Here is a 57,671-nt window from a genome sequence, read left to right as displayed (position 1 = left end):
CGTTGGCGCGCAGGATCGCGGCCAAGCCCGCCTTTGCGCTGAAGCTGTCCAAGGAGGCGGTCAACCGCTCCGTCGACATCATGGGGCAGCCCGCCGCGATCGATCAGGCCTTCGCGCTGCATCAGCTCTGCCATGCGCACAACCTCCAGGAATTCGGAATGGTGGTGGACCCTGCCGGTCTGCACCCCTCCGTCAGAAAAGCCCCTAATGTGAAGTAGACCCGATGGACCTGACCTTCAGCGACGAGCAGCGCCTGCTGCGCGAGAGTGCCGACCGCTTCGTGGCGGAAACCTTCACGGCCGAGCATCGCAAGAAAAGCGCGAACGACCCGCTCGGCTTCTCGCCTGCAATCTGGAAGCAGTTCGCCGAGCTCGGCTGGCTGGCGTTGCCGATCAGCGAGGCCCATGGCGGGCTTGGCGGCGGCGCGATCGAGATCGGGATCCTGATGGAAGCATTTGGGCGCGGACTGGTGTCCGAGCCGTTTCTCTCCACGGTCGTGATCGGTGCCGCGCTGATCGCCGAGTGCGGCACCGAGGCGCAGAGGCAGGCGATCCTGCCCAAGGTTGCGGAAGGCGCGCTCATCCTCGCGTTCGCGCATTCGGAGCGGGCCGCGCGGTCCGATCTCGCGCATGTCGAGACGACCGCCACCAGGACCGTCGGCGGATGGCGGTTGAACGGCAGCAAGGTCGCCGTACTTGATGGCGCCGCCGCCAACCAGATCATCGTCTCCGCCCGCGTCGCCAACGCGAACGGAGCCTCCGGCAAGCTTGGCCTGTTCCTGGTGCAGGCAGGTGCGCCCGGCCTCGCTCTGCGCGATTACGCGCGGCTCGGCGGCGGCCGTGGCTGCAGCCTCGAGCTGAAGGACACCGCGCTTCCCGCCGGCGCCCTGCTCGGCGACGGCAGCGATGCTCTGCCCGCGATCGAAGCCGTGGTCAATCGCGCGATGGCCGCGCTTGGCGCGGAAGCCGTCGGCATCATGCAGACGCTGCTCGACACCACGCTCGAATACACCAAGATCCGCAAGCAATTCGGGCGGCCGCTGTCGGCCAACCAGGTGATCCGCCATCGCCTCGCCGACATGGCGATGCAGGTTGACGAGGCACGCTCGATGGCGCTGCGCGCGGCGCTGATGGCCGGTGCGGAGCCGGTTGAACGCAGTCGCGCGGCCTCGGGCGCGAAAGCCAAGATCGGCAAATGCGCGCGCTTCGTCGCCGAGCAATCGGTGCAGCTCCACGGTGCCATGGGCGTCACCGAGGAGCTCGACATCGGTTCCTATTTCAAGCGGCTGCTTGCCTTCGACACGCTGTTCGGCGGCAGCGCCCATCATTATCGCCGTCACGCCGCCCTGAGCGGACGGGTGCAAGGCTAACGGAGCGCGTCAGATGGACCTCACCTTCAACGCCCAGGAACGCGCGTTCGAACAGGACGTGCGCGACTTCATCGCCGCCAACCTGACGCCGGAGATGAAGCGCGCCACCGCGCTGACGCCGTCGGTGTTCTCCGACCCTGATATCGGCATGGCCTGGCAGCGCGCGCTGCACCGCAACGGCTGGGGCGCGCCCGGCTGGCCAGTTGAATATGGCGGGCCGGACTGGACGCCGGCACAGCGCTGGATCTTCGAAGCCGAATGCGCCCGCGCCGGCGTGCCCAATGTCAACGTGATGGGCGTGAAGATGGTCGGCCCCGTCATCATCGGCTTCGGCTCGGCCGAGCAGAAGAACTTCTATCTGCCGCGGATCCTCTCCGGCGAGGACTATTGGTGCCAGGGCTATTCCGAACCGGGCTCGGGCTCCGACCTCGCTTCGCTGAAGACCCGTGCGGTGCGCGACGGCGACGACTACGTCATCAACGGCACCAAGATCTGGACCACGCATGCGCATCACGCCAACCGCATGTTCGCGCTGGTACGCACCAATGAAGGCGAGCGACAGCAGGACGGCATCAGCTTCATCCTGATCGACATGAAGACGCCGGGCATCACCACGCGTCCGATCCTGACCATCGGCGGCGATCACGAGGTCAATCAGGTGTTCTTCGACGATGTTCGGGTCCGCGTGGCCAACCGCGTCGGCGAGGAGGGCAAGGGCTGGACCTACGGCAAGTATCTGCTCGAGTTCGAGCGCGGCTCCGGCATCGCGTCGGCCAAGCTGCGCGAGGCACTGAAGACGATCTCCGATCTCGCGAGCTCCGACGTCACCGGCCGCGCCATCGACGATCCCGACATCGCGCTGCGGATGTCGGAGGTCGAGGTCGATATCGATGCGCTGGAGATGACTGAGCTGCGCGTGCTGTCGGCGCTGCAGACCGGGCAGAATCCCGGTGCGGTGTCGTCGCTCATCAAGCTGCGGGTCAGCGAGATCCGGCAGGCAGTGACGCGGCTCGGCGTCGATGTGATCGGCAATGACGGCCTCGCGGTCGAGCCGGCACGGCCGTTCTACCGGCTGAACCACGAGCCGGCGATCCCGGAAGAACTGCTGCCGGTGGTGCCGGAATATCTCAACGGACGCGCCTATACGATCTTCGGCGGATCGTCGGAGATCCAGCGCGACATCATCGCGAAGATCGTGCTGGCGCTGTAGCTACACCCGTGGATCCCCGACGCGCAATTGCGCATCTGAGGGTATCGCGCAGCGATGAACCCAGAACCTCGAAATTGTGGCGCGAGATTCCGGGTTCGCGCTGGCGCGCGCCCCGGAATGACTCGTTGAGAAAGTGCGTCCTACGCCGCCTTGGCCTTGGCGTCGCGGATCGCCTGCCAGATCTTCGACGGCGTCAGCGGCGTGTTGAGCTGGGTGATGCCGAGCTCGCTCAGCGCGTCCATCACGCCGTTGGTGATGCAGGGCGGGCCGCCGATCGCGCCCGACTCGCCGCAGCCCTTCGAGCCGAGCGGGTTGGTCTTGCAGGGCGCGGAATCGTCGAGCGTGACCGTGATCGGCGGGATGTCGTCGGCGCGCGGCACGCAATAATCCTGGTAGCTCGCGGTGAGCAGCTGGCCTTCCTCGCTGTAGGCCACGCCCTCGTACAGCGCCTGGCCGATGCCCTGCGCGACGCCGCCATGGATCTGGCCAGTCACCAGCATCGGATTGACGGCGACGCCGACATCATCGACCGTGGTGTAGCGCACCACCTTGCTGACGCCGGTTTCGGGATCTATCTCGACCTCGCAGATATGGGTACCGTTCGGCCAGCTCGGCCCATCGACCTCGCCCTCGCTCTCGACCGAGAGCCTTGCGCCGCCTTCCTTCCTCGCGATCTCGAACAGGCTGATGCGCTTGTCGGTGCCGACCACGGTGAGGAAGCCGTCGCGATACTCGATGTCCTCGACGCCCGCCTCCAGCATGTTGGCGGCCTTCTCGCGCGCCTTGTTGATCATGTCGTTAGTGGAGACCGCAACCGCAGTGCCGCCGACGAACAGCGAGCGCGAGCCAACGCTGCCGAAGCCGGTGGCGAGATCGGTATCGCCCTGAACGACGTCGATCTTGTCCAGGGGAATACCAAGCGAGTCAGATACCATCTGGGTGTAGGTGGTCTGCAGGCCCTGCCCCATCGCCATGGTGCCGGAATGGAGAATGACGCGGCCTTCGGCGGTCGCGTGCAGCGAGACCTTCTCGGTATGGGCGCGGCCGCCGGTCCATTCGATATAGCTGGTCAGGCCGCGGCCATAGAGCAGGCCCTTCTTCTTTGCCGCCTTCTTGCGCGCGGCAAACCCGTTCCAGTCGGCGAGGTCGGAAGCGCGCTCCAGCATGTGCGCAAAGGCGCCGGAGTCGTACACCTGGCCGACTGCGTTGGTGTAGGGCAGCTGCGCCGGCTTGATGTAGTTCACCTTGCGGATGGTGCGCGGGTCCATGCCGATCTGGCGCGCGGCGGCGTCGAACAGCCGCTCGACAATGAATACCGCCTCGGGCCGGCCCGCGCCGCGATAGGCGCCGACCGGAGCCGTGTGGGTCATCACCGACTTCACCTCGAAATGCACCAGCGGCAGATCGTAGACGCCGGTCTGCACGAACGGCCCGAGCACCAGCGGGATGATGTTGGCGGTACCGGACGAGTACGCTCCCGTCCCGCCGATCGAGCGCACCCGATAGGCCAGCACGCGGCCCTTGGCGTCGAGCGCGAACTCGCCGGTCGAGGTCAGGTCGCGGCCATGGGTGCCGCCGACGAACTCATCGGTGCGGTCACCGCGCCAGCGGATCTTCTTGTTCAGCTTGGTCGCGGCGTAGGCGACGATGCCGTCTTCCGGATAGAGGCTGGTCTTCTGGCCGAAGCCGCCGCCGATGTCGCCGACCAGCACGCGCACGCTGTCCTTCGGCCGCTTCAGGATCGATTCCGCAAGCAGATCGCGGGTCGAGCCCGGCGTCTGCGATTGCACGTGCAGCAGCAGCCGCCCGGTCTTCTTCTCGATCTCGGCGATGGTCGAGCGCGGCTCCATCGCCGACGGCGCCAGGCGCTGGCTGACCAGCTCGAGCGACACCTTGTGCGCGGCGTTGGCAAAGGCCTCCTCGACCCTGGCGGCATCGCCATAGCTCATCGCGGCCACGATGTTGTCGGGCGCCTCCGGCCAGACCGCGGGCGCGCCGGGCTTGATCGCCTCGACCGGATCGACCACCGAGGGCAGTACCTCGTAATCGACCTCGATCGCCTCTGCCGCGGTCTGCGCCAGCACGCGCGAAGTCGCGACCACGGCGGCCACGCCTTCGCCGGCATAGCGCACCACCTCGTGAGCCAGAAGGCGGCGCGGCGGCACCGTCATCGGCGAGCCGTCCGGCCGCTTGAAGATTGCCAGGGTCGGCAGCGTGCCGATATCGTCCCTGACCAGGTCGGCTCCGGTATAGACCGCCTCGACACCAGGCATTTCCAGCGCCGCCTTGGTGTCGATCGACTTGATATTCGCGTGGGCATGCGGCGAACGCAGCACGTGCAGCCAGAGCGCACCGTCCTCGGGCTTGTCGTCGATGAAATGCCCCTTCCCGGTGAGCAGCCGCTGGTCTTCAAGACGCTTGACTGGCTGTCCCGCACCAAAACGCATATTGCCGGGAAGAATGTTCATCAGCTTATCCTTCGAGCTTCCAAGAATTTGGCGGGGGTTTTAGCGGATTTTGGCGCGCTGACAACCGAGCGCGCATCAAGGCAGATGCCCATCCCGCGGCGCGCGAGCGGTTGGATTTGGCGCCATTCAGCCTGCCGGGGAGAATATTATTGCGTGCGGCCGATATCGACGACCGCGACCTCGACATCGCGCGTCGCCCCGTCCCGTTGCACGCTGAGGCGGACCTTGCTGCCGACTCCGACCTGCTCGACCTCATCGCTCAGGTCGGAAAGTCGGTGAACCGTCTTGCCGTCGACTGCGGTGATCACGTCGCCAAGCTCGCCGGTGGAAAGGTTTACCCCGCGGAGTCCGGCCTTCTCGGCGGGTGATCCCGGCGTCGTGCGCACGACGATCAATCCCTCGGTGCCCAAACGCGTGGCCACCGCCTCGGTCGCGGTCACGATGCCGATCCCCGGGGTCGGCACGCGGCCGTTGCGGATCAGCTCGGGGACCACGCGATTCACGATATCGACCGGGATCGCAAAGCCGATGCCGGCATTCGAGCCCGACGGCGACAGGATTGCCGTCGTCACGCCGATCAACCGGCCGGCGGAGTCAAGCAATGGCCCGCCCGAATTGCCCGGATTGATCGCCGTATCGGTCTGGATCACGTTCGAAATTTCTCGTCCGCTCGAGGTCGGCAGTCTGCGCTTCAGCGCACTGATGATGCCGCTGGACATGGATTGATCCAGCCCGAAAGGGTTGCCGATCGCAAATGCAAACTGCCCGACCTTGAGATCGGCCGAACTGCCGATTGCCACCGGCGGCGGCAGCGTGCGCGCGTTGCGGATCCGCAGTACCGCCAGATCGTAGTTCGGCGCCGTACCGACGATCTCCGCGCGCACCGCTTCGCCAGAGGCAAATCGGATCGCGACCTGGCTTGCGTTCTGCACCACATGGTTGTTGGTGACGACGTGGCCCTCATTGTCCCAGACGATGCCGGTGCCGGAAGCCTCCCCGCCTTCCTGCTCCTCGCTGAGCGGATTGGAGGCGGTTTGTGCGACGACCTGCACGACCGACGGCGAGACCTTCTCGAATATCTCGATATTGGCCTTTTCGACGTCCGACAACGCGCCGCGCTCCGTGACTGCGCGCGCGGCCGAGCCGGTCCACGGAGCCTGACGTATGTTGCTGGCGGCGAAGACCAGCAGAACGGCTGCGACAACGGCAAGTACTGCAATGTGGCGTCGATACATGGACCTTGACTCTCCCGCGTCGATAAACGCGCCGGACGGGCGGAAGTTGCCGGGCGCATGTCGGGACAAATGCCGCAGTTTCCGCCGTTCACGGGTCGCCGCGGTTTGTCCCGCAAGTCCCCGATTGAAACCGGGACGCCGGTCTTTCGTTGTCCCAGGGATGCGTTGCGGCTCTCAGCGGCCTTTGCGGGATCGTCCCAATCCGACGCCAGAGACGTCCCGCATTTGATCGGAGCTTTCGGCATGACCGAACGGACGCGGTTCAATATTGGCTATGCCATTGCTGCGATTATCGCGGTTTTCCTGATCCAGTACATGGTGTCGACCGCGAACAAGACCGCGGTGATCCCCTACAGCCAGTACCAGCAATTGCTCCGGGATGGGAAGGTCGATTCCGTCGGCATTTCCGACCGCACAGTGCAAGGCACGCTGAAGCAGCCGCTGCCCGGTGGCCAAAAGCAGTTCGTGACCACGCGGGTCGACCAGGACGTGGCCCAGGAGCTCGAGAAATACCATGTGCGCTTCACCGGTCAGATCGAAAACACTTTCTTGCGCGACCTGCTGTCGTGGGTGATGCCCGTACTGCTGTTCTTCGGTATCTGGTGGTACATCGGCAGGCGCGCCGCCGCCGGCGGAGGCCTGGGCGGCGGACTGATGGCGATCGGCAAGAGCAAAGCCAAGATCTATGTCGAATCCAACACGGGCGTGACCTTCGGCGACGTCGCCGGCGTGGACGAGGCCAAGGACGAGCTGCGCGAGGTCGTCGATTTCCTGAAGAACCCGACCGACTATGGCCGGCTCGGCGGGCGCATGCCGAAGGGCGTGCTCCTGGTTGGCCCGCCAGGCACCGGCAAGACCCTACTCGCGAAGGCCGTCGCCGGCGAAGCCCGCGTGCCATTCTTCTCGATATCGGGATCGGAATTCGTCGAGATGTTCGTCGGCGTGGGTGCAGCACGGGTCCGCGACCTGTTTCAGCAGGCGCACAAGAAGGCGCCGGCGATCATCTTCATCGATGAACTCGACGCGCTCGGCCGGGCACGCGGTATCGGCCCGTATGCCGGCGGCCACGACGAGAAGGAGCAGACGCTGAACCAGCTCCTGGTCGAACTTGACGGCTTCGACTCACGTTCCGGCCTCGTCATCCTCGCCGCGACGAACCGGCCGGAAATTCTCGATCCTGCGCTCCTGCGGGCCGGTCGTTTCGACCGCCAGGTGCTTGTCGATCGTCCTGACAAGAAAGGCCGTATCGAAATTCTCGAGGTGCACATGAAGAAGGTGCGGCTCGCGGCCGACGTCGCCTCCGAAGCCGTGGCGGCGCTGACGCCGGGATTTACTGGCGCCGATCTTGCCAATCTCGTCAATGAAGCGGCGCTGCTCGCGACACGCCGCGGAGCCACTGCCGTCGCCATGATTGACTTCAACCGCGCGGTCGAGCGCATGGTGGCCGGTCTCGAGAAACGCAACCGCCTGCTCAATCCCAAGGAGCGCGAGATCGTCGCCTATCACGAGATGGGCCATACGCTGGTCGCCTTGTCGCTGCCGGGCGTCGACCCCGTGCACAAGGTCTCGATCATCCCACGCGGCGTCGGCGCGCTCGGCTACACCATCCAGCGTCCGATCGAGGACCGTTTCCTGATGACCAAGGAGGAACTGGAGAACAAGATGGCGGTGCTGCTCGGCGGTCGTGCGGCCGAATTGATCGTGTTCGGGCATCTCTCGACCGGTGCCGCGGACGACCTGCGGCGCGTGACCGATATCGCCCGCAGCATGGTGACGCGTTACGGCATGTCCGAAAGTCTCGGCGGCGTTACCTACGATCGCGAGCCCGGCAGCAACCCCCTCGCCGACGCGGGTGGGCCCTATTCCCTGCGCCAACGCGACTATGGGGAGGACACGGCCGCCGCCATCGACCACGAGGTCCGCGCGATTGTCGATAGCGTCTTCCAGCGTGCCGAAGGCATCCTCAGCGCGCGCCGCGCAATCCTCGACAGCGCAGCGAAGAAGCTCTTGGAAAAGGAGACGCTTGAAGAAGCAGACCTGAAGAGTCTGGTGCGCGAGATGCCGCAGGAGGGCCTGAGAGCGGTATAGGGAGGCGAAAGCGCGGGGCATACAAAGCGTGCCCGGCAAGCCGCGGGCGTGACGGCAAGCGCAGCGCACCCGCCCACCCTACGACATCCCCTCACGCTAGATCGCGCAGAGCTGCCTCGATCACCTTGCGCTGCTCGGCCGACAGCGGCGCCTGCGGCGGCACGGGGTCGCCGACGTCATAGCCCTGGATCGCGAGCCCCGCCTTGATGCAGGCGGCGAGATTGAAGCGGGCAAAGGCCTCGTTGATGCGCCACAGTTTCCGCTGCAGCGCCATTGCCTCGTCCCAGCGGGTACGGCGGCAGAGGTTGTAGAGCTCGACGCTCTGCCGCGGGATGATGCAGGCGGGCCCCGCCATCCAGCCGTGGCCGCCGATCAGCATCACCGCGGCCGGAATATGGGCGGAGGCCGAGAACACTTTGATGCCGTCACCGCAGCGGTTCATGATCGACAGCAGCCGCCCGGTGTTGGTCGAGGCGTCCTTGATGTAGCCGATGCGCGGGTGGGCCGCGAGGCGCGCGATGACATCAAGGGTAAGATCAGAGCGCTGGAAATTCGGATTGGTGTAGATCACCACGGGAATGTCGACGGCGTCAGCGATAGCGCGGAAATAGGCTTCGACCTGGGCGTCACTGAGCGGGAAATACGCCTCCAGGATCGCTAGGATGCCGTTCGCGCCGCGCTTCTGATAGGCCTTGGCCTGCGCTACCGCATCCGCGGTCGAGGTCGAGGCGACGCCGGCGACCACGGGCACGCGGCCCTGCGCGGCCTCGATCGTGGTCTGCACCACCTGCATCCGCTGCGCATTGTTGAGATAGGCGAACTCACCGGTCGAGCCGAGCGGCGTCAGCCCATGGACACCAGCCTTGATTAGGTTGTCGCAGAGCCGGCCAAGCACCTCGGTGCGGATATGGCCGGCGGGATCGACCGGAGACACCAGATACGGGAAGACGCCGTGAAAATCAGCCATTTGCGAGCCTCGTTGACGGCGAGACATAGTCGGGATCATGCGCAAAGGGAAGCGGCCTTCCCTCACCCAGGGCGTCCAGCACGGCCGCAAAGTCGGTTACCGCGCGGAAGCCGAGCAGGCGTTCGGCCTTGCCGGCATCGTAGATCCGGCCGATCGATGCCGGCAGGCGCCAGCCGCGCTTGGCAAACAGCCTCGGCGCATCCGGGAAATAGCGTGCAATCACGCTTGCCGCATCCGACTTCAGCGCCGCGAGGTCATTGCGCGAGAACGGCGTCGGTGCGCTGATCACAAAGACCTCGAAGCCGCCAGCCTTTTCGAGCGCCACCACATGGGCGTCAGCCGCATCCTCGACGGTCAGACGGCGGTACAGCAACTCGGTCGCCTTCAGGTTTTCGCCATGGATGTCACGGATCGTGTCGTCGTCTTCGGGGAAGAAGCGGCTGGTGCGCAGCACCGCGCAATTCAGCCCATGCTCGCGGCTGAACAGCCGGCACAACCCCTCGGCAGCGAGCTTCGTGATGCCGTAGATGTTGCGCGGCTCGAGCGGGCCTGCGCTCTCGTCGAGCCACACCGCGGCGATGCCCTCGCCGTTGCGTATCGCCTGCGAGATCATCAGCGAAGTCGTCGAGGTGAAGACGAAGCGGTCATGGCCCGCGGCTACCGCTGCCTGCAGCAGATTCAACGTGCCGGTCACGTTGACGTCCACGAAGGCCTGCGGCGAAAACCGCTCGATATCCGGCTTGTGCAGGGCGCCGCCATGGATGATCGCTTCGATGCCGTGATCGGCGAAGGCCCGGTCTACCACCGAGCGCTCGGCGATCGAGCCGACGATATCGGTGGCCTCGCCCGGGACCACGTCGAGGCCGACGACGCTGTGGCCGGCTTGCCGCAGCTTCGGCGCGAGAAAACGCCCGAGCAGCCGGAAGAGCCCGTCAACAGCACCCGCATGACGTCAGCCCCGCCCGATCTCAAAACACCTTGGCGATCGCGGCCTGCGCGTCGCTCTGGATCTGCTTGAGATGATCGGGCCCCCGGAAGCTCTCGGCGTAGATCTTGTAGACGTCCTCGGTGCCGGACGGACGCGCGGCGAACCAGCCGGACTCGCTCTCGACCTTGATGCCGCCGAACGGCTGGTCGTTGCCCGGCGCTTTCGTCCTGACCGCACGCACGGCATCGCCGGCCAGTTGCGTCATGTTGAGCTGCTCGGGTCCGAGCGCCTTCAGCGCGCTTTTCTGCTTCGGCGTCGCTGCAACGTCGATGCGCTCGTAATAGGGAACGCCGAATTCGGCGGTGAGCTCATTGAACAATTCGCTCGGGTCGCGACCGGTCTTCGCGATGATTTCCGCCGCCACCAGACCCAGAATGATGCCGTCCTTATCCGTGGTCCAGACCGAGCCGTCACGCTTGACGAACGAGGCGCCGGCGCTCTCCTCGCCGGCAAAGCCGAACGCGCCGCTGCCGAGTCCCTCCACGAACCATTTGAAGCCAACCGGCGTCTCGACCAGCTTGCGGTTCAACTTCTTCGCGACGCGATCGATGATCGAGCTCGACACGATGGTCTTTCCGATTGCAGCACCCTTGCTCCATTGCGGCCGGTGCGCGAACAGATAGGCGATCGCGGTGGCCAGGAAATGGTTCGGGTTCATCAACCCGTTCGAGCGGGTCACGATGCCGTGGCGGTCGGCGTCGGTGTCGTTGGCGAAGGCGACGTCGAACCGGTCGCGCATCTGAATCAGGCTCGCCATCGCATAAGGCGACGAGCAGTCCATCCGAATCTTCCCGTCCCAATCCACGGTCATGAAGCGGAAGGTCGGGTCGACCGCGTCGTTGACGACGGCCGCATTGATCCCGTAACGCGCGATGATCGGCTGCCAGTAATGCACCGCGGCGCCGCCGAGCGGATCGATACCGATCCTGACGCCGGCGGACTTGATCAGGGCAAGATCGACGGTGTTGCCGAGGTCGGCGACGTAAGGGGTGATGTAATCGTGAAGGTGCGTGGTCGCGGCCTTGCGCGCGCGCTCATACGGCATCCGCGCCACGCCGTTGAGGCCGGCCTCGATATAGCGGTTGGCGTTCTTCTCGACCACCGCGGTGACGTCGGTGTCAGCCGGGCCGCCATGCGGCGGATTGTACTTGTAGCCGCCATCCTCCGGCGGGTTGTGCGACGGCGTGATGACGACGCCGTCGGCAAGCCCCGTGCTGCGGCCCTTATTGTAGCTCAGGATCGCGTGCGAGACCACCGGTGTCGGCGTGTAGCCGCCCTGCGCATCGATCATGATCTCGACGCCGTTCGCGGCGAACACCTCGACCGCGCTGACCAGCGCCGGCTCGGCCAGCGCATGGGTATCGATGCCGATGAACAGCGGGCCGGTCAGCCCGGCCTCGCGGCGACAATCGCAGATCGCCTGCGTGGTGGCGAGGATGTGGTCCTCGTTGAAGGAGTTCTTCAGCGACGAGCCGCGATGGCCCGAGGTGCCGAAGGCAACCCGCTGGGCGGGATCATGGGCGTCAGGCTTGCCGGCGAAATAGGCCGTGACCAGCCGTGGCACATTGGCGAGCGAAGCAGGATCGACGGGTTTGCCGGCCGCGGGATGTAGTGCCGTCACGTGACCTCTCAGAACTGAATTCGCCGACCATCAGCGCAATCGGGTGATGCTTCGGCGTGCTACCATGCTGGCTTACCCCCAATCAAGCCAGGGGCATTTCGTTCCTTGCTGGCCGCATCGAGGCATAACGACACATCGATCTGCTGCACCTTTTCACGCAACTCGTCGACCAGCACCCGCTTGTTCTCCGTGTAATCGACGGGAACCACGACGAGATGAACGCCGCCGCCGGCGAAGGCGCGCTCCAGCGTCGGGACGATCGCCTCGGTGCTCTCGATCCGCGAACCCTTCGCGCCGTAGCTCTCGGCATATTTGACGAAATCCGGATTGCCGAAGGTGAGACCGAAATCGGGGAAATGGTCGACCGCCTGCTTCCAGCGGATCATGCCGTAGGCGGAATCTTCCAGGATCAGGATCACGAGGTTGAGCTTGAGCCGCACGGCGGTCTCCAGCTCCTGCGAATTCATCATGAAGCCGCCATCGCCGCAGACCGCGAGCACCCGGGTCTTCGGATAGAGCATCGCCGCCATCATCGCCGACGGCAGGCCGGCGCCCATGGTCGCGAGCGCATTGTCGAGCAGCAGCGAGTTCGCCAGCAGCGTGCGGTAATTGCGGGCGAACCAGATCTTGTACATGCCGTTGTCGAGCGCGACGATGCCGTCTTCGGGAATGACCTGACGGACGTCATGCACGATGCGTTGCGGCGTCGGCGGCCAGCGGCCCTCGGTGGCGCGGTCGGTGATTTTCGCCAGAATGCCCTCGCGCAGGCTGTGCAGCGCGCTGGCGTGCGGGAGCCGTCCCTCGACCCGGTCGGCCAACAGCTCGAGGCTCGGGCCGACATCGCCGATCACTTCACACTGCGGGAAATAGACCTGCTCGACATTCGCCGGCGTATAGCTGACATGGATCACCTGCGGTCCCTTGGGACCCATGATGAAGGGCGGCTTCTCGATCGTGTCATGCCCGATTGCGATGATGAGATCGGCGCGGTCGATCGCCTCATGCACATAGTCGCGCTCGCTCAGCGCGGCCGTGCCCATGTAGAGATTGGTCCCGCCGGACACCGTGCCCTTGCCCATCTGCGTGGTGAAGAATGGAATCTTGGTGCGTCGGACGAAGTCGCCGATGCCGGCCGTGCTGCGCGGGCGCGACGCCGCGGCACCCAGCATGATCAGCGGGCGCTGCGCCTTCAGGATCATCTCTGCCGCGCGCTCCAGCGCCGCGGCATGCGCGATGGGGATTTCGATCGGATGCGGCGGCACCATGGCCACCGGTTCCGCCTCCTCGCCCGCAATATCCTCCGGGAGTTCGAGCAGCACGGGGCCCGGGCGCTCCTGCATCGCGATCCGGAAGGCGTCACGGACCAGCGTCGGAATGGTCGCGGTGCTGACGATCTGCAGTGACAGTTTGGTCAGTGGACGGAACGTGTTGACGATATCGACGATCTGGAACTTGGCCTGACGGCTGCTCATGATGCCTTTCTGGCCCGTGAGCATCACCATCGGCATCGCGCCGAGCAGGGCATAGGCAGCGCCGGTGGTGAGATTGAGCGCGCCGGGTCCGAGCGTCGTCATGCACACGCCGGGCTTTCCGGTCAGCCGGCCATAGGTCGCCGCCATGAAGGCCGCGGCCTGCTCGTGGCGTGTGACGATCAGCTTGATCGAGGATGTGCGCAGGCTCTCGACAACGTCGAGATTCTCTTCGCCGGGAACACCGAACACACGTTCCACACCCTCGTTCTCGAGGGCGGCGACCAGCAAATCGGAGCCTTTAACCATGTCAGCCTCGCGCGTTTGATTGCATGCGGCCGGTCGAGCATAGCGGCATCGTACGGCGTCGGGGAGTCCCTCGCGACCTCACTGCTTGTGCGCCCTGATCCAGGCAGCGACCACCGGCAACACGCGCGCCTGCAGATCGCCGGAGATCGCAATCGATTCCAGCGCCCGCGCCACCATCATCCACCCGCCGCTGGTCGATTGCGACGGCGCGAAGGCAGCGAGCTCGGCCGCGTGGGCCGCATCGGTGAAGTTGGCCATCAAGTTGGGCACGAACTGATCGCGAAAATTCGGTCCCTGCTTCGCCAGCAACGCGTCGAAATTGTTCCGAACGAAATCCCAGGCGAGCTGCGGCTGCTCGCCCGCGGACGCGACCGCGCCGATCATGCCCGGGACGATCGTGCCGGGTAGTTCGCTGGTCAACGTCAATGCCAGCGCCGTTTGCGCCAGCTCGGGGGCGCCACGTCGGCCGGCGCGATCACGAACCGCTCCTGCCGCAGCGTCAGTCGCTGCGACGTGCCATCGCAGACGGTCTCCGCCACGACCAGCGGCACGCCATCCCGTTCGGTGAAGGACGCAGCCACGCCCGCGATCCGCTTGCCTGCGGCGCTCTCCAGCGCCTGCCAGAGATCGGCGGTCGTGCTGTTGCTATAGGCGTGCACAGCCATGTATTTGCGAATGCCGTCGCGGAAGGCCTGCGCACCGAGATAGTTCTCCAGCATCCGGATCAGCGCCTGGCCCTTGTTGTAGGTGATGGCATCGAAGGCCGTGACCGCTTCGCTGTGATCGGCGATCGCCTGCTGGATCGGATGCGAGGTGCGGCGCGCATCCAGCGCCATGGCGAATTGCTTGACGCCATAGCCGTTCAGCCAGTTCTGCCATTGCGGGTAGAATTGCTCCGAGGCCTTGGTCGCCATCCAGCTTGCGAAACCTTCGTTGAGCCAGAGATTGTCCCACCAGGCCATCGTGACGAGGTCGCCGAACCACATATGCGCCATTTCATGCGCGATGATGGCAAAGATGCCGCGCCGCGCAGACTCCGCATTGGTCGCGGGATCGAACAGCAGCCGGCTCTCGAAGAAGGTGATGCCGCCCCAATTCTCCATCGCTCCGCCAAATCCGCCGGGCACCGCGATCAGGTCGAGCTTGGGCAGCGGATATTTCACCCCGAAATAGTCGTTGTAGTAGGCGAGCAGCTTGACCGCGCTGTCGAGCGCGAATCGCCCCTGCTCGGTCTTGCCTTGCGTCGTCACCACACCGAGCGTGACGCCGCCGGCGTCCGCCGTGACACGCTCCAGTTCGCCCACGGTGAGCACGAAGAGATAGCTCGACATCCTCGGTGTCAGCGCGAAGGTCACTCTTTTGAGATTGTCGGAGACCTGCGCTTCGCTTGCAACCGGCATGTTGCCGACCGCCAGCAGATCGCGCGGGATCACGACGCTGAGCGCAAAGGTTGCCTTGAACGCCGGCTCGTCCCAGCACGGAAATATCCGCCGTGCATCCGCCGGCTCGAGCTTGCTCGAGATCAGCCGCTTCATGCCGGTCCGGGTCGGATAATCGACCGAGAACAGGCCGCTGCCGAACTTGTTGATCTGCGCGGTGAAACCGATACGCAGCTTGTGCCGGCCCGCCGCAAGTGGCTGGGCGAACGTCAGCGTCGCCGTCTGCGCAGCGGCATCGGTCGTGACCGCGGCGCGCTGCGCCCCGTCATCGGCGGTGACATCGCCGAACGTCGCCCTGATCGTGTTCAGCGTCACCTGAGCGGTCGGCTCGCGCACCTCGATGTCGACAGTCTCGACGCCAGGTAACGCCAGACTTGCGAAATCGGGCGTCAGCTCGATCGCGTAATTCACGGGAACGACGACCTTCGGCAACCTTCCCGGCGTGCTGTCGAAGGAAAAGGTCTGCTCGGCGCGCGCGCCAGCCGCCACTGACAGCAGGACAGTCGCCGCGGCAACGCAACGCAGAAACGCCCATCGGTGATGGCTTGCAGGATGCCCATTGCGCGGCTCAACGAGACCTCGGAGGGATTTTCGGACGCTATTTTCGGGGAGGGTAGCAGTGAATCTAGAGGAGATAATGTCACCACGAAATTGACAACTCTGCGACCGCGACATTGCAACTGCGCTTGTTGCCCGGCAGGACGGTCAGAGGATAACTTGCCGACGCACTTCTTGCTGCAGCCGGTGATGAGGTCGAGGCTTTTCCTCGGCATCGGCCGGGCACCACCACCGGACCGACACGAACCCGACGGGAGCCAATAATGTTCGGTAAATTCTCGCGCCGGCAGTTTGCGGGCCTTGCAGGCCTCTCGGCGCTCGGCCTGTCGGCCCCCGCCCAGGCTGCGAAGGAGCCGCCGCGGCCGGACGGAGCGAGCTTTCCCGCCGGCTTCGTCTGGGGCACTGCGACGTCGTCCTACCAGGTCGAGGGCGCGGTCAACGAGGATGGCCGCGGCCGTTCGATCTGGGACACCTTCACCCACACGCCGGGCAAGATCGAGGACGGCACCAACGGCGATCGCGCCAATGATCACTATCACCGCTACAAGGAGGACGTCCGCCTGATAAGGGACCTCGGCGCCAGGGCCTATCGCTTCTCGATCGCCTGGCCACGGGTGTTTCCGGACGGCACCGGCGCGCCGAACCCGAAGGGCCTCGACTTCTACTACCGCCTGGTCGACGAGTTGCTGGCAAACGACATCGAGCCCTACGCCACGCTTTATCACTGGGATCTGCCGCAGGTGCTGCAGGACCGCGTCGGCGGCTGGCAATCCCGCGAGACGTCGAAGGCGTTCGGCGACTATGCCGGCTATGTCGCGCAGCGGCTCACCGACCGCGTCAAGAACATCTTCACCCTCAACGAGGTCGGGCGCTTCATCCCCTTCGGTTACGGCCTCGGCATCGACGCACCCGGGTTGAAGCTGCCGCAGGCGCAGGTGAACCAGGCGCGCCACCACGTCGCGCTGGCGCATGGGCTCGCAGTGCAGGCGATCCGCGCCAAGGGGCGCGCCGGCACGCGGGTCGGCCCGGCCGAGAACATCACTGCCTGCGTGCCCGCGATCAACACGCCGGAGAACATCCACGCCACCGAGATCGCGACGCGTGAACTCAATGCTGGCTTTCTCGGCGTCGTCCTCGAAGGCAAGTACACCGAGGGCTTCCTGCAATGGGCCGGTGCGGACGCGCCCAAATTCACTGCGGACGAATTGAAGACCATTTCGCAACCCAACGATTTCGTCGGCTTGAACATCTACGCGCCGCAAGTCTACGTCGTCGCCACCGACCATGCGCCGGGCTGGCGACCGCTGCCGATGCCGGCGTCGTTCCCGCATATGAACTCGGAATGGCTGCGGATCGCGCCGGAAGTGATCTACTGGGCGCCGCGGATTGCCGCCAAGCTGTGGAACATCAAGAGCATCTATATCAGCGAGAACGGAACGTCCGGCGAGGACAAACTGCATCCGGACGGCCAGATCTACGACGTCGACCGCATCATGTTCCTGCGCAACTATCTCGCGCAGCTGCAGCGCGCCACCGCCGAAGGCGTCCCGGTTCACGGCTATTTCCTGTGGAGCCTGATGGACAATTTCGAATGGATCTTCGGCTACGCGAAACGCTTCGGCCTGTACCGGGTGGATTTCGAGACCCAGGCGCGCGTGCCGAAGCTGAGCGCGGCATTCTATCGTGACGTGATCGCGCGCAACGCGATCGGAGTGTGACGACAGCCCTACCATTCCTGCGGCCGCGCGCCGGCCCATGCCCGCCTCAGCAGATCGCGAATGCCTTCTTGCTCGATCGGCCGCGGATTCCAGTAGGGATTCTTGGCGGCGAGCTCGGCGGCCCTTGCGATGCCGTCTTCGGGCATGCCGATCTTCGCAAGCGCGCGCGGTGCGCCAAGCCGCGCCGACAGGTCGAACAGGCCACTGGCCGCGTTCGGCACACCAAGCGCCTTCGCGGCGCGGCCGATCGCATCAGGTGCCGCCGGCGTGTTGTAGGCGATGGTGTGCGGCAGCAGCACCGCGTGGGTCTCGGCATGCGGCAGGTCGAACAATGCACCGACCGTGTGACAGAGCTTGTGATGCAGCGCCATGCCGACCGTGCCGAGGCAGACGGCGCACAGCCATGCGCCGTAAAGCGCATCCGAACGCGCCTCGAGATCGTGCGGCCGCGCAATCACCTCCGGCAGCGACGATGCGAGCTTCGCAATTGCCTCTTCCGCCATCAGCGAGGTGATCGGATTGCCGTCGCGCGCATACAGCGCCTCGGCTGCGTGCGCGATCGCGTTCAGCCCGGAGATCGCGGAGAATTTTGCCGGCATCGAGACGGTCAGGTTGACGTCATAGATCACGGCCTCGGGTAGAATCTTTGGCGACGACTGCGTGGTCTTGACGCCGTCGACGGTCTCTCCCAGCACCGGCGTCATTTCGGACCCGGCGTAGCTGGTCGGCAGGATCAGTTGCGGCAGGTCGGTGCGCAGTGCGATCGCCTTGCTCAGGCCGGTCGCGGCGCCCGCGCCGATCGCGACGACCCCGTCCGGCTTCAGATCGCGCACGACCTGCATGGCCCGCTCGGTGACCGCGACCGGCGTGTGCACGACGGCCCCCTCAAACAGCCCCGCCATGCGGCCGCCGGTCAATGCCGCGAGATCGCCGAGCTCGGCCTGCTGCCGGCGGCTCGCCAGTACCAGCGCACGCTTGATGCCGAGCCGCTCGAACTCGTCCCCCAATTTCGCGATGGTGCCGACCCCGAACACCACCCGCATCGGGCTGACCTGATAGGTGAAGGACTGCGACATGATGCTTCCCTCGCTGACATCAGGCGTATCATGCCCGGACGGCACGAGTGTTTCACCTACCTCACCAAACCAGTCAACCGTGACGTTCTCACACCACCGCTCTGTAGTCCGGCGCGGTGGCAAGAAAGCGCGCATAGGCGTCGGCGTCGGGCGGCGTGAACTTTTCGACGAGCGGGTTGCGGCGCCAGGTTTTGGCGCCGATATCGGCCAACAGCTCGTCGAAATGCTTGAAATGATAGGGCGCGACGCACAGTCCGCCATAGACACCCGCCGCCGGCCGCTCGACGCGCCTGAAATTCAGCATCATCGCGATGTTGTCGTTCATCTCGGCCGCGCTCGGCTGGCGCGCGAGCCGGCCGTCGGCGTAACGCACCAGCCAGTTCGCGGCGAGGTCGGCGCACAGCACCGTGCAGAAGCTCGAGTTGAAGCCGACGAAGCCCATGTCGGGCAGATCGGGATTGGCGATCAGGCGATACAGCCGGTACTGCCCGTCGGGCTCGACCAGTTTCGCCCGATAGGCCTCCGGCAGGAACGGCACGCCGAGCTTGTAGCCGATCGCAAGTACCGCGATGTCGGCCGCGATGCGTTGGCCGCCGCTGGTCACGATGGTCTTGCCGTCATAATGGTCGAAGGTGCCGCGCACCGCCTTGATGCGGCCGTCAGCGACCATCGGATAGAAGCCGGGGGTTGCGATCGGCACCGAGCAGTTGACGCCGTCCTCGATCCGTTCCTTCGGCACCATGTTGCACTGTTTGAGCTTGAGCTGCATCTTCAGCATGCTCTCGAGCCCACGCCAGTTCGCCCAGACGAACGGCTTTGCGATCGCATGCGCGAGGCGTCCCGTCGGGCCGATGCCCCAGCTTGCGAACATCTGCTCCTGCGCGCGGATGTAGAGGATGCGCTTGAAGTTCACCAGCCCGCCGACAAAATAGGGGATCCGCCAGACCGGCTCGCGAAACACGATCGTCACCTCGCTGGCACCGGAATTGACCGCGTTCACCGCGATGTCGGTGGCCGATTTCGAGCCGCCGAGCACGACGACGTTGCGTCCCTTCGCGAGGGTCGGATCGCCATATTGCGACGAATGCAGGATCTGGCCGCCCTGCGCCTTGAAGCCGTCCTCGCCCGGCGGCGACAATGTCTGCGGCTCGTTGAACTGCCCAGTGCAGACAGCGACGAAGTCGAAATCCTCGTGGCCGGTGGCGCCGTCGGTCGAGCGCAACTCGAGCCTCCAGCCCGGTTTGCCGTCGGCCCGGCGGTTCATCGCCTCCACCTTGGTATCGTAGCGGATCGCGCCGTCGATCCCGTGGCTGCGGGCATATTCGCTGAGATAGGCATGGACCTGCGGTCCCTTCGGCCATTCCGGATAGGACTCAGGCATCGCCTTGTCGGTGTAGCGATAGAGGTCCTTCGGGCTCTGCGTCTGCACCTCGGGATAGGAGCGCGCCGGCTCCCAGACCCCGCCGAGATCACCACTGCGCTCGATGATGGTCACCTTGTGGCCGCGCGTGGCGAACGCCTTGCCTGCGGCGAGTCCCGACACGCCGGCACCGATAACGCACACATGCTTCTGCTTGACCATGAAACCGCTCCGAGATGAATGAACAGGTCCATTCCCTAGGCAAACGCATCCCCGTGATCGCCGGGACGTCTGCTCCGGCGAGCGTCGCGTGCGCTGTCTGCTTTGGCTGCGTGCCTAGTCGTTGGCTTCCGGCGGCAGGAAATCCACCTCGTGCTGCGCGGAGATGCGCACCACTTCAGCCGGGTCCTGCAGATTGTGCAGCTTGTCGAACAGCGCTTCGAGCTTCTGCATCGGCGACACCCAAAACAGCGCCCGCGCCGGCTTGTCCGACTTGTTGAAGTAGCCGTGCGGAATGCCGCGCGGCATGCGCACGAGGTCGCCGGCCTTGGCCTGCACCCAGACCCCATCGAGCTTGAGATCGAGCACGCCCTCCTGCACCAGGATGAACTCGTCCTGGGTTGGGTGGATATGCACCGGCACGAATTGGCCGGGATCGCTGTTGGTTTCGAACGCGAAGGTCGAGTCGGTGACCGCTTTGGGATAATAGACCTGGCCCAGGATATTCCAGGTCTTGCCGCCGTAGCCAGTGCCGTTTCGGGTGATGCCTTTTTCGAGCGTGCCCATGTCAGCCTCTCCAGTGTTGGTGCGCGTTGCGGGCACGGAGCCTGTCGCGAGCCGACGGGGCTGTCTAGCCGATAAACGAATCCGCATTCGACAGCATCATGCTGCAATGCGGCAGCGATCGGCACAGCCTCCCCTGCCCGAAACCCCGCCGGTCTGCGCAGCGATCGGGCAGATTGCCGATGAAACTGCGTTCCACTTTGCCGAAGGATGCACTAGGCTGCATGATGTTTTAGACCTCAAACAACTGCGGACGGCCGGCGTGATTGCGGCGAGCAACGAGGTTTCGGCAAGGGCGAGGCTGAAGGATTTCGCGCGGGTCGCCACGACGCGCGTCGACGATGCTGCCGAGGCGATCGGACGCATCTTCTGTCCGCACGATCTGACGCCGGTCGACCGCTCCGAAGGAGATTTTTTCGCGTTCCACAATTGTGCGGGCTTTGACGGCTTCTCCGTCAACTATGTCGCCTATGGCGGATCGGTGTCGATCAATCCCGGTTGCCTTGACCGCTTCTTCCTGCTGCAGGTGCCGCTGCATGGTTCGGCCGCGATCCGCACCGCGGCACGCGAAGTGATGACGGGACCAGCCTTCTGCGCATCGCTGCTGTCGCCGACCATTCCGACCGACATGACGTGGCGCGGCGATTGCGCCCAGCTCATCCTGCTGCTCGATCGCAAGCTGGTGGAGCATCGCGCCGCAGCGCTTGGCGGCGTGGCTGTACGGCCGGTCGAGTTTGATCCAGACGTCGCGCTGACCGGGCCGCTCGGACACGCAATCGCCGCGAGGATCGAACATCTGGTCGCGCTGGCCGAGCAGCTCGGACCGCACAAGACGTTGCCCGGATTGGCGGCGGCCGAGTGGCGCGAGGCATTGCTCAACGTCCTGCTCACCGAGCAGCCGCACAGCCTGAGCTCCGCCATCGATGTCTTCAACGGCCGGGCCGAGACCCAGCCGGCCCCGCTGAAACGGGCGCGCGCCTATCTGGAGACACGCGCGACCGAGCCCCTGGATCTTGTCGAGCTTGCCGACGTCGCAGGCACCGGCATCCGCGCGCTGCAACTCGGCTTCCGCCGCCACTTCGGCACCACGGTCAGCGAGATGCTGCTCGACATCCGCCTCGCCCAGCTCAACGCGCGCCTGAAGACAGCCCGTCCAGGCGAGCGCATCGTCGATATTGCATTCGATCTCGGCTTCACCCATCTGAGTCGTATGGCAAGCGCCTACCGGGCCAAGTTCGGCGAGAGCCCTAAGGTCCGGACTCAATCAGGTCCACCAAATGATAGCGGCAGCAAGATTGACGGCCGAGAGGAAGTTTCTGGCGAGCTTGTCATAGCGGGTTGCAATGCGCCGCCAGTCCTTGAGCCTGCAAAACATGCGCTCGACGAGGTTGCGCCGCTTGTATGCGGCGCGGTCGAACGGATGGAAGCGTTTTCGGGTGGGATTGTTTGGGATGACCGGGGTTGTTCCCCGTTCGATGAGGAATTGCCGCAGTTCGTTCGCGTCATAGGCCGTGTCGGCCGCACAGCAACGCGGTGGTGGCAGAGAGCTGAGCAGGGGCAGCGCCGCGCGGATGTCACCACGCTGACCTGGCGTTACTTCGAGCGCGATGGCGCGTCCGAGACTGTCGCAGACGGCGTGGATCTTGGTGGTCCTGCCACCGCGGGAACGACCGATGGCCTGAGCCTCCGCCCCCCTTTTCCACCGGCCGCCGCACGGTGCGCCTTGGCGGTCGTGGAATCGATGGCCTGGAAGTCGTCATCGGGCGACAGGCCCCGAAGTGCTTCGAACAGATTGCGCCAGACCTCGCGCCGCGACCAGCGGTTCCAGCGATTGTAGACGGTCGTGTAAGGGCCGAACACTGCCGGGCAATCGCGCCAGCGGCAGCCGGACTTCAACACATGGATGATGCCACTGATCACGCGGCGATCATCGACTCGACGAGCGCCGGGCTGATTTTGCGGCAGCAAGGGCTCGATTGCTGCCCACTGCCGATCATTCAACCAAAACTCGCCCGCCATGATCCAAGCCCCGCAAATGCAGAGCTTGAATCATATCTCCACGTAAAATTATACATCTGATTGAGTACAAACCTTAAGGCAACCCTGCACCGGCTGGGCTGAGCGTCCGCTCCGAACACCCCGTGCCGCCGCGCGGTAGGGCCCTGCCCATCCGGCCAGTTTCGCCGTCTGCCGCAACATCCCAGACTGAGGGAAGCCAACGGAGTTTCCCATGACCGACCCGACCACCCTCTCCTCGCTGTCATCTGCCCTTTCGGAGACCATTGCGCGCGCCGCACCCGCCATCGTCTCCGTGCATTCGCACCGTCTGCGGGCGTCCGGCTTCGTTTGGAAGCCGGGTCTCGTCATCACCGCCGACGAGGCGCTGGCCGACGACGGCGAGATCGAGATCCAGCTTTCCGATGGCAGCCGGCGGCAGGCGACCATCGCCGGACGTGACCACACCACCGACATCGCGCTGCTGCGGTTCGATGCCGACGTCGCGCCGGTCAAGCTGTCGGCCACGGTTCCCGCGCTGGGATCGCTCGCAATGGTCGTCGCGGCGGACCGCGGCGCGCCGACCGCGCGGCTCGGCATAGTCTCGTTGTCAGGCCCGGCCTGGCGCAGCCTGCGCGGCGGCGACATCGACGCGCGGATCGAGCTGGACGTCCGGCTGCGGCACAGCCAGCAGGGCGGGCTGGCGCTGAATGCGTCGGGAGAGCCGTTCGGCATGGCCGTGCTGGGCCCTCGCCGCGTGCTGACGATTCCGGCCGCGACCATCGAGCGTGTCGCGCCGCAGCTCGAGAGCTCTGGCCGCATCGCGCGTGGATATCTTGGCCTCGGCCTGCAGCCGGTCCGTGTCGACGACGGCATCGGCGCGATGGTGATGAGCGTCGACAAGAACGGCCCCTCGGCGGCCGCCGGCATCCGGCAAGGCGACGTGATCGTTGCGGTCAACGATGAGCGGCTGTCCGGCGTGCGGGCGCTGCTGCGAACCCTGGGACCGCAGAGCGTCGGCAGGGTCGTCGACCTCACGGTCCGTCGCGGCGGCGAGCCGCTGCATGTCAGGGTGACGATCGGCGAGAGGCCGGAGACGTGAGCAGTGAGAGTGCACCTGAGATCGTGATCTCGCTCGAGATCGACGATCCCGTCCTCGCAGACCGGCTGGCGACGCTGCTCGGCGGCGTCGCCGGCCTGCGGCTCGCAGCGCCCGGCGAACCGGCCGCGGCAGCGATCATCTCCCACGATCAAGACAAGGCAGTCTCGCCTGATGATTTCGAGTTGACGCCACGCGAGCTCGACGTGCTGGCGCTGCTCGCCGAGGGCGCCTCGAACAAGATGATCGCAAAGCGCCTCGGCATCTCCGTCCACACCGCCAAGTTTCACGTCGGCTCCCTGCTCGACAAGCTCGACGCCACCGGTCGCACCGACGCGGTCGCGCATGCCGCAAGGCGTGGGGTGATCAATCTGTGAGGCCGAAAGCACACGCGGATGTGATTTCTCCATTCGCCGTCCCCGCGAACGCGGGACCGATACTCCGCAGTCTTTTGCTGCGAACGAGACTCTTCGTTCGTCGTCCTGGCGAAGGCAGGATCCACAACCACCGCATTTGATGATGAACGCGATGTTGGCCCCAGCGTCGCGCGACAACTGACATTTGGGGTAATGAGTCCTGGCTTTCGCCAAGACGACATCGAGTGTGTTGCGCGGCCTGTGGGTCATATCCACATTCTCGCGGCGCGATGCGTCCGAGGTTTTCATCGATCTTCGCCGCTCTGAGATCAGAGGGCGCAGGGAAAGCCGGGTGCCGATCGCACCCTAGGTGGATTTCGCCTTCGTGCACTACGCTGCCACCGACGCGGGGAAGCAGAGTACGACCAACAGGCCCGGCGAATTGTCGCGCAGCTCGATCGTCGCACCGTGCAGGCTGGCGACGGCCGCAACAAGGCTGAGGCCCAGGCCGTTTCCCGGCGTGTAGCGGCTCTGCTCGAGCCGATAGAAGCGCTTGAAGACGTGATCGTGCTGGTCGGTGGGAATGCCGGAACCGTCGTCGGCGACGGAGATCACCGCGCCGCTCTCGCCGTTGCGGCAGGTCACGGTCACTCGCCCCCCGGCGCGGCCGTGCTTGATGGCATTGTCCACGAGATTGGCGATCGCGTCGAACAGGAGGTCGCGATCGCCGATCACCGGCACCTCGGCGTCGCCGGCCAGCTCGAGGCGGGTCGTGTCCCGCTCGGCCGCGGCATCGTAGAGCTCGACCACCTCACCCGCGATCTCAACGAGATTGACGATGCGAAAGGCGTCCTTGCGGGCGCGTGTCTCGATCTCCGAAATCCGCGTGATGGACGCGAACATCGCAAGCACGGTATCGAGATCGGCAATGGTGTCGCCGATCAGCGCCGCATCGTTCTCGCCGTTGCGTGGACAATGATAGGCCTTCTCGAGCCGTCCGCGCATGCGCGTCAGCGGCGTGCGCAGATCATGCGCGATGTTGTCGCTGGCCTGCTTCACCTCGCCCATCAAGGTCTGGATGCGGTCGAGCATCTGATTGAGGTTCTCGGCGACGCGGTCCCATTCGTCGTGACTGCCGTGGAGCGGGATGCGCTGGTCGAGACCGGAGAGCATGATGGCGCGGCTGGTCGCATTGATCGACTCGATCCGGCCGACCGTCCGCCGCGTGACCCCGATGCTGGCGACGGCCGCCAGCACGACAATCAGCACGACGACAGCGATACCGGCCGCCCTGATCTGCGCGGTGAAGCCGTCGAGATCGCCGATGTCGCGGCCGACCAGCAGCCGATCGCCGTTCGGCAGGGTCTCGGTCACGCCCCGCACCAGCGGGGCCACCGAGGCGGGCGACCGCGCCGGCGCGCGAAACTCGGCCCAGCCCTGATCTGCTGCGTCCACCGGCCAGCGCGCGAGGTTTCCGGCGAGCACCGCCGATGCATGGTCGACGAGGAGGTAGACGTGATCGGCAAAGCTCTTGTCGGCGATGCGCTGTCCGATCAGCGCGACCAGGCCGTCGCGTCCGGACCGCGCATAGGCGTCATGGAGGTTCGCCTGCTCGGTCATGATCGCCCGGTCGGACCGGCTGCGCACATAGGAGACCGTCGACCAGTAGACATAGGCGAAGATCGCGCAGACGATCAGGCCGAAGGCCCCGATGGCCATCAATGCCAGACGGAACGTCGATGACCTGAGGGTCTTAGCCAGGAGCACGGAGGCAGTACCCGATGCCGCGGATCGTATGGATCAGCGGATAGGCTTGCTGGTCGTCGACCTTGCGCCGCACCCGCCCGACATAGACATCGATGATGTTCGTCGAGGGGTCGAAATGCAGATCCCACACATGCTGCAGCAGCATGGCGCGCGACACCACGCGGCCCTCGTTGCGCACGAGATATTCAAGCAGCTGGAACTCCTTCGGCAGCAGCGGGATCCTCCGGTTGCGGCGGCTCGCTGTCCGCGAGATCAGATCGACCGCGAGATCGCCGACCCGCAGGATTGTCTCCTTGGCGACGGTCTCGCTGCGCCGGCCCAGCGCCTCCAGGCGCGCCAGCAACTCGACGAAGGAGAACGGCTTGACCAGATAGTCGTCGCCGCCGGCGCGCAAGCCCCGCACGCGGTCGTCCACCTCGCCGAGCGCGCTGATGATCAGGAAGGGCACCACGATCCCGTCGTCACGCATCTGACGCATGACCGCGATGCCGTCGATATCCGGAAGCATGCGATCGATCGTGATCACGGCATAATCGCGCGCCGCGCCCTGGTTCAGCGCCTCGCGGCCGTTCGCGGCCAGATCGACATCATAGCCGCTGGTGGTGAGTTGTTCGACGAGTTGACCCGCAGTCTCCGGATCATCCTCGACGACGAGAATACGGCGGTGAGCTCCGGGCATCGTGTTGAACTCTCCGAGTGCCCCGCGCGACGGCCGCCACCAGACTATCCCATTCCGGGGCAGGATGGAACGGCCGGCGACGACCGCGCGTCAACTGTGCGGTTCGTGGCGCTAGTACCAGTAGTCCCCGCACACGTTGACCCACTGCCATCCGTAAGGCGTCCGTGCCCTGCGCCAGCAGCCGTCGTAGTAATCAGCATACAGGTAAGGCACGCCGACGTCGAAGAAGGCGAAGTGGCGGAAGCGATGACGGAAGAAGCCGCGATGATGGAAGAAATGCGAGCCGCGGAATCCGGCGCCGGCAAACCGCGGTCCAGGTGCAAATGCCGCACGGGTCATCGGTGCACCCGCAAAACGCGGACCGCCAAAGCCCGGGCCACCGAAACGAGCGCCACCGAAACGGGCGCCGCCGAAATGCGTGCCACCCGTGCCGGCAAAGGCCATTCCGCCGCCGCGCATGCCGCCGGCGAAACCTCCTCCATGCATTCCGCCAGCAAAACCGCCGCCGTGCATTCCGCCGCCGCCGAAGCCGCCAGCAAAACCGCCGCCACGGCCACCGCCGAAGCCACCACCACCGAAGCCGCCGCCATGACCGCCGCCGCCACCACCGAAGCCGCCACCGTGACCGCCACCGCCGCCGCCACCGAAGCCACCGCCTCCGCCGCGGGCAAGGACAGGCGGCGCAAGCGCGACCGCCGCGGCGAACGTCGCCGCCACGAGACCAGTGAAGAGCTTGTGCTTCATCGAAAGATCCTTCCTCGTTGGGCTGCGGCGAAGGACCTTCGCCGCAGGAAGAGGAGGATCAGGAGACGCAAACCGGCGGCCTCCTTCAACTTACAAATGCGCCAGATTCTGACGCCGGAGTTAGTTTCGGCGAGACGCCTTGCGTTCCGTTGGGCAGCCTTCGAGTCCAGATCACGCTTTACGAAGCGTAGCCTCGCCAATAGCCGCCTTAAGTCCAGGTTCGGACATCGGAGCTGACCTTCCATACGTCCGCCTTGGGCCAAAACCTGACGTTCGACCCGGCGGCAAGTACGTGGGCAGGCTCGGTCTCCTGCCAAGGAGTCTATCGATTGATCAGCCAAAGGACCACGCTCAGGACGATGCTGATGATGAGCGACGTCATGAGCGGAAAGTAGAACGAAAAATTCGGCCGTTGGATCACGATGTCACCGGGCAACCGCCCCAGACCCAGCCTGCCGATCAAAGGCCAGCAGATTCCAGTCACGACCAGGACAATTCCGAGGACAATAAGCGTGCGCGACATCTTGCGCTCTCCCTATACCTCGCATCCGTGCCTCGATTACAGCACGAAAAGCACGAGCATCTTCGTTCGGCGCATGTAGGCGCGAACGTCTCGCCGAATTGCTGACACATGAACTCCTCCTCGCGCTGCGCGCTGTAGATGAGATAAGAGGCGAAAAAGACAAGCCAAAGTGCGGGAATGATCCAGTCGATGATCGTCATGCCTTGATACGCTCGCGAGCGGAAGATGGTTTCGCGGTCAAATCAGCAAAACGATCACTCGATAGCAGACCCATGCACTTCAACCACCAGAAAGCAGGCCCTTCCCCGAGTGTGGGTCAGCATTAATGTGCCAAAAGTGCAACGATCCAAAAGCCAATCCCGGCCAGTCCCGCTGTTAGGGCGACCCCGAATAGCCAACGCTGCCGGCTGAGAATGGTCACACTCGCAACGCTGATTGCGATCTGAAACAGCGCCAGCGACAAGAACAGATTCTGACGCGGCTCGCGCAGCGCAGCGCTCTTGGCATCTGCAGCTTCAACTTGCTTCTCCAGTGCCGTGGCCTTGGATTGCAGCTCCTCCTTTTGTTGCGCATACTTTGCAAGTTTCTCGTCGTAACCGGGGTGAGCCTCAGTTGGCGTCAACTGCTTCGCCAACTCCATCAGGTGGGACTTGGCGCTGACCGCCTGGTAATATGCCCATTGATTAGCTGCATCCGCTTTCTTCAGCACCGCTTCATTCTTGTAAAGGATCGCGTCGTTGGCAACGTGACTTGCCTCGTGTCCCACAATGCCACCCATCGTGGCCACGACCGCTGTGAAGATCGCAACCCATTTTTCCAATCCATATTCGCTCCCAAGCTGATGAGGAATGCGTATCTCTTCGCTCATTGGAGGCTGATCCTCAAACTCGCCTTCTGCCCGCACTCACCGAGCGGACAATGACACCGAGATTTCGAGATGTCGGTAGGGAAACCGAGTTCCCGGCCTTTCCGTTCCGCGCGGCTCGACGCGGGTCACCGCGTTTACTCGCTAGGTGCTGCACCGATCGAGATTGACGCCGGAGGCGTTCGCCAGGCTTCATGACCCTGCCAAATCGCCAAACCGCCAGGTCTGCTTGGGGTCCAAAAGGCGTCGTTACGAGGTCGTCAAGATATGTCCGCTTTCACCGCGAAGGCGGACACCCCTCGTTCTATGAGCACACCCCTCAGGTCGGCTTGCCGCGCCCGCTCTTCTCGGCGGCGCGGCGCAGGGCGTCGGCGAGCGCACCACCGCCGGACTGTTCCTGCGGCCGGCGCGGCGCCGATGACGACGTCTTGCCCGAGCCACGCGAAAAATCGCGCGACGGCCCGCCGGGGTCCTTCTTCGGTCCGATCTCGTCGTCGAGACGCAGCGTCAGCGCGATGCGCTTGCGTGCGACCTCGACGTCCAGCACCTTCACCTTGACGATATCGCCCGGCTTCACCACCTCGCGCGGGTCCTTGATGAAGGACCTCGACATCGCCGAGATGTGCACGAGGCCGTCCTGGTGCACGCCGATATCGACGAAGGCGCCGAACGCCGCAACGTTGGTCACCGTGCCCTCGAGGATCATGCCCTTCTTGAGGTCCTTGACCTCCTCGACGCCTTCCTTGAACACCGCCGCCTTGAACGCCGGACGCGGATCGCGGCCGGGCTTTTCCAGTTCCCGCAGGATGTCGGTGACGGTCGGAAGACCAAACGTGTCGTCGACGAAGGCCTGCGGCTTGAGCTGGCGCACGACGTCGGCGTTGCCGATCAGCGCCTTGATGTCGCTCTTGGTTGCTTCCAGGATGCGCCGGACCACCGGATAGGATTCCGGATGCACGCCCGACGTATCGAGCGGGTCCTCGCCATTGTTGATGCGCAGGAAGCCCGCGCATTGCTCGAACGCCTTCGGCCCGAGCCGCGGCACGTCCTTCAGCGCCTTGCGGGACTTGAACGGGCCGTTGGCGTCGCGGTGCTGCACGATGCTCTGCGCCAGCCCCTGCCCGATCCCCGACACGCGCGCGAGCAGCGGCACGGAGGCGGTGTTGGCATCGACGCCGACCGCGTTCACGCAGTCTTCCACCACGGCATCGAGCGAGCGCGCCAGCTTGGCCTCGCCGAGATCGTGCTGATACTGGCCGACGCCGATCGCCTTCGGATCGATCTTGACGAGCTCGGCCAGCGGATCCTGCAGGCGGCGCGCGATCGAGACCGCGCCGCGCATGGTGACGTCGAGCTCCGGCAATTCCTGCGAGGCGAAGGCCGACGCCGAGTAGACCGAGGCGCCGGCCTCGGAGACGACGATCTTGGTCATCTTGCGCTCCGGCAGCCGCTTCACCAGCTCGGTCGCGAGCTTGTCGGTCTCGCGCGAGGCGGTGCCGTTGCCGATCGCAATCAACTCGACGCCATGCTCGATCGCGAGCTTGCCGAGAATGGCGAGCGCCTCGTCCCAGCGCCGCTGCGGCTCGTGTGGGAAGATCGCGGTCGTCGCCAGCACCTTGCCGGTGGCATCGACCACCGCGACCTTGACGCCGGTGCGATAGCCGGGATCGAGCCCCATGGTGGCGCGTGCGCCGGCCGGCGCCGCCAGCAGCAGGTCGCGCAGATTGGAGGCGAACACGCGCACCGCCTCGGTCTCGGCCGCGGTCCACAGCCGCATGCGCAGATCGATGTTGAGATGGATCTGGATCTTGGTGCGCCACGCCCAGCGCACGGTCTCCGCCAGCCACTTGTCGCCCTTGCGACCCTGGTTGGAGACGCCGAAGCGGTGCATGATCTTCAATTCGTAGGCGCTGGGCACGCCGGCCGCGGGGGCCTGCGCCTCCGGCTTGATCTGCAGGTCGAGGATCTCTTCCTTCTCGCCGCGGAACAGCGCCAGGATGCGGTGCGACGGCAGCTTCGGCAGCGGCTCGCTGAAGTCGAAATAGTCCTTGAACTTCTCGCCCTCGGTCTTCTTGCCGTCGCGCACGGTGGAGGCCATCACGCCGTTCGACCACATCTCCTCGCGGAGCGCGCCGATCAAATCGGCATCCTCGGCAAAGCGCTCGACCAGGATCGCGCGCGCACCTTCGAGCGCGGCGGCAACGTCGGCCACCTGCTTCTCGGCATCGACGAACGGTGCGGCGGTCTCGTTCGGGTCGCTCTCGGGGTGCGCCAGCAGCAGGTCGGCGAGCGGCTCGAGCCCGGCCTCCTTGGCGATCTCCGCCTTGGTGCGGCGCTTCGGCTTGTACGGCAGGTAGATATCCTCGAGCCGGCCCTTGCTGTCGGCGGCCATGATTTGGGCTTCGAGGGCGGCATCGAGCTTGCCCTGCTCGCGAATCGAATTGAGCACCGCGGTGCGGCGCTCCTCGAGCTCGCGCAGATAAGTCAGGCGCTCCTCCAGCGTGCGCAGCTGCGCATCGTCAAGCGCGCCGGTCAGCTCCTTGCGGTATCGCGCGATGAACGGCACCGTGGCGCCACCGTCGAGCAGCGTCACCGCCGCCTCGACCTGCTCGTCGCGAACCCCCAGCTCCTGCGCAATCTGATGATGAATTTTGGCCACGCTCGTCTCTCTGAACCCGTGACGCCGACGGACGTCCGACGGCGCGGAGGCCGCTTATGGACCATCCCGGATTGATTCAGCAAGGCGCGCTGTGGATCAAATTTGGCGTCCCGCCGCGCGTTATGTCCGGGATGTGTGTCTTCCGCGACTTGACAAATAGATGCGCGCCGCATTGCCGCCGTAGATCGCGGCCTTCTCATCCGCCGACAGATCGGCCAACAGGGACTCGCTGGCCGCGAACCAGCTCGCATAACCGCCAGCCAGATTGACCACCGGCCAGTCGCTGCCCCACAACATCCGCCGCGGCCCGAAGCAGCCAAGGACGTGGTCGACCGCCTCGCGCAGGTCGTCAACTTTCCAGTTCGGCGCCGCCTCCGTGACCAGGCCCGAGAGCTTGCAGACCACATTGGCGCGCGCGGCGAGCCGCGTGACATCGTTCTTCCAGCCCGCGATCTCGCCGCTGGCAAGCTGCGGCTTGCCGAAATGGTCGAGCACGAATTGCAGGTCGGGATGACGGTCGACCACCTGCATCAGCCTCGGCAAATGCCGCGGCAGAACCAGCGCGTCGAACACGAGGTGATGCCGCGCCATGGCTTCGCACTGCGCGGTCAGGGCCGGACGGAGCAGCCAGTCGTCGTCGGCGATGTCCTGCACCATCGGCCGCAGGCCGACGAGCAGCTCGCGCGCCGCGATCGCATCGATCCGCGCCACCGCATCGTCTGCATCGAAGTCGATCCAGCCGACCACGCCGCGCACCAGCTCCGCTCCTTTGGCGATATCCAGCATGAAGGCCGTCTCCGCCTCAGTCGGTGCGGCCTGCACCAGGATCGTGCCCTCGATCCCGGCTGCGGCGAGATGCGGCGCCAGGTCGGCGAGGCCGAAGTCGCGATAGATCGGCGCGAGCTCGGGCGTCAGCCAGCCGTAATCGGCGCGCGCCAGCGTCCAGACGTGGTGATGCGCGTCGATCCGCATCATGCCGGCACCGGCGCGTCGTCGTCGAGCAGATGCTCGGCCTTCAGGTCGCGCCACAGCGCTGATGGCACGGATGTCGACAGCGCGGCGACGTTGCGCTCGACTTCCTGCGGCGTCTGCGCGCCGAGCACGAGGCTGGCGACGGCCGGATGGCCCAATGCGAAATGCAGTGCGGCGGTCGGCAGCGCCACCTGATGGGCGCGGCAGACCCGCTCGATCGCGGCCACCTTCTGCATCACGTCCGGCGACGCGTCCTTGTAATTGTATTTGGCGCCGGCAACGGCGCCGGTGGCCAGAATACCGGAATTGAACACGCCGCCGAGCATCACGCCGATGCCTTGCGTCTGCGCAAGCGGCAGGAATTCGGCGAGCGCCGGCTGCTCGAGCAGCGAATAGCGGCCGGCGAGCAGCATGGTGTCGAACGTGCCGGCCCTGGCGAAGCGCACGCACATCTCGGCCTCGTTGACGCCGATCCCGATGCCCTTGACGACGCGCTCGGACCGCAGTCTGTCGAGCGCGACATAGGCGCCGTCCATCGCCTCACGAAAGCGCTGCTCGATTGCGTCCACGCCGTGCGTCCAGACGTCGACATCGTGGATCAGCAGCAAGTCGATCCGGTCGATGCCGAGCCGCAGCAGCGACTGCTCCACCGAACGCATCGTGCCGTCGTAGGAATAATCCACCGCCGCGCGGTGCGGCTGCCCGCCGACGAAATTCGAGCCGTCGCCGCGCCCGTGGAACGGATCCATCCAGCGCCCGACCTTGGTGCAGACGACGATGTCGTCGCGCGCCACGCGGCGCAGCGCGGTTCCGCTGCGATGCTCGGCGAGGCCGTGCCCATAGAGCGGCGAGGAATCCAGCAGGTTGACACTGAGCGCGAACGCCCGCTCCGCCGCTGCTATCGCCGTGGCATCGTCCAACAGCGCAAACAGGTCGCCGAGCGGCGCGGTTCCGAAACCGAGGATCGAGACGTTGAGCCCGGTCCGCCCGAGCCTGCGGCGCGGCAATGCTGGCGTAGAGTCCGGACGTGAGGATTGATGGTGGTTCATCGCGACGCCTCCCCTGCAGTCTTCTTGCTTGCAGGCAGACTAGCCTCGCAGCCGTGCCGAGCACAAGCCGCAGCGCGGTCGGCACGGCTGCCGTTCCCCACAGCGTGGTGCAGGCGCTCGAAACAAACGCGGGGCTCTGCGCGGCGTCACCACGCATATCTCAGGGCGCCGCCCGGAGAGCGCCTAATGGCTGGAGGGATGCCGGTTCATGTTCTCGAGAGGCTCACGCAAGGCATCGAACTGCTCGCCAAAACCCCTCCAGTCTCCGGACTTCAACCGCTCCATGGCCTGGTTGTAGTGATCGAGCGCCTCCCGCGCCGGGCTCCTCGCCGGACCACCGAGGGACAGATCCTCCGTCGGTCCCGTTTCCGGCCGCGGCGTACCAGGCCCGGTGAACAGCGCCGACAGGGCCTCGCCGAGCGTCTCCTTCATCACCACATGCTCGTCATAGGCTGCGATCACCCGCTTGAGCTCCGGCAGATGTCCCTGCTCGGCGCGCAGATAGAGCGGCGTGACATAAAGGATCGAGTTCTCGATCGGGATCACGAGCAGGTTCGCCCCGCGTATCACCCGCGAGCCCATCTGATTCCACAACGTCAGTTGCTGCGAGATCTCGGTGTTCTGATTGATCCGCGCCTCGATCTGGAACGGCCCGTAGACGAGCTTGTCCTTTGGGAATTCGTAGACGATCAGCTTGCCGTAGTCGGGCGCGTCACAACGCGCGGCAAGCCACGCGATCATGTTGTCGCGGCGGCTCGGCACCATGGGAACCATCAAGAAGAACTCGGCCCGTGGCTCACCCGGCAACCGCATGATGATATAATAAGGGCTCATCACCGACGTCCCGCTACCGCCCGGCTGGCGCGGGAACTGCCAGAGATCCTCGCGGTTGTAGAACACCTCGGCGGCTTCCATGTGGTAGACCTGATAGAGCTGCGCCTGGATCAGGAACAGGTCCTCCGGATAGCGAATGTGCTTCTGCAGATCCGCGGGCATCGCCGCGAACGGCTTGAACAAGTGCGGGAAGATCCGCCCATAGGTTGCGGCAACCGGATCGGCCGGATCCATCAGATAGAAATCGACGGTCCCGTTATAGGCATCGACGGCGATCTTCACCGAATTTCTGATGTAATTGAGATCGAAACCCTGTGCAGCCGGCGTCGACGGAAAATAGGAGCTCGTCGTGTAGGCGTCCTGCATCCAGAACATCCGCCCGCCGCTGATGACCAGATAGGGATCGTGATCGAGTCTCAGGAACGGCGCGATCGTGGCGACCCGCTTCCGGATGTTGCGCCGGATCATGATCCGGCTCTGCGGCGTGATGTAATCTGAGAGCAGCAGGTTCGGATCGTCGAAGTAATAGGCGAACAGCGTTCGCCATCCCATTGACCCGATCGGAATTCCGCCGACGCCATCATACTCCGCATAGACGTTGCCCTTGCCCTTGGGATAGTCAAACTCCGGCGTGCTTGTCTTGACGACGACGTAGTCGTCGCTCTCCTCACTGAAGTAGATGCGCGGCTCGCGGATCTCGGGACCACCGCCCGCCATCGGAGGAATATTCCGCAGGTAGAACAGCGGCAGTCCTTCTGGGCTCTTGCGGGTGACTGGGCTCATCACCGCGCCGTTGCCGTGGGTGAACAGCACGTGATGGTTGACCCATGTCTGTGCGTTCGGCGGCAGCAAGGAGGGCCGCAGCTCGCGGGCCGACAGCATCACGCTCTGGTAGGAGCCGTCGAGCCAGTAGCGGTCAACGTCGAGATCGTGGAATTTGTAGTAGGTGCGGATCTCCTGCAATTGCGCGTAGGTGTCCGACAGGGGCAGCCAGTCCCACAGCCTGATATTATCGATGGTCGCCTTGTTGGCTTCCAGCACCTCAGGGGAGAGCTTCTGTTCGGCGGCAAAGGGCTTGGCTGCGATCTTGTCGAGATTGTAGGCCTGCCGGGTCAGCGCGATGTTGCGGTCGATATAGGGCCTTTCGAGCTGCAACTCGCTCGGTCTGACGAGGAAGTGCCGGAACAGCACAGGGACCGCACCGGTCAGCACGAAGGAACCGGTGACGACAAGAAGGAACGCGGCAGCAGGAAGCCAGTAGGTGCGCATCCGGAGGTTCGCCCATGCGGCGGCCGCCGCGATGATCGAGAACCCGATCAACAGCCAAAGACCCGGCAGCGTGACATGGATATCGGTGTAGCTTGCGCCAACGACGACCCCGTTGTCGCCATAGAGCAGCATATAGCGGTCGAGACCGTAGGACCACGCCTTCACCATGAAGAGAAGACCGAGCAGCGCCGAGCCGTGGGCGATCGCCGCTGAGGACATTGATCGGCGTTGCGCGCTGTACTCGATCTCGCCCTGCACCCAGTAGATCGTGCCGGCGAGCAGCGCGCTCAGAACGAGCGTGAGAATCATCCAGTTCTTGATGAGAATATAGGCGGGCAGCGAGAACAGGTAGAAGCCGAGATCCTTGCCGTAGAGCGGATCTTCCGCGCCGAACGGCACCTGATAGAGAAACCGCAGGAAGACGCTCCAATTGCCGACCTCCGCTGCCGCGACGAGCAGCGCGAGCAAGGCCGCCGCGCCGGCGACGATCGGAGGCCACCGTAGTCGATCGCGCAACGGCGCAAGCGGATCCGGCGGCGCGCTACCTGCGGTCTGCGACATCCACACCGCGGCAAGATGTGCCGACCGCTTGCCGGCAAGGCGCACCGCGAGCCATCCATTCACCCAGAGGATGAGCGAAGTTGCCGTCCAGATCGCAGCAAGGACGACGGCTTGGGCACCGATCGTTATCCAGAAGACCTGCAAATAGCCGATCGACGCAAACCACAGCCAGTCGACCAGGAAGTCGCTCGCGAGCGAGAGCAGGATCAGGCTGCTCACGATGACGATGGCCGCAATGACCAGCCCGACCACGGCATTTTGCCGTGGTGCCTTCCGTCCGGGTCCGGCGATCCCGATCGTCATGGCCTCATCATAGCGGAAAGCCGGGACGCTTGCCGCCAGATTCCTGCGCGGGCCTCAAGCCTCGCCCGATACCGCAGAGCCGGGGCGCGGTTGCCCGTCTCCCATCAGCCACGCTCGGCTGGATCGGCACCCGTCCGATCGCCGTCCAGACTTTGTGGTTGGCGCCAAGGCCGCCGTGCCCGCCGCCCGGCTCAGCGCCGGCGCCGCATGGACTTCACGCGTCGCGCGCCGCCGCGCGGAACGACCATCCGGCGCATGTCAGACGATCATCGTCGATCAGGCATGCTCCTCGGAAATGTCGCAGTTGGTGTAGTCCGGCAGCATCGCCGTCGCGATGATGCTGACGACCGCGCAGAACAGGATATAGGCCGCGATCGCGTAGCCCGTTCCGTACGTTGCCAGCAGTGCGGTCGCGATCAACGGGGCGGGACCGCCTGAGATCACCGAGGAGAGCTGGTAGCCGATCGACGCCCCGCTGTAGCGCAGGCGCGGCGTGAAACATTCGGCGATCAGGGCCGCCTGCGGTCCGTACAGGAGGTCGTGGGGAACGAACGACAGCACGATGGCGATGAAGATCCAGATTGGCACCGTCGTATCCAGCAGCGCGAAGTAGATGAAGCCGTAGATTCCGGTCAGGACCGCGCCGATCAGGTACATCCGCTTGCGTCCGATGACGTCCGAAAAGTGCCCCGCGAGCGGGATCGTCGCCATTGAAACAATGCCGGCGGCGATGAGCGAGGTGAGCAGGAAGTCACGCGGCGTGTGCAACACATTGACCCCGTACGCGAACACGAAGGCAAGGTAGATGTAGGCCGGCGCCTGCTCGGCCATCCGCGCAAGCGCGGCGAGGATGATCGCGCCGGGCTGGCGCTTGATCACTTCGAGGACCGGGACCCGCTCGACGCGATTCTCGGCGACGATGCGCCGGAAGGCAGGGGTCTCGAGAATCCCGAGCCGGATATAGAGCCCGATTGCCACCATCACGATGCTGAGCAGGAAGGGGATACGCCAGCCCCAGACCAGGAACTGGTCGCCGGAGATGCGGCTAAACACCAGAACGGCGATGTTGGCTAGGAGCAGGCCGCCGGGACCACCAAGCTGCGGCCAAGAGGTAATGAAGCCGCGGTGGTTGTTGGTGCGCGCCCATTCCATCGCGAGCAGCACCGAACCTCCCCACTCGCCGCCGACGCCGACACCCTGGATGAAGCGAATGATCGTGAGGATCACGGCGCCCCAGATACCGACTGTCTCGTAGGTCGGGACGAGGCCGACGGCGAAGGTCGCGAGCCCCGTCAGGAGCAAGGTCGCGATCAGCGTTGCCTTGCGGCCGATGCGATCGCCGTAATGGCCGAAGATCATTGCTCCGATCGGGCGTGCGATGAAGCCGACGGTGTAGACGGCAAACGCCTCCAGCACGCCGACCAGGGGATCGGATTTCGGGAAGAACAGCTTGCCGAAGACGAGGCCGGTCACCGTGCTGTAAAGCAGGAAATCGTACCACTCGATCGTCGTCCCCACCGTGCTCGCGATAACGGCACGACGCAGCTGGGTGCGGTGGTCGGTCTCGGACAAGGCATCGGATATCACGTGGATCGTCGTCATAGGGCTCCTCCTCACAGGCCCTTGCTTGACGATTGCTTCACGGATCTTGCGTCGCTATCCCTGATTCCCGTTTCTAATTGCGCGGCGTATGACCACGAAATCGCAAGAAAGGGTTTGACTCCTCGACATTTCGCTGACGGCGATGTCTCGGGGAGATTTGACAGAACAAGCTTGGTCCCGCGGCCCAATGCGAGCAATGCGCACTTAGTAGCAGGACGGTGTGGAGCGGAAGCCTTGCGTCGCTGTCCGACGAGCGCATGCACGCATCACCGGTGAAGGGTGTTGCGATGCAGCGCCCGATGATGGCCGCAGGCATTCCGCCGCCGCATGGCGCCCGCGATTTCGCCCTGCAACAAGAGTACGAGGGCGAGGCTTGCCCCTGCCCGCCCCCGCTAGATCGGATCGAAGGCGCGGATCGGCGGCAGATTGCCGCTGAAGCGCTCCACCTCGACCGTCGTGAGCTGACCGGTGCAGCCTTGCGCGAAGGACGACGTGCCGATGTCGCGCGTCAGCACATTCGGATTGCCGTGAACGCAGAGCGGCGCCTCTTCCTCGGGATCCATCGGGTCGTACCAGGCGCCGGTCGGAAGCTGGACGATCCCGGGGGCGATTGCGTCCGTGACGCGGACCGCCGCAAGGCAGGCGCCGCGCGCATTGAACAGGCGGATGATGTCGCCGTCAGCAATCCCACGAGGATCCGCGTCGCGCGGGTTCATGCGCGCGACCTCGCGGCCGCGATGCTTGGCGTCGGTCGAATGCCCGCCGAAGTCGAGCTGACTGTGCAGGCGCGTCGACGGCTGGTTGGCAATGAGGAAGAGCGGCGCGTCCTGCCGAGGGACATCCGTCTTCTCGAGCCAGACCGGATGCCCTGGACAATCGGCATCGCCGTGGCCGGCGATCTTCGCCGAGAAGATCTCGATACGCCCGCTCGGCGTCGGCAGGGGCCGCTCAACCGGATCCTCGCGGAAGCGGCGCAGCGAACCGCCGTCGTCGAGGTGCTGCCGCACGACCAGGCTGCCGCTTTGCCAGAATTCCTCGAAGCTCGGTGCGGCAAGCCCGCGCGCGGCGAGCGAGGCGCGGGTCGGTTCATAGAGATGCATCAACCATTGCCGCGACGTACGCCCTTCGGTGAAGGCGTCGCGAGCCCCGAGGCGCTCGGCGAGATCGGAGAAAATCTCGTAGTCATCGCGTGCAAGGCCGTAAGGCTCGGCGATCTGGTGCATGGCGACCATCAGCGGATCGTTGCTGGAATAGCCGATGTCCTCGCGCTCGAGCGTCATGGTGCAGGGCAGGACAATGTCGGCGTGCCGGGCCGTCGCGGTCCAGGCGAGCTCGTGCACCACCAGGGTGTCGAGCTGGGCGAAGGCCTTGCGCAGGCGGTTGAGGTCCTGATGATGGTGGAAGGGATTGCCACCGGCCCAGTAGACGAGACGGATGTCGGGATAGGTGCGCGTCTCGCCGTTGTAGCGATAGGTCGTGCCGGGATTGAGCAGCATGTCGGCGATGCGCGCCACCGGTATGAAGTCGGCGACGCCGTTGCGGCCCTGCCCGAGGGTCGGCCCCGGCACCGCGTTCACGCGGCGGCCGTAATAGCCGATCGCACCGAGCGAATAGGCATAGCCGCCGCCTGGCAGACCGATCTGGCCGAGCGCAGCCGCCAGCACCATGCCCATCCACACCGGCTGCTCACCATGCTCGGCGCGCTGCAGCGAATGGGACACGGTGATCAGCGCCCGCCGCCCGGCAAGGCGACGCGCGAGCTTTCGGATAGTGTCGGCGTCGCTGCCGCAAATCGCTGCGGCCCAGGCGGCATCCTTCGGTTGGCCGTCCGCCTCGCCGTTGAGATAGCGCAGGAACACCGGCCAGCCTTCGGTGTAGCGGTCGAGGAAGGCCTGATCGTGCAGGCCCTCGCTGACCAGCGTGTGGACGAGACCGATCATCAGCGCGGCATCGGTGCCCGGCGTGGCGGTCATCCATTCCGCGCCGGCCTCGGCGGGCAGATCGTCGCGCAGCGGGCTGACGAGGATGAACTCGCAGCCGCGCCGGCGCGCCGCTTCCATCGCGCCGCGCTCGACATGCTTGCTGATCGAGCCACCGGCGACCATGGAGTTCTTCAATGCCATCCCGCCGAATGCCAGCACGATCTCGCTCTCGGCGGCGATCTGCTCCCACGTGACGTTGCGCTTGGTGACGTCCTCGTAACCCGACAGGATCTGCGGCAGCAGCACCGAGGACGCGCCGGAGGAATAGGTGTTCACCGAACGCACATAGCCGCCCATCGCGATGTTGAGGAAACGATGAACCTGGCTCTGCGCGTGATGGAAGCGCCCCGCGCTGGACCAGCCATAGGAACCGCCAAAAACTGCGCCGGGGCCGCGCGTGTCGCGGATGCGCTTGAGCTCACAGCCGAGAAGATCCAGCGCCTTCTCCCAGCTCACCGAGACGAATTCGTCGCGGCCGCGGCGGTCGTCGGGTCCGGGACCGCGCTCGAGCCAGCCGCGGCGGATCGCCGGCTGGGCGATGCGAGCACCGTGCCGCAAGGCCGCGGGAAAGTTGTCGATGATGCCGTTCGGGTCGGGATCTCCCTTATACGGCCTGACTTCGAGAAGATTGTTCTCGCGCAGACGCGCCGAGAAGACGCCCCAATGCGACGTATGCGGTTTGAACCCCTCGGAGAGGTCGAGGCCGGGATCGGGGTAGCCAATTGTCTCGTTCATCACGTCGTCCTCAATCGCTGAGCGGGCGGCTTCTGCACGCCACTGTCCCAACTGTATGGGCCAGTTTACTCATCCGCCTTCTCATATCATCAAGTTCAGGTCGGTCGAAAACGCAAGGGCGCGCCCGCGCAAATGGTGCGAAGAACGTGTCAGGCACGTGGCTGAGTTGGGCAGTGGCGAACTGCATCGTCCGAACGCGCAGCGAACGCGACGCTCCTTGCGTTGGAACGGTGCGATCGCGGACACGTATTCCCACAGAGACCGCACCTCGGTTCTTCATCCGGGTGCGCGACCTCGGCTCGAGTTACGCCGACAGGACTGCGTCGGCTCGCAGGCAGCCCTGGGTCACGCAGATTTGTAACTCGTCCCGGTCCAGCGCGCGGATCACGCGCAAAGGCTCCCGATCTTCTGGTGCCGTCTGCGTTGCCATGCACGAGGATTTGCCGCATTTGCGGCCCAGACTCGAACCGCATGAACGATTGCAGGATGCACAATGCAAAACGAAGACGAGATCCTGAGCAAAGTCCCCGAGGTGACACTCGGCTTCTGGGTGATCAAGATCCTTGCCACGACGCTCGGGGAAACGGGCGGCGACGCCGTGACCATGAGCTGGCTGCATGCGGACTTGCATCCCGGCAACGGCGGCTATCTGATCGGCACCGGAATATTTCTTGCCGTGTTCGTTGCGGCCGTGATCGCCCAGATCGTGACGAGACAATTCAACGCCTGGGTCTACTGGCTGGCGATCATAGCCTCCACCACCGTAGGCACGGCCATGGCCGATTTTTTCGATCGCTCATTGGGCATCGGCTATACGGGAGGCTCGTCGATCTTGTTCGCGTGTGTCCTGGGCTCGCTCGCGATCTGGTACCTCACGCTCGGCTCGGTAAATGTCCAGACGGTGGTCACGCCGAAAGTCGAAATCTTCTATTGGGTGACAATCACGTTTTCGCAGACCCTGGGGACCGCGCTCGGAGACTGGATCGCCGACGACACCGGACTGGGATATGACGGAGGCGCGCTCGTGTTCTGTGCAGGACTCGCGCTGCTGGCAGGCTTGTACTACTGGACCGCAATCTCGCGCGTGTTCCTGTTCTGGGCGGCCTTCATATTGACGCGACCGCTCGGTGCGACGATCGGCGATTTTCTGGACAAGCCGACGAACGATGGCGGCCTGGCTCTGAGTCGTCCTTTGGCCTCTGCAGTGATCCTCGCCCTCATTGTCGGGCTCATTCTGGTGTTGCCGCAGAGGCCGGGACGGCATCCCGGATCCCGCATGGCAACTCAAATGCAGTGACCCTCGGCCGGGCTCGCCGCACTCGGCTGCGGACTTCGCTGGCGACGCCGCAAGGAGACCGGCAGCTGGGCCTCGTCAGGCGGGAAAGCAAGCTGTCGCGGTCAGCGTCAGCGGGGCCATATTGAGGATTTGGGGAAACTGGAACTGATAGCTCGCGTTCACCTGGTTGCCGCAGGCGGGGGCGGCGTAGGTGAAGGTTGAAGCCGGGAGGTTGAGGCCGAACGCCTGCTGGCTTGCGTATGTGGCGATCACATCAGGCTTGTTCGTGGGACAGAGCGTAGTGTTCACAGTTGCGCATCGCGCGGCAATCTCGACACCGTGCTGCAATCCCGCCTGGGTCCACAGCAATAGACCGACCTCGACGATACCGAACACGAACGCGAAGAACAGCGGTGCGATCAAGCCAAACTCGAGCGCGGACGCACCGCGGCGATCTCTCCACAATGCGGCGGCAGTCTTCATTGCAGCCTCACCGTCGATTGCATGCTGAGCGAGTAGCCGCTTGGAACGACCTGGTAGTTGATGATGGTCCAGTAGGACCCCTGCGCGGATACGGTGGTGTAGGTGCCCGCCTGCGCGCCTCCCGGGCACGTGCTCCCGCAGGTCGTGCTGGTCACTCCCGACGTCGTCGCGCATCCGCAAAATTTGACCGGAGCAGGCGAAGCGCTGATCGCCGTGGAATTCGTCGCATTGACGACCGCGGCCGACATCGCGTTGCTGTCGAAGCCGTGCGCGATCGCATATTCGACGCCCGCCTGCGCCGCGCTCTCCACCTGCATCTTGCGATAGACCGCAAGCCCGATATCGACCACCGAAACCACCATCAGGGTCAGGAGCGGAACGAGGATGCCGAACTCGATAGCCGCGGCGCCGCGCGTGTTCTTGCGGAAACGCCCGAGCAGGCGGCGCGGGCCGCGACGCCGATGGGATCGGCACTCACCACATGCATTGCCCGTTTTCATCTCAAAACTCCGACTTGATCAATATATTAAATATTAAGGCTTACTCGACGAGTTGCGCCGTCGTCGTGCCGATGGTGCTGCCACCCAAGGCGGCGCAATTGACCTGAAGATTCGAACTGCCGGTAAGGGCGATCGTATCGGCGATGACCTGTGTGCACGAGGAGGTCGTGCCGTTGCCGCCGCTGAACTGCAGGTTCGCCTTCGGCAGGTAGATGGCGCCGCCGAAATTCTGGGAGCCGCCGCCCTGCAGCGAAAAAGTCGTGCCTGTCGTCATGCTGCGGTCGCCATACATCACGATGCCCGCGGTCGGTCCGGAGGCCGGAGCCGTCAAGTTGACAATGGCGTTGCTGCCGATGTTGGCGGTGGCCCAACCATTGCTGGCCGAACCAGTGAAGACGAGCGTCACTCCCGCGGTGCCGGTGCAGGAGCTGCAAGTGACCGTTGCGTTGCCTTGCACCGACAAGCCCCCGCCGGAGCCGTAAAAGTAGTAGATGCCGGGGGTCAGATCCAACGTGTATCCGGATTGGACCGAAACAAGACCACTATAGCACACGCCCGGGGAGATCGAGTTGACCTTCCCACTGCTGTTGATTTTTTGGTTACTAGGGTCGCACGGGGTCGGCGTCGTGGGGGGAGAGACAGTCGCATAAGGATCGGCGGTCGGCCTGATGCCGCTCCGAATGCCGTTCGGGGCCGTGATGTTGCTCGCACCGGAGATGGTCCCGACCGCTCCGACCAAGTTGGCGGACACCCTTGCAGTGCCACTCACGTTCAGCGAGGGAGAACCGCTGGAGTTGCTATAGAGATTGCAGTTGATCAGATTGAGATTGTTACTGCCGCTCACGTTCACAGCCGAGTTGGCCGTGGGATCGAGCGCAAGCACGCAGCCCGTTCCGACATTGGGGAGCGCGACGGCGCGGGCCGTGACGGGGACCGTGCCGGAGCCGAACAACGCCGACAGGAGCCGCGGTTGCGGCTGGCTGATGATGACTTCGACGGCCTGAGAGTTCGAGGTGAAGCTTCCCGTGGTCGGCGGCTGGTTCACCGTGACGGTGACATTGTTGGTCCCGTTCGTGTAGCCGTAGAATGCCGTGATGGCGCCGGCCTCGGTGACGAGATTGGTGCCGGCGGTGGCTGCGCTGACGGCCGCCGAGTCAGCGGCGCTGAGCATGTTCTTCTGCTTGTAGAACCACCAGGCGACCTCGGTGCCGAGGCCCGCAGTCCCGACCAGAACGGGGAGCAGCAGGGCGACGACGATGGCGTAGCTGCCGGACTCGTCGCGCACAAAGCGATCGAAAAGACGGTTTAAACGGGAGCGCGGCGTCACCGGCGCCGACCTCATTTGCGAGGGTACTTCCGCCTTCCAACTCATGAAGGCCGTCATGTTGTCCTCAATGTTCAAGTGGCCAATGCAAACCTTATACGCCGCGGCGATTTAACGCGGGCTATCTTCCGCCGAAAAAACTGCGAGCGAGCGCGTAACCCTTCGTTATCCAATTCGGGGCTGCTCCGGGGAAACGGATCATCCGGGGCCAAGGCAAGCGATAGAGCCACTGTCACGTGTCCTGCACTGCACCCCGCAAAACTACGGATACGCCGCATCAGGCTCACGCCGACACAGGCCGGACCAGTTGTGGGGTTAATGTAAGCTGCCCCCGATGATCGGGGGAAGCTATCGGGGCGGCGGGACCCATCAAATCACGCGGTCGGTGTCGTGACGCGCGCGAAGGCGGCGCACGTCCACGCGGCCGAGCGCGACTTGCGCTCCAACGATTGGTCGGGTGTTGACGGGCCCGCAGCGCGGCCAGCTGATGCCGCGTTCACGACCGACGTCCGTCGTGAACAACACCAGATGCTTTCATGCTGACGCACATGGTTGCGTACCGAGAAAGAAATAAGCCGGAGCAGGTCAGCACCAGCCTTTCTTCCATTGACCGGGCGGGCAGGCGCGGCCCCTCCAGCCGACCTTCCGTCCGCGACTCCAGCCATAGGGATAATAGCCGGCGCCACGTCCCCATCCGTATCCGTGACCGTACCATCCGTGACCGTACCCGTGCCCGCCTCGCACTTGAACCAAACCGCGAGGCATCGCGGAATTACGCAGCGGGGGATATGTCGGCGGGGCTGCCGCTGCCGCCGAAACTCCGATCGCGAGCGTGAGCGCTGTCAACACAATCAATCTTCGCATCAGCATTCCTTTCTTTGATGTCCACGCGGATCGGATCAGGACAGGATGGCAAGCATGCCCGCGCCTCCCGCCCAAGCACGGTGCGATCCCGGCGACAATGACTGAGACAACGCGGCCCACCGGCTTGGCGGCGGGCCGCTTCGCTTGAGCTTACCTGGACCTCGTCGAACCGCCCATGCGACGGCTCGAACCGGTTGTCTGGCCGGGAGCGTAACCAGAGGCGCCCGGGCTCCCGCGCTTCGATCCCCTCGCTTGCATCTCTCGTCCCGGAGCATAGCCGGAAGCGCCAGGGCTGCCTTTCTTGGAGCCCTTCGACTGCATCTCGTGGCCCGGTGTCTTGCTTGATACGCCCTGCGCGAAAGCGACGGGGGCGGAAGCAAGAAGACAAGCTGCAGAAAGTGCGATGATTGCGTGCTTCATTTTGTTCTCCGCGAACCAAGCCCCGCCAACTAACGGCTTGAAATCCATGCCGTTCCATGAACGGTCGTTCATCCAGGGCGTAGCCGCTCCTGGAGCTGGTCAAACGACGACGAATTGCAGCGTGCGGATTCAAGACGTATGTTGGGTCTATAATCAGGCAGCCGCCTATCGTACGGCGAGAGTCTGACGGCCTCACGGTGGACGGTTTGCATTTTGCATCGGAGGTGATGTCATGACCATTGCTCCCACGCTCCAGAAATACCTAGCTGCTGAAAACATCCAATACGAGGTGATCCCGCACGAACTCAGCATGACGTCCGCTCGCACGGCTGAGGCATGCCATATCTCGGGCGATCGCCTCGCCAAGGGCATCGTGTTGCGGCGCGACGGCGAATACATGCTGGCCATCTTGCCCGCATCGCATCACCTGCGCCTGTCGGAACTGAGGACAAAACTCGGCGACAATGTCCATATGGCCGATGAAACCGAGATCAATCGGCTGTTCAGCGACTGTGCACACGGTGCAGTCCCTGCCGTCGGCAAATGCTACGGGCTGGATATCATCGTCGACGACAGCATCGAGGCACAGCCGGAGATCTATATGGAAGCGGGCGATCACGAGACGCTGCTCCATATGGGTCACGCGCAGTTTGCGCGCCTGACGGCCGACGCGCTGCACGGGCGCTTCAGCGCGCACGACTGAGGATTCGCGCGCCGCCCAATGCCTTTGCGATCTTGGGCGGAAACCCGGGCCGCGAAGTCGTAGTAAATTTGTTCGGAGGGTGGCGGCTACTGCGTCGGCGTCGGTCTGGTCGAATCGCCCAGGAGTGATGCTTGCTGCAGTGACCTCGCACCTGATCGGTTGTACAGTATGGGAAATGGGGGCGCTGCTGCATTGCAATCAATGCACCTGAAACCCGGGAACGGAGGCTCCGCCATGAAAGTCAAAGACGTGATGCACAAGGGTGTCGACTGGGTCAACCCCAACACCCCTATTACCGAGCTCGCCAAATTGATGCAGGCGCAAGACATCGGCTGCATTCCGATTGGCGCGGACGACAAACTGATCGGGATGGTGACCGACCGCGACATCGTCTGCAAAGGACTGGCGAGCACCAACTTCGATGCCGGCCGCGCGACGGCGCGCGATGTGATGACTGAAGGCATCCATTGCTGCCGAGAGGACGATGACCTCGCAAAGGCGATGCATCATATGGAGAAGCTGCAGGTCCGCAGGCTGCCGGTGATCAACAAGAGCAAGCGGATGGTCGGCATCATTAGTCTGGGTGACGTGAGCCGTTCCGCGTCGGCTGATTTGCTGACCGAAACCGTCAGGAACGTTTCGGCGCATCATTGAATGCGGCCAGCGCTCCTCTCGCGATCGGCGCACGATCAGACGTCGAGCCAAGCCCGAGCCATGCGTTGGTCGTGGAGCCATCGCGCGGCGCGAAAGGCTGCGGCCCGAAGCGCTTCACTTTGCGTCGGTGCGAACGCAAGACGATGCGGATTAGCGTCGATTTGCCAGTGCGGTCGGGTCGCCCGCTCGACCGCGAAGTGGCAAGTCGGCACGCGGCAGCGTGACGACGCTGGTGCCCGGCAGCTCCGGCGTCACACCTCGGATGGACCGCCGTCTCACCGCGCTGCACCGACGAGGGTGCGGACCATCCTCGATCTATTTCGCGGCTGCCAGCGAGGCAGCCTGCGACCCCGTGGCCGTTCGTCGAGCGGAACAGTTCGGCTTCGGATGCGTTTTTCCGACTGAAGAACGCCATTGGGCGGAACGCATGTGCTGATGCGCAACGACCGACCTGCGGTTACGCTGAAATGTCCCGCGTGCAGTCGCGCGACGCTCCATCGGCTTCTCTACGTCAAGAACGGTTGCGACATCCTCCAATGTCCCGACTGCGGACTGGGACGCACCGAGGCATCGAGCTTCGACCCTCTCGCCTATTATGACGATGGCTACTTTTCCGGCCGTCAGTCCGACGGCTACGCCGACTATCGCGGCGCCGAACCCGTGCTACGGCGCGAGTTCGCCCGCACGGTCGAGTTCATCCAGCGCCGCAAGGCACGGGGCTTCCTGCTCGAGATCGGCTGCGCCTACGGCTTCTTTCTCGATGAAGCGCGCCGCGCTGGATTTGAGGTGAGCGGCATCGAGCCCGCGGAAGCGGCTGCAGCGCATGCTGGCGATCTCGGCTTGAACGTCGTCCGCGGCCCGCTGAGCGAAGCGACTCTCAAGTCGCTTGGCACCCTGGATGTCATCGTTCTCCTCGACGTCGTCGAGCATCTGCCCGACCCGAGGGAAGCCCTCGCGCTACTCGCGGACCATCTCCGGCCGGACGGAATCATCGTGCTGACGACCGGAGACTTCGGCTCCTGGGCAGCGCGATCGACCGGCGCGCACTGGCGCCTGATGACGCCGCCGCAGCACCTCTGGTTCTTCAACCGCGACAGCATCGCGTCTCTGGCCCATTCGATCGGTCTTCGCATAGAGAGTTCCGATCGCCCCTGGAAATTCGTGCCGTTCTCGCTGATCGCCTTCCAAATCGGTCGCATGCTCGGCCGCAAGATCGCGGCCAGCCCGACCGGAAACCGGTTCGCCATTCCGGTAAACCTGTTCGACGCGATGCGCGTGGTCTTGAGCAAGGCGCCCCCACATCCGGATACGAGCTTCCCATGACCGGCCGGATTCGCAATCCCTGGGTTGTTGTCGCGGCGTACAATGAAGCACCGGTGGTCGGCAGCGTCGTGTCCGGCATTCGCCGCGCCGGATACGCGGTCATCGTGGTCGATGACGGCTCCGCCGACCGCACCGGCGACGTCGCGTTGCTCGCAGGGGCGGTCGTGGTCCGGCATCCGATCAACCTCGGACAGGGCGCCGCATTGCAGACCGGCATCGAGTTCGCCCTCGAGCAGCGTGCGGATGCACTCGTCACGTTCGACGCCGACGGTCAGCATTCCCCCGCGGCCATCGCGGCGCTGCTCGCGGCGATCGAGCAGCCCGGGATCGATTTCGCGCTCGGCAGCCGCTTTCTCGCCGGCGCGACCGCGAATCTGCCGGCGTCGCGCCGTATCCTGCTCAGCGCCGCGGTGTGGTTCACGCGCGCGAGCACTGGACTGCCGGTCACCGATACCCACAACGGCCTACGGGCGATGACCGCGCGCGGCGCACGCACGATCTCCTTGCGCCAGAACCGGATGGCACACGCGTCCGAGATCCTGCATCAGATCGCGCAGAGCCGCCTGCGCTTTGTCGAGGTGCCGGTGAACATCGAGTACAGCGCCTATTCGCTGGGCAAGGGTCAACGCATCACCGATGCGCTGACCGTCCTGATCGATCTGTTTGCGCGGAGGCTTTACCGATGATCGCACAGCTGTTGCTGACGGCCCTTCTGGCGTTGGTTCTGGTCTACGCCTGGTCGGCGCATCGGACGGTGCCGATCATCGGCCTGCTCGCGAGCAGCGCTGCGCTCGCCGGCCTCTACTTCGTCTGGGTACCCGAGCATGCCACCGCGCTCGCGGCCTTCGCGGGAATCGGCCGCGGGTCGGACCTCATCGTCTACACCTGGGTCGTGATCAGCCTGCTCATCATGCTCAACTTGCACCTCAAGCTGCGGCTCCAGCTCGACATGATCACGCGGCTGGCGCGCGCCGTGGCGATCGATCGCGCCAAGGAGAGCCGGCGTGAGGCAGGCCCCCCGCGAAAACGTCGCCCGGTCATGTTGGCCCGAAAGGTCGAGGCGCCCCCGACCGAATTGCAGGCGAAGAAGTAGATGCCATTGCCAAGTCGCGCGGGGCAAGTTTGTGCCGGGACGTCACTCACCGAGCCCGCGACGAATTGGCGTAGATCCAGGCGAAGGGGCGGCCAAATCGTTTGACCTCATCAACCAGTACGGCCGTCGTGCCCTTGGCACAAGGCCAGCGCTCGGTGGCGATCAGGTAGTCGGCCTTGTCCAGATCTGTCTCGGCAATCCAGTTGCGATGAAACATCACGCCTGCCAGTTGCTCGCGCCAGGCCAGGCAGAGCAGCACGCGCGGTGAATCGCCCACGAACCGACCTTCGGCGTCAATTCGCGCCTCGAGGCGGCGCACCGCCTCGGGAGCCGCCATGCTCCAATAGTCGAGGTCGAAGCGGCCGTAAGCGCCGGCGACGCCGCCTGCCAGGCCGTTCATCGCGATATATTCAAGCGGATGCAGGATGATGAGCGTCGCCAGGATGGTGGCCGTGTGCGCGACCCCGAGGGCCACGGGCACGATCGGGAGGCGTCGCAAGAAGGGCAAGAGGCTCGTGAGCCCACGCGCGGCGACGATGGCGAGCATAGGGATCACGAACAATACGTGGCGGACACCGTCATAGAGCGTCAAGCCCTGCAGGATGAGCACCGCGATAGGTCCGAACGCCGCGACACTGACGACCAGCACCGCGCGCGCTCCTGCGAGCTCGGCCGCGACCGGTCGCAGTCCTGCGACGCCGGACCGACGCAGGACGCTGAAGGTGGCGCGCGTCCACGCCCCTGCAGCACCGATCCAGACCGCCATGCCGAGCAACAGCAATGCCAGAAAGCCCTCAGGCAAACGCGCCAGAAGCTGTCCCGGGATGTACCAGGCGGGCAGTTTGTCGGTGAAGGTCAGCTGGCCCCAGTTCTGGAATTCGAACGAGGTGTCGAGCGTGGCAAAGTGCCGATAGGCTTCGCGGAATTGCATGAGCGGATTTCCAATCTGCAACCACGGCCACAGCGCCATCGCCGTCAGCCAGGCGATGAGGATGACAAGCAACGTATGCAAGGCGATCTGGCGCAAAGGGCCATAGCCGGCGCGGCCATGGCGCAGCAGCGCCTCGAGCGCGCACAGGCTCATGCCGCCGACGAGGTAGGCGTGCGTGATCGCCCCGCCGGTGCGCGTCGCGATGGCGAGGCCGGTGGCAAGGCCCGCCGCAAGGGTCGGACGCCAGCTTGGCACCTCCCGCCGCACCATCAGGACGATCGAGAGCGTCGACCAGCTCATGGCGAACAGGAACGGCACGTCGATCGGGGCGAAGAACAGGTTGCCGTAGAGGTAACCGGTCAGCAGGCACAGGGCGAGCGCCGTGAGCCCAGCCCAGGCCCCGACCGTGAGTCGTGCGATCGGCACGACGGCGGCGAGCCCAGCGAGGCCGAACAGGAAGGTCATGGCGTGCCGGACCGTGATCGGGCTTGCGAGATCAAGCGACTGCACGGCCGCGACGAGCATCTGAAACCACGGTCCGTACATCCACAGATACTCTTCGACCGTCTCGAACTGAGACCGGTTCGTAAAACCGCTCGTGTACCAGGCAAGCGCCTTGGGGCCGTACTCGTCGGTGTTGAATTCGTCGGTGGACAGCCCGTAATCCGCGGCGGTCGCAAGCCCGATGACCAAGGCCACGCCGAGCACAAGGAGCACGAGCAACGTCTCGGCATGGCGAGCAGCAAATGCAAGGCCGAGTTGCGGCCTCACAAACCCAGAGCTGTCGCGATCCACCCGTTCAAGCGCCATGCAATGTCCTTAACCGGTTGCATGGCCACGCACTGGCGCCCTCCGGAATGCGGTGGGAAATTGCGCCGCGGAAGCGGCCTCCACTTGAAGCTATCATCTCGCTCAACCGCTTACTCGGGAACGAACCCAGCGCACCTCAAGTGTTGTACCTGGCCGGGCTTCGATAACACGCCTAACGGGAACTTTGTTCCGAGGTTTCAAATCCGGTCTGCCAAGGCGGATCAGCAATCGCGATCCTTATTGCCGGAGGTGCCGATGTCCGAAGGGCTCGATCGTCACGAAGCTGTTCATGCGATCGGCCGATCGGCTCGGTGCTTGCCGGACACCTCAACGATAACGATCTGATGCGCGAGATCAAATCGGGTGGCCATTGCGTTGACACGAAGTCCGACCGGGATTCGAACGAGGATTATTTCGCTGAGCTGGAAGCTTTGACCGCGGAAGGATGGCTTCGGTCCGCCTGATGATCGCGCGGACGCTCCCGCTCGAACTCGTATGTTATTGAAATAACAACGTGATTAAACGGAACTGCGGCCCGCTCTCCTCGCCTGTCGCGCCGAGTCCTGGCCGGCACGGTAGCCGAAAAGCTAACGGAACCTAGCAATAGGCAATGCGTTCCCTCCTAATCAAAGGCGCGCACGAGAAGGCCGCACGAGTAGCTACCCGGGCCGGCGTTCCCCGCCAGGATCACCTGGGGTAGCGAAGTTTCAAGTCAGCAAATCGACCGACATCGGCGCACCTCAAAGGAGGTTCCCATGTCAACTATGATCACTTCAGAACGTACCTTCCAAGAGGCTGCAACGTACGGCGGCGTGGTTGATGCCATCGGCGGAGCAGCGACCGTCATTCTGGCGATCGTCGCACTGGCGGGCGTCGGCCAATCCATGCTGGCCGCCATCGCGACGATCGTCTTCGGAGCCGCGCTACTGATCCAGGGGGGCACCATGCTCACCGAGTTCACAAAGCTGATAGCCCCGCCGAGTGCCGCCGGCACGGCCGACGAGGTTATGGCAGGCGGTGGACTTTCGTCTCTGTTCGTGGTGGGAGCAGCCGGCATCGTGCTTGGCGTGCTTGCTCTTGTCGGTATCGCTGCACAGACGCTGACGGCCGCAGCAGTCATCGCGTTCGGTGGCGCACTGCTGTTGAGCAGCAATTCGGTCTGGCGTCTTTACCGGGCGAAGCGGGCTTCGTACCGAGCCGGGGAAGCCGGGACACCGTCCGGGGCCGAGTTCCTCGCGGGTGAAATGGCCTCCGGCTCGGCGGCTCTGCAGTGCCTTTCGGGTCTTGCCGCGATTGTTCTTGGCATTCTCGCGGTAACCGGAACAAATGCGAGCGTCCTTACACTCGTTGGCCTGCTGGTGCTTGGCGCTACCGTGCTGTTGACCGGCAGCACCCTGAGCGGCACTGTCATGGGCTTCATGGAGCCGACTGTCACGGGTAGAGGAGAAGCTTTGGCGCAGCAGCCGGGTGCAGCGGAATAAGCTTGAGCCCGGCATGATTGCCTAACGGAGCAGCGGGGCTGCCCGCTGCTCCGCACGCGCGCGCGGGCGGCGCTGTCGTTCCAACTACGCCGCATCGCAGAACCGGCCTTTGCCGGCATGACTGCGGGTGACGTTGGAGCACTCCCCTTCGAAGGCGCGCGCTGCCAAAACATCGAAAACAACCCCATGCAAAGTAGCAAGCGGCCGCAGGCATTCGACAAGGCGACTTGACGCGTCGGGCAAATCAGGGGCATACTTCCAATATTCCGAAATTGTATAGACGCCCCTCGCCCCGCAACAGCGGGTGCGTCGGCTTGCGATTGCGGCCCGAACATCCTCACCCACCATTGAAAAAGTGCACCGGCTCCCCGCGGCGAACGATCGCCGGCGCGTGGCCGAGCCAGCGCGCCTGCCAGGGAGATCGACATGAACACCGCTCCGGACCCCGCGATGACGACGGCGATCGCCGCACCCGATCCAACCAAAGCCGCCGCAGCGCCGCGGGTCAAGTTCTCCTCGCACGGCTTCTGCATCGACCACCCTGATCCCGAGCTCGGCGAACAGCTCATGGCGAATGCGCTGGGGGCGGTCGACCGCGACGCGATGGAGGGCATCCTCCGGCAACTGGTCAAGGCCAGCGTGAGCGGCGGGCGTCCCGACCAGGTCAACCTCTCCTTCATGCTTTCGATGGTGAAGAGCCTTCGCCCACGGGACTCCGTCGAGGCGATGCTGGTGGCGCAGATGGTGTCGGTTCATGTGATGGCGATGCGCTGCGCCCATCACCTCGCGCATGCGAAAGACCTCGCCCAGCACGACAGCGCCGCGCGCGCTCTCGGCCGACTCGCCCGCACCTTTCCCGCCCAGATCGAGGCGCTGAACCGCTACCGCAGCCATGGCGAGCCCGCCATCACCGTGCAGAACGTGAAGGTGGAGGACGGCGGCAACGCCATCGTCGGCAACGTCACCCAGCATGCGCGCGTGATCGTGTCCGACAAGACCTCGGCGGCGCGGAAAGCGCCGAAGACCACGCGCTCCCGGCGCGGGCGCGCCTCCGCCGATGCCGGGCGAGACGCCCAGGCATGAGCGATCCCATCAGACAGACCGGGGCGATGCTGGCGAGCCCGCGCTGCGGCGCCAAGACCCGAGCCGGCAGCGCGTGCCGCGCGCCGGCAGTCTCAGGCAGAAAGCGCTGCCGCATGCACGGCGGCGCAAAGGGATCCGGCGCGCCAAAGGCAAACCAGAACGCGCAGAAGCACGGCCTGTTCACCAGGGATGCGATCGAAGAGCGGAGGCAGATACGGGCGTTGTTGGGGGACGTGCGGAAGGTGTTGGAGGGGATGAGGTGATTGCTCGCAAATATTGCGCCGTAAGAGCACCGTTACGGGCGCCAATCGAATTGCTCGTGGCGGCACCACTTTACTTGCCAACCTTGGCGCCGCCAGAAGCGATATGCGCTGGAATAAATAAAGCTCGAGGTTGAGGCTTGGCGTTCCCTAGGGAGACGAAGGGCAGCTCCAAAAAGGTCGGAAAGGACCTTCGCGCGGCCGCTAGCAGGCCGCGTCGGGCGGCATCTTGCGTTTAAGCCCAACGATGCGCGTTACCTACTATACCTACTATAAGAGTTCAAATCCGTCGTTAGGGTGCCGATTGCTCAGCACGGTCTTTCTTCTTATCTGCTCTGAGCAAGTCAACCTCTCTTTGGATGACACGGCGACAAATTGAACGTAGCCGGTTGAGCAGCGAACGCTCATGCGCGTTGAGGCGATGTTTTCCTCGGTGAACGATTTGCGATCGGACATCGTAGATATCGGCGAAGGTCTTATAGAGATCCTCGCGCTCTTCTTGGCTTGATCCTATCAAATATGCGCACCTGTTTCGAAGTAGCTCGTTTAATCCGATTTCCTTCGATGCAGCCTTGTCACCGAGTAAGATTTCCAGCACAACCATAGCCTGCACGAAAGGCAAAAGCTGATCGGAGCCTGTCGCGCTATCGAAGTACCATTGCGACGCCAACATAATGGGTTCGGCTCTTTGCCCGGCGGCAATGACTTGTGCCATTTCCTCAAGAATACGTGGGCACCAATACTCGCGCTTTTCTGGCGTGTTGACTAATGTGGCCATCTCGAGTTTTTCGAGGCCCCAACTTGTTCTGTCGTCTAACTCTAGCTTGCGCTCAACTTGCCAGTTTCCTTCGCTGTCCTTTCGATGGACGAAGTAGCCATGCTTCGGCGGATATAGCGGATAGTTTGAGCTGATTTGAAATAGCTGTAGCGCAAGGCCGAGCCCGCAGACCGAACGGATAAATCGGCGAGCCTCCAAGTCGGGAACCGAACCTCCATATGGACCGATAAATCCCTCAACATCAATCTGAAAATGAACAGCGTTCTCTTCCCAGGTCAGCGGGCCTGTAAGAAGTGCAGACAAGAGCCCAACTCCAAATGATTGAACCTTCTTACCCTCGTCCGATACTGCCAGAGGAAGCGAATCGGACAACTCCTTAGAAGTACGCACTACGCGCGAAGAGGTCGTCTCAAACGTCCATTGGTTCTTGTCGGCAGGCAGACATGGCCAGAGCACGTTCGGCAATGGGCACGTTATTCTATATTGATTTGGTAACGCCTCGAATTGGCCGACAAGCCGCGCGGCGACCTCATCCGCATTTTCATAACCTGGAATTTCGACAAGCTTCTTTTGAGCGGGCTCCGTTTCGAGTTGGGCGCTCTGCAGCTCTTTCGCGACCGTGTCAAAGACGAACTCCACGAGCGGGTAGTCATCCACATACGCTAACAGCATGTCGTGAAGGGCCCCCCGTTGAGGCAGCGCTTGGTCGGCCATAACCAGGAACACGACACCTTCCGATGCCCTCTTGACATATTTGCCGTGGTCGACATCGATCAAGGGGATTGCCTTCGAGATGAGCTCGATAATTCTAGCTTTGGCGCTTGGATGAATGTCGATGGCCACTGCTTTCTCCCCGCCCTGATTTAGGCAAAACGGTACGTGCTGAGTTTATGCGGAACGCTGCCGACACGAAGAGCGACGGGAAGGGCGAAGAAGACCATTCCCCCGGATATCGCTACGCTCATCCGGGCTACGTTTACTGTCAAATCGTGTTCATCGGACGAAGAGTAGGCCCAGCGCGACGGGCCAAAGACAATAGCAATTGCTCTAGAACTCCAATGCGGATGGAAGCGGCTTCTTAGCGAGTGGGTTCGGCACGTCGTAGGCAAAGCCACCCAGTGAAGTTACTTGGACTATCGAAGTCTCAGTGGTGGTAGACCGTCGTTCGAGTCCGGCCGGCTCTCCAGTGAACCGCACACGATTGACGTGTGACCTATCTTTAGGAGAGGCCCCTGGGCTTATTGCTTCAGCAACCAGCGCATTGAGGCCTCCCCCGTCTCCATTCATCGAAAATTCAGCGACAGAGCGCAGCTCTTGCTCAGCAAATCCGACAAAATGCAACCACACAAGCGAGCTCCTTTCCCCAGATAGTTGGTCCGCGGCGTCTTTCAAAACCCGAACCACGCGCTGAGCGAGCGTATTTGCTTTCGTAGTTTTTAGTGCGAGAGCGAAAGTCTTTCCCGCAATGCGCGTGATACAGTGCGCTTCGCCAACATCCGGATCATTGCGGACCAAATTCTGCAGCGCGTTGGGGGGCATCGTTTCCGCTGCCTGTGTCCAAGATGGTCGTGGCAAAAAATCGATTGTGGCATCCGCCGACTCTGTGCGTCCTACGAGCCGAGAACTCATTGCCGCTTTAAATTCTTGCAAGACTGACTTTGCGGCTCCCGGCTCCCCCTTGAATTGCAGACTGAAAATACCCGATTCATCAATCGGAAGGCGCTTACGCATTGCGCTCAGGAACGTTTGGCTGAGGTTGACAACCATTTCATTCTTGATCGGATTGCCTGTGTCTTCCGATATAGTCTTGCACTCGACCTCCACTTCGGTATCACCAGACATGCACAGCAGATCGAACTTCCCAGCACCCTCTAAGTCCGCAAATCTCACGTTGCTGAACCTCTGCCGAAGGTGAATATAACCACGAAACTCGTGTTCTATTTGGCGTATGTCCCTGTCGGGTTTTAGGTTATCGAGGATCATCTTACGCAGACGGACTGCGGCCAAATCCGACATTGAAAGCCGGGCACGATTTACGCCGGCAATCAACGTGGCCGCGCGAACTGCTCTTTGTGAAGACGTATCGAGGAAAAATGGCTGCGGCCCGCCAGTGAATTGCTCCATCTGCTCGTGGAAGAAATATCTCGTTCCGAAGAGTCCCCGTGGAGCAGGGTCAAGCATGGAGAGCTTGTGCACAACCTTGCGCGCCGCTCTATGAAGATCCTGCGCGCCCACATACCCCGCGAACGCCGCCAATTCAGCCGCGAAGTCAAAGTCGTTAGGTTCTGGCTCAGCCAAGGCGTCCTCCGAATCACCATGGGCTTGGCCGCCCCCGAATGAGCTATGGAAGCGAGCATGCTCGCGCCGTTCTTTAACTAACTTACCCGCCCTCGACTGGCAGTCCCTTCGTTAGCCCGTCGCCATCGTCAACGAGAATTGCCCTACTGTCATGGAACAACGGAATTGCGCTCGTCATCAAGCGCTGCCATGTAGAAGCGCAATCTGCGGCAAACGCGCTTAGCTCCGGTAGCGTGACCGGCCGAAAGTTATCGTATGTTTCGTTCGTCCACTCCTGAATGCCTATCGCAGTGCCATTGGGACCAGATACGTGCCCCCATACAGAGTGAAAGAGCACTTTACGGGACACATACAGGCGCTCGGCGCTGTCGAGATCACCGAGCACCGTAGAATTATTTTTGCGCCTGTTCGCCTCTGCCTTCAATTGTTCGAAGACATTCTTGACCTTGAACCCGTGCGGACCGCGCAACTGCCTTACAGCTTCAAGCCAATTGGGCCCTTGCACCGACGCAGCAAGGGTGCAGACCGCCGCTTCAAGTTGCGACCAACGATACAAGGCACGGCCTATTGCGAGATAATAGTCAGTTGATAGCTCTTTGCCCGTGGCGCTGAAGTGCGTGAAGTCTGGCGAAAACATTTCTTCGGACATTGGTTTCACTCGTTGCTCGTGGCGCAGCATTGATGGAGCCTTGTCATGACAGTCATCCGACATTGCGTTACGGTGACAATTTCCATTCT

The 57,671-nt window shown here is 64.0% G+C and carries 45 protein-coding genes and 2 pseudogenes (1 of these 47 running past the window's edge); 17 read left to right on the top strand and 30 right to left on the bottom strand.

Annotated features, from left to right (window positions below; genetic code table 11):
• The 3 genes in view from MTX23_RS07545 to MTX23_RS07535 are tightly spaced (at most 13 nt apart) and all read left to right on the top strand, a layout consistent with a single transcriptional unit that may run on beyond the window.
• Nucleotides 1–218: the end of an enoyl-CoA hydratase gene (locus MTX23_RS07545; protein WP_280975987.1), read on the top strand. The gene continues 643 nt to the left of window position 1, outside the view; the window shows 218 of its 861 coding nt (coding positions 644–861); its start codon lies beyond the left edge, outside the window; it ends in the stop codon at nucleotides 216–218.
• 5 nt (nucleotides 219–223) lie between these two features.
• A complete protein-coding gene (locus tag MTX23_RS07540) occupies nucleotides 224–1,369 on the top strand; it encodes an acyl-CoA dehydrogenase (RefSeq protein ID WP_280975986.1) in 1,146 nt (381 codons plus the stop codon).
• Nucleotides 1,370–1,382: 13 nt separating this feature from the next.
• Nucleotides 1,383–2,579 carry an acyl-CoA dehydrogenase family protein gene (locus MTX23_RS07535; protein WP_280975985.1) on the top strand — a complete coding sequence of 399 codons (1,197 nt, stop codon included), beginning with the start codon at nucleotides 1,383–1,385 and terminating at the stop codon, nucleotides 2,577–2,579.
• A gap of 140 nt (nucleotides 2,580–2,719) precedes the next feature.
• Here MTX23_RS07535 and MTX23_RS07530 read toward each other — a convergent pair whose 3' ends face one another.
• Together MTX23_RS07530 and MTX23_RS07525 are read right to left on the bottom strand one after the other, a co-directional pair.
• Entirely contained in the window at nucleotides 2,720–5,047 is a 2,328-nt protein-coding gene (locus tag MTX23_RS07530; RefSeq protein WP_280975984.1) for a xanthine dehydrogenase family protein molybdopterin-binding subunit, read from the bottom strand.
• Nucleotides 5,048–5,193: 146 nt separating this feature from the next.
• Nucleotides 5,194–6,282 carry a trypsin-like peptidase domain-containing protein gene (locus MTX23_RS07525; RefSeq protein WP_280975983.1) on the bottom strand — a complete coding sequence of 363 codons (1,089 nt, stop codon included), beginning with the start codon at nucleotides 6,280–6,282 and terminating at the stop codon, nucleotides 5,194–5,196.
• A gap of 243 nt (nucleotides 6,283–6,525) precedes the next feature.
• On the opposite strand from MTX23_RS07525, the gene ftsH reads away from it, so the two are divergent.
• The gene (ftsH, locus tag MTX23_RS07520) at nucleotides 6,526–8,370 is read left to right on the top strand and encodes an ATP-dependent zinc metalloprotease FtsH (RefSeq protein ID WP_280975982.1); all 1,845 of its coding nucleotides are present in this window, start codon (nucleotides 6,526–6,528) and stop codon (nucleotides 8,368–8,370) included.
• Between the two features lie 91 nt (nucleotides 8,371–8,461).
• On the opposite strand, the gene MTX23_RS07515 is transcribed toward ftsH, so the two are convergent.
• From MTX23_RS07515 to MTX23_RS07490, 6 genes are all read right to left on the bottom strand, one after another.
• Complete coding sequence (locus tag MTX23_RS07515) at nucleotides 8,462–9,337, bottom strand: dihydrodipicolinate synthase family protein (RefSeq protein WP_280975981.1); 876 nt, start codon at nucleotides 9,335–9,337, stop codon at nucleotides 8,462–8,464.
• On the bottom strand, nucleotides 9,330–10,229 hold the full coding sequence (locus MTX23_RS07510) for an NAD(P)-dependent oxidoreductase (RefSeq protein WP_348637566.1): 900 nt from the start codon (nucleotides 10,227–10,229) through the stop codon (nucleotides 9,330–9,332). The genes MTX23_RS07515 and MTX23_RS07510 overlap by 8 nt, the downstream gene beginning before the upstream one ends.
• A 76-nt stretch (nucleotides 10,230–10,305) precedes the next feature.
• Nucleotides 10,306–11,946: a phosphoglucomutase (alpha-D-glucose-1,6-bisphosphate-dependent) gene (gene pgm, locus MTX23_RS07505; RefSeq protein WP_280975980.1), complete on the bottom strand. Its 1,641-nt coding sequence runs from the start codon at nucleotides 11,944–11,946 to the stop codon at nucleotides 10,306–10,308.
• Between the two features lie 59 nt (nucleotides 11,947–12,005).
• On the bottom strand, nucleotides 12,006–13,724 hold the full coding sequence (locus tag MTX23_RS07500) for an acetolactate synthase large subunit (RefSeq protein ID WP_280975979.1): 1,719 nt from the start codon (nucleotides 13,722–13,724) through the stop codon (nucleotides 12,006–12,008).
• Nucleotides 13,725–13,802: 78 nt separating this feature from the next.
• Entirely contained in the window at nucleotides 13,803–14,144 is a 342-nt protein-coding gene (locus MTX23_RS07495) for a hypothetical protein (protein WP_280975978.1), read from the bottom strand.
• Between the two features lie 2 nt (nucleotides 14,145–14,146).
• On the bottom strand, nucleotides 14,147–15,652 hold the full coding sequence (locus MTX23_RS07490) for a M1 family metallopeptidase (protein WP_280975977.1): 1,506 nt from the start codon (nucleotides 15,650–15,652) through the stop codon (nucleotides 14,147–14,149).
• Nucleotides 15,653–15,984: 332 nt separating this feature from the next.
• Between MTX23_RS07490 and MTX23_RS07485 the strand changes: the two genes are divergently transcribed.
• A complete protein-coding gene (locus tag MTX23_RS07485) occupies nucleotides 15,985–17,439 on the top strand; it encodes a GH1 family beta-glucosidase (RefSeq protein ID WP_280975976.1) in 1,455 nt (484 codons plus the stop codon).
• Nucleotides 17,440–17,447: 8 nt separating this feature from the next.
• Here the strand turns inward: MTX23_RS07485 and MTX23_RS07480 are convergent, their stop codons facing one another.
• The 3 genes from MTX23_RS07480 to MTX23_RS07470 form a co-directional block, all read right to left on the bottom strand.
• Nucleotides 17,448–18,515 carry a maleylacetate reductase gene (locus MTX23_RS07480; RefSeq protein ID WP_280975975.1) on the bottom strand — a complete coding sequence of 356 codons (1,068 nt, stop codon included), beginning with the start codon at nucleotides 18,513–18,515 and terminating at the stop codon, nucleotides 17,448–17,450.
• A gap of 88 nt (nucleotides 18,516–18,603) precedes the next feature.
• Nucleotides 18,604–20,097: an NAD(P)/FAD-dependent oxidoreductase gene (locus MTX23_RS07475; protein WP_280975974.1), complete on the bottom strand. Its 1,494-nt coding sequence runs from the start codon at nucleotides 20,095–20,097 to the stop codon at nucleotides 18,604–18,606.
• Between the two features lie 114 nt (nucleotides 20,098–20,211).
• Entirely contained in the window at nucleotides 20,212–20,661 is a 450-nt protein-coding gene (locus tag MTX23_RS07470) for a cupin domain-containing protein (protein ID WP_280975973.1), read from the bottom strand.
• Nucleotides 20,662–20,920: 259 nt separating this feature from the next.
• Here MTX23_RS07470 and MTX23_RS07465 point away from each other — a divergent pair.
• Nucleotides 20,921–21,907 (top strand): annotated as a pseudogene (locus MTX23_RS07465) (AraC family transcriptional regulator); the annotation flags it as partial.
• 15 nt (nucleotides 21,908–21,922) lie between these two features.
• Here MTX23_RS07465 and MTX23_RS07460 read toward each other — a convergent pair.
• Nucleotides 21,923–22,677, bottom strand: a pseudogene (locus tag MTX23_RS07460) (IS5 family transposase).
• A 211-nt stretch (nucleotides 22,678–22,888) separates the two neighbouring features.
• Between MTX23_RS07460 and MTX23_RS07455 the strand changes: the two are divergent.
• Both MTX23_RS07455 and MTX23_RS07450 read left to right on the top strand, forming a co-directional pair.
• Nucleotides 22,889–23,755 carry a S1C family serine protease gene (locus MTX23_RS07455; RefSeq protein WP_280975972.1) on the top strand — a complete coding sequence of 289 codons (867 nt, stop codon included), beginning with the start codon at nucleotides 22,889–22,891 and terminating at the stop codon, nucleotides 23,753–23,755.
• On the top strand, nucleotides 23,752–24,129 hold the full coding sequence (locus tag MTX23_RS07450) for a helix-turn-helix transcriptional regulator (protein WP_280975971.1): 378 nt from the start codon (nucleotides 23,752–23,754) through the stop codon (nucleotides 24,127–24,129). The genes MTX23_RS07455 and MTX23_RS07450 overlap by 4 nt, the downstream gene beginning before the upstream one ends.
• 369 nt (nucleotides 24,130–24,498) lie before the next feature.
• Here the strand turns inward: MTX23_RS07450 and MTX23_RS07445 are convergent, their stop codons facing one another.
• The 11 genes from MTX23_RS07445 to MTX23_RS07395 form a co-directional block, all read right to left on the bottom strand.
• A complete protein-coding gene (locus MTX23_RS07445; protein ID WP_280975970.1) occupies nucleotides 24,499–25,875 on the bottom strand; it encodes a HAMP domain-containing sensor histidine kinase in 1,377 nt (458 codons plus the stop codon).
• Nucleotides 25,862–26,554, bottom strand: coding sequence for a response regulator transcription factor (locus MTX23_RS07440; RefSeq protein WP_280975969.1), 693 nt, complete (start codon nucleotides 26,552–26,554; stop codon nucleotides 25,862–25,864). The genes MTX23_RS07445 and MTX23_RS07440 overlap by 14 nt, the downstream gene beginning before the upstream one ends.
• 111 nt (nucleotides 26,555–26,665) lie before the next feature.
• Nucleotides 26,666–27,298, bottom strand: coding sequence for a hypothetical protein (locus tag MTX23_RS07435; RefSeq protein WP_280975968.1), 633 nt, complete (start codon nucleotides 27,296–27,298; stop codon nucleotides 26,666–26,668).
• Nucleotides 27,299–27,620: 322 nt separating this feature from the next.
• Nucleotides 27,621–27,821, bottom strand: coding sequence for a DUF2905 domain-containing protein (locus MTX23_RS07430; protein WP_280975967.1), 201 nt, complete (start codon nucleotides 27,819–27,821; stop codon nucleotides 27,621–27,623).
• Between the two features lie 322 nt (nucleotides 27,822–28,143).
• Nucleotides 28,144–28,689 carry a DUF4337 domain-containing protein gene (locus MTX23_RS07425; protein WP_280975966.1) on the bottom strand — a complete coding sequence of 182 codons (546 nt, stop codon included), beginning with the start codon at nucleotides 28,687–28,689 and terminating at the stop codon, nucleotides 28,144–28,146.
• Nucleotides 28,690–29,005: 316 nt separating this feature from the next.
• Nucleotides 29,006–31,345 (bottom strand): Tex family protein, encoded by a 2,340-nt coding sequence (locus MTX23_RS07420; RefSeq protein ID WP_280975965.1) that lies wholly within the window; start codon nucleotides 31,343–31,345, stop codon nucleotides 29,006–29,008.
• Nucleotides 31,346–31,465: 120 nt separating this feature from the next.
• Complete coding sequence (locus MTX23_RS07415; RefSeq protein ID WP_280975964.1) at nucleotides 31,466–32,320, bottom strand: amidohydrolase family protein; 855 nt, start codon at nucleotides 32,318–32,320, stop codon at nucleotides 31,466–31,468.
• Nucleotides 32,317–33,366, bottom strand: coding sequence for an aldo/keto reductase (locus MTX23_RS07410; RefSeq protein ID WP_280975963.1), 1,050 nt, complete (start codon nucleotides 33,364–33,366; stop codon nucleotides 32,317–32,319). The genes MTX23_RS07415 and MTX23_RS07410 overlap by 4 nt, the downstream gene beginning before the upstream one ends.
• Nucleotides 33,367–33,549: 183 nt before the next feature.
• Entirely contained in the window at nucleotides 33,550–36,333 is a 2,784-nt protein-coding gene (locus MTX23_RS07405) for a UPF0182 family protein (RefSeq protein WP_280975962.1), read from the bottom strand.
• A gap of 276 nt (nucleotides 36,334–36,609) precedes the next feature.
• Entirely contained in the window at nucleotides 36,610–37,935 is a 1,326-nt protein-coding gene (locus MTX23_RS07400; protein ID WP_280975961.1) for an MFS transporter, read from the bottom strand.
• 392 nt (nucleotides 37,936–38,327) lie between these two features.
• A complete protein-coding gene (locus tag MTX23_RS07395; protein WP_280975960.1) occupies nucleotides 38,328–40,652 on the bottom strand; it encodes a molybdopterin guanine dinucleotide-containing S/N-oxide reductase in 2,325 nt (774 codons plus the stop codon).
• A 493-nt stretch (nucleotides 40,653–41,145) separates the two neighbouring features.
• Between MTX23_RS07395 and MTX23_RS07390 the strand changes: the two genes are divergently transcribed.
• A complete protein-coding gene (locus MTX23_RS07390; RefSeq protein ID WP_280975959.1) occupies nucleotides 41,146–41,949 on the top strand; it encodes a hypothetical protein in 804 nt (267 codons plus the stop codon).
• 75 nt (nucleotides 41,950–42,024) lie between these two features.
• On the opposite strand, the gene MTX23_RS07385 is transcribed toward MTX23_RS07390, so the two are convergent.
• Genes MTX23_RS07385 through MTX23_RS07375 form a run of 3 tightly spaced genes read right to left on the bottom strand, consistent with a single transcriptional unit; the run spans nucleotide 42,025 to nucleotide 44,295 of the window.
• The gene (locus MTX23_RS07385; protein WP_280975958.1) at nucleotides 42,025–42,411 is read right to left on the bottom strand and encodes a TadE/TadG family type IV pilus assembly protein; all 387 of its coding nucleotides are present in this window, start codon (nucleotides 42,409–42,411) and stop codon (nucleotides 42,025–42,027) included.
• Nucleotides 42,408–42,911 carry a TadE/TadG family type IV pilus assembly protein gene (locus MTX23_RS07380; RefSeq protein WP_280975957.1) on the bottom strand — a complete coding sequence of 168 codons (504 nt, stop codon included), beginning with the start codon at nucleotides 42,909–42,911 and terminating at the stop codon, nucleotides 42,408–42,410. The genes MTX23_RS07385 and MTX23_RS07380 overlap by 4 nt, the downstream gene beginning before the upstream one ends.
• A 40-nt stretch (nucleotides 42,912–42,951) precedes the next feature.
• On the bottom strand, nucleotides 42,952–44,295 hold the full coding sequence (locus MTX23_RS07375; protein ID WP_280975956.1) for a pilus assembly protein TadG-related protein: 1,344 nt from the start codon (nucleotides 44,293–44,295) through the stop codon (nucleotides 42,952–42,954).
• A 1,456-nt stretch (nucleotides 44,296–45,751) separates the two neighbouring features.
• Between MTX23_RS07375 and MTX23_RS07370 the strand changes: the two genes are divergently transcribed.
• The 5 genes from MTX23_RS07370 to MTX23_RS07350 all read left to right on the top strand — a co-directional run bounded on the left by MTX23_RS07370 (nucleotide 45,752) and on the right by MTX23_RS07350 (nucleotide 49,292).
• Nucleotides 45,752–46,222 carry a YbaK/EbsC family protein gene (locus tag MTX23_RS07370; RefSeq protein WP_280975955.1) on the top strand — a complete coding sequence of 157 codons (471 nt, stop codon included), beginning with the start codon at nucleotides 45,752–45,754 and terminating at the stop codon, nucleotides 46,220–46,222.
• A 234-nt stretch (nucleotides 46,223–46,456) separates the two neighbouring features.
• A complete protein-coding gene (locus MTX23_RS07365; RefSeq protein WP_280975954.1) occupies nucleotides 46,457–46,876 on the top strand; it encodes a CBS domain-containing protein in 420 nt (139 codons plus the stop codon).
• Between the two features lie 414 nt (nucleotides 46,877–47,290).
• Nucleotides 47,291–48,199 carry a class I SAM-dependent methyltransferase gene (locus MTX23_RS07360; protein WP_280975953.1) on the top strand — a complete coding sequence of 303 codons (909 nt, stop codon included), beginning with the start codon at nucleotides 47,291–47,293 and terminating at the stop codon, nucleotides 48,197–48,199.
• The gene (locus MTX23_RS07355; RefSeq protein ID WP_280975952.1) at nucleotides 48,196–48,885 is read left to right on the top strand and encodes a glycosyltransferase family 2 protein; all 690 of its coding nucleotides are present in this window, start codon (nucleotides 48,196–48,198) and stop codon (nucleotides 48,883–48,885) included. The genes MTX23_RS07360 and MTX23_RS07355 overlap by 4 nt, the downstream gene beginning before the upstream one ends.
• The gene (locus tag MTX23_RS07350; protein WP_280975951.1) at nucleotides 48,882–49,292 is read left to right on the top strand and encodes a DUF2304 domain-containing protein; all 411 of its coding nucleotides are present in this window, start codon (nucleotides 48,882–48,884) and stop codon (nucleotides 49,290–49,292) included. The genes MTX23_RS07355 and MTX23_RS07350 overlap by 4 nt, the downstream gene beginning before the upstream one ends.
• A 46-nt stretch (nucleotides 49,293–49,338) precedes the next feature.
• Here the strand turns inward: MTX23_RS07350 and MTX23_RS07345 are convergent, their stop codons facing one another.
• Nucleotides 49,339–50,931, bottom strand: a complete 1,593-nt coding sequence (locus MTX23_RS07345) for a hypothetical protein (RefSeq protein WP_280975950.1) — start codon at nucleotides 50,929–50,931, stop codon at nucleotides 49,339–49,341.
• An 857-nt stretch (nucleotides 50,932–51,788) separates the two neighbouring features.
• On the opposite strand from MTX23_RS07345, the gene MTX23_RS07340 reads away from it, so the two are divergent.
• The 3 genes from MTX23_RS07340 to MTX23_RS07330 all read left to right on the top strand — a co-directional run bounded on the left by MTX23_RS07340 (nucleotide 51,789) and on the right by MTX23_RS07330 (nucleotide 53,860).
• On the top strand, nucleotides 51,789–52,514 hold the full coding sequence (locus MTX23_RS07340) for a hypothetical protein (protein ID WP_280975949.1): 726 nt from the start codon (nucleotides 51,789–51,791) through the stop codon (nucleotides 52,512–52,514).
• A gap of 426 nt (nucleotides 52,515–52,940) precedes the next feature.
• Nucleotides 52,941–53,597 (top strand): hypothetical protein, encoded by a 657-nt coding sequence (locus tag MTX23_RS07335; RefSeq protein ID WP_280975948.1) that lies wholly within the window; start codon nucleotides 52,941–52,943, stop codon nucleotides 53,595–53,597.
• The gene (locus MTX23_RS07330; RefSeq protein WP_280975947.1) at nucleotides 53,594–53,860 is read left to right on the top strand and encodes an HGGxSTG domain-containing protein; all 267 of its coding nucleotides are present in this window, start codon (nucleotides 53,594–53,596) and stop codon (nucleotides 53,858–53,860) included. Before MTX23_RS07335 ends, MTX23_RS07330 begins: the two co-directional genes overlap by 4 nt.
• Before the next feature lie 289 nt (nucleotides 53,861–54,149).
• Here the strand turns inward: MTX23_RS07330 and MTX23_RS07325 are convergent, their stop codons facing one another.
• The 3 genes from MTX23_RS07325 to MTX23_RS07315 all read right to left on the bottom strand — a co-directional run bounded on the left by MTX23_RS07325 (nucleotide 54,150) and on the right by MTX23_RS07315 (nucleotide 57,582).
• Nucleotides 54,150–55,478: a HEPN domain-containing protein gene (locus tag MTX23_RS07325; RefSeq protein ID WP_280975946.1), complete on the bottom strand. Its 1,329-nt coding sequence runs from the start codon at nucleotides 55,476–55,478 to the stop codon at nucleotides 54,150–54,152.
• A 204-nt stretch (nucleotides 55,479–55,682) separates the two neighbouring features.
• Nucleotides 55,683–56,933 (bottom strand): hypothetical protein, encoded by a 1,251-nt coding sequence (locus tag MTX23_RS07320; RefSeq protein WP_280975945.1) that lies wholly within the window; start codon nucleotides 56,931–56,933, stop codon nucleotides 55,683–55,685.
• Between the two features lie 82 nt (nucleotides 56,934–57,015).
• Nucleotides 57,016–57,582: a hypothetical protein gene (locus MTX23_RS07315; RefSeq protein WP_280975944.1), complete on the bottom strand. Its 567-nt coding sequence runs from the start codon at nucleotides 57,580–57,582 to the stop codon at nucleotides 57,016–57,018.
• Nucleotides 57,583–57,671 lie beyond the last annotated feature (89 nt).

Source organism: Bradyrhizobium sp. ISRA436 (assembly GCF_029910015.1).
GTDB lineage: Bacteria > Pseudomonadota > Alphaproteobacteria > Rhizobiales > Xanthobacteraceae > Bradyrhizobium.
This window is presented reverse-complemented; position numbering and strand designations above follow the sequence as displayed.

Coding starts and splice junctions, on each gene's coding strand:
- MTX23_RS07525 (WP_280975983.1), bottom strand. CDS start 6,282: ATGTATCGACGCCACATTGCAGTACTTGCCGTTGTCGCAGCCGTTCTG.
- MTX23_RS07340 (WP_280975949.1), top strand. CDS start 51,789: ATGTCAACTATGATCACTTCAGAACGTACCTTCCAAGAGGCTGCAACG.
- MTX23_RS07375 (WP_280975956.1), bottom strand. CDS start 44,295: ATGACGGCCTTCATGAGTTGGAAGGCGGAAGTACCCTCGCAAATGAGG.
- MTX23_RS07335 (WP_280975948.1), top strand. CDS start 52,941: ATGAACACCGCTCCGGACCCCGCGATGACGACGGCGATCGCCGCACCC.
- MTX23_RS07385 (WP_280975958.1), bottom strand. CDS start 42,411: ATGAAGACTGCCGCCGCATTGTGGAGAGATCGCCGCGGTGCGTCCGCG.
- MTX23_RS07540 (WP_280975986.1), top strand. CDS start 224: ATGGACCTGACCTTCAGCGACGAGCAGCGCCTGCTGCGCGAGAGTGCC.
- MTX23_RS07500 (WP_280975979.1), bottom strand. CDS start 13,724: ATGGTTAAAGGCTCCGATTTGCTGGTCGCCGCCCTCGAGAACGAGGGT.
- MTX23_RS07405 (WP_280975962.1), bottom strand. CDS start 36,333: ATGACGATCGGGATCGCCGGACCCGGACGGAAGGCACCACGGCAAAAT.
- MTX23_RS07395 (WP_280975960.1), bottom strand. CDS start 40,652: ATGAACGAGACAATTGGCTACCCCGATCCCGGCCTCGACCTCTCCGAG.
- MTX23_RS07480 (WP_280975975.1), bottom strand. CDS start 18,515: ATGTCGCAGTCCTTCACCTATCAGGTCAGCCCGATGCGGGTGGTGTTC.
- MTX23_RS07515 (WP_280975981.1), bottom strand. CDS start 9,337: ATGGCTGATTTTCACGGCGTCTTCCCGTATCTGGTGTCTCCGGTCGAT.
- MTX23_RS07535 (WP_280975985.1), top strand. CDS start 1,383: ATGGACCTCACCTTCAACGCCCAGGAACGCGCGTTCGAACAGGACGTG.
- MTX23_RS07355 (WP_280975952.1), top strand. CDS start 48,196: ATGACCGGCCGGATTCGCAATCCCTGGGTTGTTGTCGCGGCGTACAAT.
- ftsH (WP_280975982.1), top strand. CDS start 6,526: ATGACCGAACGGACGCGGTTCAATATTGGCTATGCCATTGCTGCGATT.
- MTX23_RS07390 (WP_280975959.1), top strand. CDS start 41,146: ATGCAAAACGAAGACGAGATCCTGAGCAAAGTCCCCGAGGTGACACTC.
- MTX23_RS07470 (WP_280975973.1), bottom strand. CDS start 20,661: ATGGGCACGCTCGAAAAAGGCATCACCCGAAACGGCACTGGCTACGGC.
- MTX23_RS07530 (WP_280975984.1), bottom strand. CDS start 5,047: ATGAACATTCTTCCCGGCAATATGCGTTTTGGTGCGGGACAGCCAGTC.
- MTX23_RS07365 (WP_280975954.1), top strand. CDS start 46,457: ATGAAAGTCAAAGACGTGATGCACAAGGGTGTCGACTGGGTCAACCCC.
- MTX23_RS07330 (WP_280975947.1), top strand. CDS start 53,594: ATGAGCGATCCCATCAGACAGACCGGGGCGATGCTGGCGAGCCCGCGC.
- MTX23_RS07370 (WP_280975955.1), top strand. CDS start 45,752: ATGACCATTGCTCCCACGCTCCAGAAATACCTAGCTGCTGAAAACATC.
- MTX23_RS07410 (WP_280975963.1), bottom strand. CDS start 33,366: ATGAACCACCATCAATCCTCACGTCCGGACTCTACGCCAGCATTGCCG.
- MTX23_RS07430 (WP_280975967.1), bottom strand. CDS start 27,821: ATGTCGCGCACGCTTATTGTCCTCGGAATTGTCCTGGTCGTGACTGGA.
- MTX23_RS07485 (WP_280975976.1), top strand. CDS start 15,985: ATGTTCGGTAAATTCTCGCGCCGGCAGTTTGCGGGCCTTGCAGGCCTC.
- MTX23_RS07315 (WP_280975944.1), bottom strand. CDS start 57,582: ATGTCCGAAGAAATGTTTTCGCCAGACTTCACGCACTTCAGCGCCACG.
- MTX23_RS07350 (WP_280975951.1), top strand. CDS start 48,882: ATGATCGCACAGCTGTTGCTGACGGCCCTTCTGGCGTTGGTTCTGGTC.
- MTX23_RS07435 (WP_280975968.1), bottom strand. CDS start 27,298: ATGAAGCACAAGCTCTTCACTGGTCTCGTGGCGGCGACGTTCGCCGCG.
- MTX23_RS07400 (WP_280975961.1), bottom strand. CDS start 37,935: ATGACGACGATCCACGTGATATCCGATGCCTTGTCCGAGACCGACCAC.
- MTX23_RS07380 (WP_280975957.1), bottom strand. CDS start 42,911: ATGAAAACGGGCAATGCATGTGGTGAGTGCCGATCCCATCGGCGTCGC.
- MTX23_RS07455 (WP_280975972.1), top strand. CDS start 22,889: ATGACCGACCCGACCACCCTCTCCTCGCTGTCATCTGCCCTTTCGGAG.
- MTX23_RS07440 (WP_280975969.1), bottom strand. CDS start 26,554: ATGCCCGGAGCTCACCGCCGTATTCTCGTCGTCGAGGATGATCCGGAG.
- MTX23_RS07425 (WP_280975966.1), bottom strand. CDS start 28,689: ATGAGCGAAGAGATACGCATTCCTCATCAGCTTGGGAGCGAATATGGA.
- MTX23_RS07475 (WP_280975974.1), bottom strand. CDS start 20,097: ATGGTCAAGCAGAAGCATGTGTGCGTTATCGGTGCCGGCGTGTCGGGA.
- MTX23_RS07415 (WP_280975964.1), bottom strand. CDS start 32,320: ATGATGCGGATCGACGCGCATCACCACGTCTGGACGCTGGCGCGCGCC.